Annotated in this window: 56 protein-coding genes (1 of these 56 running past the window's edge); 25 read left to right on the forward strand and 31 right to left on the reverse strand. The window is 47.1% G+C overall.

What is annotated here, in order from left to right:
• Positions 1 to 172: 172 nt before the first annotated feature.
• Both CLV42_RS17685 and CLV42_RS17690 read right to left on the reverse strand, forming a co-directional pair.
• On the reverse strand, positions 173 to 1,438 hold the full coding sequence (locus CLV42_RS17685) for a flavin monoamine oxidase family protein (RefSeq protein ID WP_106603260.1): 1,266 nt from the start codon (positions 1,436 to 1,438) through the stop codon (positions 173 to 175).
• Between the two features lie 85 nt (positions 1,439 to 1,523).
• Complete coding sequence (locus CLV42_RS17690; RefSeq protein WP_146154408.1) at positions 1,524 to 1,991, reverse strand: hypothetical protein; 468 nt, start codon at positions 1,989 to 1,991, stop codon at positions 1,524 to 1,526.
• A gap of 222 nt (positions 1,992 to 2,213) precedes the next feature.
• On the opposite strand from CLV42_RS17690, the gene CLV42_RS17695 reads away from it, so the two are divergent.
• From CLV42_RS17695 to CLV42_RS17710, 5 genes are all read left to right on the forward strand, one after another.
• Positions 2,214 to 2,768 (forward strand): DcrB-related protein, encoded by a 555-nt coding sequence (locus CLV42_RS17695; RefSeq protein ID WP_106603262.1) that lies wholly within the window; start codon positions 2,214 to 2,216, stop codon positions 2,766 to 2,768.
• A gap of 141 nt (positions 2,769 to 2,909) precedes the next feature.
• Positions 2,910 to 3,116, forward strand: a complete 207-nt coding sequence (locus CLV42_RS33705) for a hypothetical protein (RefSeq protein ID WP_146154409.1) — start codon at positions 2,910 to 2,912, stop codon at positions 3,114 to 3,116.
• Between the two features lie 11 nt (positions 3,117 to 3,127).
• Positions 3,128 to 5,911, forward strand: a complete 2,784-nt coding sequence (locus CLV42_RS17700; RefSeq protein WP_106603263.1) for a glycosyl hydrolase — start codon at positions 3,128 to 3,130, stop codon at positions 5,909 to 5,911.
• Positions 5,912 to 5,938: 27 nt separating this feature from the next.
• Positions 5,939 to 6,847, forward strand: a complete 909-nt coding sequence (locus tag CLV42_RS17705) for a helix-turn-helix domain-containing protein (RefSeq protein ID WP_106603264.1) — start codon at positions 5,939 to 5,941, stop codon at positions 6,845 to 6,847.
• A gap of 80 nt (positions 6,848 to 6,927) precedes the next feature.
• Entirely contained in the window at positions 6,928 to 7,761 is an 834-nt protein-coding gene (locus CLV42_RS17710) for an SDR family NAD(P)-dependent oxidoreductase (RefSeq protein ID WP_106603265.1), read from the forward strand.
• A gap of 333 nt (positions 7,762 to 8,094) precedes the next feature.
• Here the strand turns inward: CLV42_RS17710 and CLV42_RS17715 are convergent, their stop codons facing one another.
• Positions 8,095 to 8,676 carry a TetR/AcrR family transcriptional regulator gene (locus CLV42_RS17715; protein ID WP_106603266.1) on the reverse strand — a complete coding sequence of 194 codons (582 nt, stop codon included), beginning with the start codon at positions 8,674 to 8,676 and terminating at the stop codon, positions 8,095 to 8,097.
• A gap of 139 nt (positions 8,677 to 8,815) precedes the next feature.
• Here CLV42_RS17715 and CLV42_RS17720 point away from each other — a divergent pair, with 139 nt between their 5' ends.
• Positions 8,816 to 9,634, forward strand: coding sequence for an SDR family oxidoreductase (locus tag CLV42_RS17720; RefSeq protein WP_106603267.1), 819 nt, complete (start codon positions 8,816 to 8,818; stop codon positions 9,632 to 9,634).
• 64 nt (positions 9,635 to 9,698) lie between these two features.
• Here CLV42_RS17720 and CLV42_RS17725 read toward each other — a convergent pair whose 3' ends face one another.
• A complete protein-coding gene (locus CLV42_RS17725) occupies positions 9,699 to 10,514 on the reverse strand; it encodes a helix-turn-helix domain-containing protein (protein ID WP_106603268.1) in 816 nt (271 codons plus the stop codon).
• 378 nt (positions 10,515 to 10,892) lie between these two features.
• Between CLV42_RS17725 and CLV42_RS17730 the strand changes: the two genes are divergently transcribed.
• A complete protein-coding gene (locus tag CLV42_RS17730; protein ID WP_106603269.1) occupies positions 10,893 to 12,650 on the forward strand; it encodes an ABC transporter ATP-binding protein in 1,758 nt (585 codons plus the stop codon).
• Positions 12,631 to 14,391 carry an ABC transporter ATP-binding protein gene (locus CLV42_RS17735; RefSeq protein ID WP_106603270.1) on the forward strand — a complete coding sequence of 587 codons (1,761 nt, stop codon included), beginning with the start codon at positions 12,631 to 12,633 and terminating at the stop codon, positions 14,389 to 14,391. The genes CLV42_RS17730 and CLV42_RS17735 overlap by 20 nt, the downstream gene beginning before the upstream one ends.
• 12 nt (positions 14,392 to 14,403) lie before the next feature.
• On the opposite strand, the gene CLV42_RS17740 is transcribed toward CLV42_RS17735, so the two are convergent.
• The 5 genes from CLV42_RS17740 to CLV42_RS33945 all read right to left on the reverse strand — a co-directional run bounded on the left by CLV42_RS17740 (position 14,404) and on the right by CLV42_RS33945 (position 19,866).
• Positions 14,404 to 14,802: a DUF1634 domain-containing protein gene (locus CLV42_RS17740; protein WP_106603271.1), complete on the reverse strand. Its 399-nt coding sequence runs from the start codon at positions 14,800 to 14,802 to the stop codon at positions 14,404 to 14,406.
• 4 nt (positions 14,803 to 14,806) lie between these two features.
• Complete coding sequence (locus tag CLV42_RS17745; RefSeq protein ID WP_106603272.1) at positions 14,807 to 15,643, reverse strand: sulfite exporter TauE/SafE family protein; 837 nt, start codon at positions 15,641 to 15,643, stop codon at positions 14,807 to 14,809.
• A gap of 10 nt (positions 15,644 to 15,653) precedes the next feature.
• The gene (locus CLV42_RS17750; protein ID WP_106603273.1) at positions 15,654 to 16,310 is read right to left on the reverse strand and encodes a FadR/GntR family transcriptional regulator; all 657 of its coding nucleotides are present in this window, start codon (positions 16,308 to 16,310) and stop codon (positions 15,654 to 15,656) included.
• Between the two features lie 1,032 nt (positions 16,311 to 17,342).
• The gene (locus tag CLV42_RS17755; protein ID WP_106603539.1) at positions 17,343 to 18,269 is read right to left on the reverse strand and encodes an acyl-CoA desaturase; all 927 of its coding nucleotides are present in this window, start codon (positions 18,267 to 18,269) and stop codon (positions 17,343 to 17,345) included.
• 61 nt (positions 18,270 to 18,330) lie between these two features.
• A complete protein-coding gene (locus CLV42_RS33945; RefSeq protein WP_170117554.1) occupies positions 18,331 to 19,866 on the reverse strand; it encodes a TPM domain-containing protein in 1,536 nt (511 codons plus the stop codon).
• 216 nt (positions 19,867 to 20,082) lie between these two features.
• Between CLV42_RS33945 and CLV42_RS17765 the strand changes: the two genes are divergently transcribed.
• From CLV42_RS17765 to CLV42_RS17795, 7 genes are all read left to right on the forward strand, one after another.
• The gene (locus CLV42_RS17765) at positions 20,083 to 20,856 is read left to right on the forward strand and encodes an MlaE family ABC transporter permease (RefSeq protein WP_170117555.1); all 774 of its coding nucleotides are present in this window, start codon (positions 20,083 to 20,085) and stop codon (positions 20,854 to 20,856) included.
• Between the two features lie 18 nt (positions 20,857 to 20,874).
• Positions 20,875 to 21,651: an ABC transporter ATP-binding protein gene (locus CLV42_RS17770; RefSeq protein WP_106603275.1), complete on the forward strand. Its 777-nt coding sequence runs from the start codon at positions 20,875 to 20,877 to the stop codon at positions 21,649 to 21,651.
• A gap of 6 nt (positions 21,652 to 21,657) precedes the next feature.
• The gene (locus CLV42_RS17775; RefSeq protein ID WP_106603276.1) at positions 21,658 to 22,440 is read left to right on the forward strand and encodes an MlaD family protein; all 783 of its coding nucleotides are present in this window, start codon (positions 21,658 to 21,660) and stop codon (positions 22,438 to 22,440) included.
• 98 nt (positions 22,441 to 22,538) lie between these two features.
• Positions 22,539 to 23,555, forward strand: coding sequence for a zinc-binding alcohol dehydrogenase family protein (locus CLV42_RS17780; protein ID WP_106603277.1), 1,017 nt, complete (start codon positions 22,539 to 22,541; stop codon positions 23,553 to 23,555).
• Positions 23,556 to 23,617: 62 nt separating this feature from the next.
• Positions 23,618 to 24,163 carry a hypothetical protein gene (locus CLV42_RS17785; RefSeq protein ID WP_106603278.1) on the forward strand — a complete coding sequence of 182 codons (546 nt, stop codon included), beginning with the start codon at positions 23,618 to 23,620 and terminating at the stop codon, positions 24,161 to 24,163.
• An 88-nt stretch (positions 24,164 to 24,251) separates the two neighbouring features.
• Entirely contained in the window at positions 24,252 to 24,515 is a 264-nt protein-coding gene (locus tag CLV42_RS17790; RefSeq protein WP_089835709.1) for a hypothetical protein, read from the forward strand.
• 50 nt (positions 24,516 to 24,565) lie between these two features.
• On the forward strand, positions 24,566 to 26,116 hold the full coding sequence (locus CLV42_RS17795) for a sulfatase family protein (protein WP_106603279.1): 1,551 nt from the start codon (positions 24,566 to 24,568) through the stop codon (positions 26,114 to 26,116).
• A 20-nt stretch (positions 26,117 to 26,136) separates the two neighbouring features.
• Here the strand turns inward: CLV42_RS17795 and CLV42_RS17800 are convergent, their stop codons facing one another.
• A complete protein-coding gene (locus tag CLV42_RS17800; RefSeq protein ID WP_106603280.1) occupies positions 26,137 to 27,471 on the reverse strand; it encodes a sensor histidine kinase in 1,335 nt (444 codons plus the stop codon).
• A gap of 169 nt (positions 27,472 to 27,640) precedes the next feature.
• On the opposite strand from CLV42_RS17800, the gene CLV42_RS17805 reads away from it, so the two are divergent.
• The gene (locus tag CLV42_RS17805) at positions 27,641 to 27,898 is read left to right on the forward strand and encodes a hypothetical protein (protein ID WP_106603281.1); all 258 of its coding nucleotides are present in this window, start codon (positions 27,641 to 27,643) and stop codon (positions 27,896 to 27,898) included.
• 43 nt (positions 27,899 to 27,941) lie between these two features.
• A complete protein-coding gene (locus CLV42_RS17810; RefSeq protein WP_106603282.1) occupies positions 27,942 to 29,306 on the forward strand; it encodes an acyl-CoA dehydrogenase family protein in 1,365 nt (454 codons plus the stop codon).
• Between the two features lie 72 nt (positions 29,307 to 29,378).
• Here CLV42_RS17810 and CLV42_RS17815 read toward each other — a convergent pair whose 3' ends face one another.
• The 3 genes from CLV42_RS17815 to CLV42_RS17825 are packed head-to-tail and all read right to left on the reverse strand — an operon-like array spanning position 29,379 to position 30,914.
• Complete coding sequence (locus CLV42_RS17815; protein ID WP_106603283.1) at positions 29,379 to 29,780, reverse strand: hypothetical protein; 402 nt, start codon at positions 29,778 to 29,780, stop codon at positions 29,379 to 29,381.
• A gap of 16 nt (positions 29,781 to 29,796) precedes the next feature.
• Positions 29,797 to 30,333: a YceI family protein gene (locus tag CLV42_RS17820; RefSeq protein ID WP_106603284.1), complete on the reverse strand. Its 537-nt coding sequence runs from the start codon at positions 30,331 to 30,333 to the stop codon at positions 29,797 to 29,799.
• Positions 30,334 to 30,344: 11 nt separating this feature from the next.
• Positions 30,345 to 30,914, reverse strand: coding sequence for a YceI family protein (locus CLV42_RS17825; protein ID WP_106603285.1), 570 nt, complete (start codon positions 30,912 to 30,914; stop codon positions 30,345 to 30,347).
• 269 nt (positions 30,915 to 31,183) lie between these two features.
• Here CLV42_RS17825 and CLV42_RS17830 point away from each other — a divergent pair, with 269 nt between their 5' ends.
• Positions 31,184 to 31,582: a winged helix-turn-helix transcriptional regulator gene (locus tag CLV42_RS17830; RefSeq protein ID WP_106603286.1), complete on the forward strand. Its 399-nt coding sequence runs from the start codon at positions 31,184 to 31,186 to the stop codon at positions 31,580 to 31,582.
• Between the two features lie 61 nt (positions 31,583 to 31,643).
• Here the strand turns inward: CLV42_RS17830 and CLV42_RS17835 are convergent, their stop codons facing one another.
• The 4 genes from CLV42_RS17835 to CLV42_RS17850 form a co-directional block, all read right to left on the reverse strand.
• Entirely contained in the window at positions 31,644 to 32,453 is an 810-nt protein-coding gene (locus tag CLV42_RS17835) for a phytanoyl-CoA dioxygenase family protein (RefSeq protein WP_106603287.1), read from the reverse strand.
• A 236-nt stretch (positions 32,454 to 32,689) separates the two neighbouring features.
• Positions 32,690 to 33,469, reverse strand: coding sequence for an SDR family NAD(P)-dependent oxidoreductase (locus CLV42_RS17840; RefSeq protein WP_106603288.1), 780 nt, complete (start codon positions 33,467 to 33,469; stop codon positions 32,690 to 32,692).
• A gap of 366 nt (positions 33,470 to 33,835) precedes the next feature.
• Positions 33,836 to 34,327: a YeeE/YedE family protein gene (locus CLV42_RS17845; protein WP_106603289.1), complete on the reverse strand. Its 492-nt coding sequence runs from the start codon at positions 34,325 to 34,327 to the stop codon at positions 33,836 to 33,838.
• An 11-nt stretch (positions 34,328 to 34,338) separates the two neighbouring features.
• Positions 34,339 to 34,899, reverse strand: a complete 561-nt coding sequence (locus CLV42_RS17850; RefSeq protein ID WP_106603290.1) for a YeeE/YedE family protein — start codon at positions 34,897 to 34,899, stop codon at positions 34,339 to 34,341.
• Positions 34,900 to 35,066: 167 nt separating this feature from the next.
• Between CLV42_RS17850 and CLV42_RS17855 the strand changes: the two genes are divergently transcribed.
• The 4 genes from CLV42_RS17855 (at position 35,067) to CLV42_RS17865 (ending at position 39,227) form a co-directional block, all read left to right on the forward strand.
• Positions 35,067 to 35,519, forward strand: a complete 453-nt coding sequence (locus CLV42_RS17855) for a MarR family winged helix-turn-helix transcriptional regulator (RefSeq protein WP_106603291.1) — start codon at positions 35,067 to 35,069, stop codon at positions 35,517 to 35,519.
• A 19-nt stretch (positions 35,520 to 35,538) separates the two neighbouring features.
• Positions 35,539 to 35,913: a hypothetical protein gene (locus CLV42_RS33710; protein ID WP_146154410.1), complete on the forward strand. Its 375-nt coding sequence runs from the start codon at positions 35,539 to 35,541 to the stop codon at positions 35,911 to 35,913.
• A gap of 100 nt (positions 35,914 to 36,013) precedes the next feature.
• Positions 36,014 to 38,257 (forward strand): cation:proton antiporter, encoded by a 2,244-nt coding sequence (locus tag CLV42_RS17860; protein WP_106603292.1) that lies wholly within the window; start codon positions 36,014 to 36,016, stop codon positions 38,255 to 38,257.
• Between the two features lie 196 nt (positions 38,258 to 38,453).
• Positions 38,454 to 39,227: a M57 family metalloprotease gene (locus CLV42_RS17865; protein ID WP_106603293.1), complete on the forward strand. Its 774-nt coding sequence runs from the start codon at positions 38,454 to 38,456 to the stop codon at positions 39,225 to 39,227.
• 158 nt (positions 39,228 to 39,385) lie between these two features.
• On the opposite strand, the gene CLV42_RS17870 is transcribed toward CLV42_RS17865, so the two are convergent.
• On the reverse strand, positions 39,386 to 40,198 hold the full coding sequence (locus tag CLV42_RS17870; RefSeq protein ID WP_146154411.1) for a hypothetical protein: 813 nt from the start codon (positions 40,196 to 40,198) through the stop codon (positions 39,386 to 39,388).
• Positions 40,199 to 40,445: 247 nt separating this feature from the next.
• Here CLV42_RS17870 and CLV42_RS17875 point away from each other — a divergent pair, with 247 nt between their 5' ends.
• Both CLV42_RS17875 and CLV42_RS17880 read left to right on the forward strand, forming a co-directional pair.
• On the forward strand, positions 40,446 to 41,279 hold the full coding sequence (locus CLV42_RS17875; protein ID WP_106603295.1) for a CheR family methyltransferase: 834 nt from the start codon (positions 40,446 to 40,448) through the stop codon (positions 41,277 to 41,279).
• Positions 41,276 to 41,854 carry a chemotaxis protein CheB gene (locus CLV42_RS17880; RefSeq protein WP_106603296.1) on the forward strand — a complete coding sequence of 193 codons (579 nt, stop codon included), beginning with the start codon at positions 41,276 to 41,278 and terminating at the stop codon, positions 41,852 to 41,854. Before CLV42_RS17875 ends, CLV42_RS17880 begins: the two co-directional genes overlap by 4 nt.
• On the opposite strand, the gene CLV42_RS17885 is transcribed toward CLV42_RS17880, so the two are convergent.
• The 4 genes from CLV42_RS17885 to CLV42_RS17900 form a co-directional block, all read right to left on the reverse strand.
• Positions 41,851 to 43,422 carry a response regulator gene (locus CLV42_RS17885; RefSeq protein WP_106603297.1) on the reverse strand — a complete coding sequence of 524 codons (1,572 nt, stop codon included), beginning with the start codon at positions 43,420 to 43,422 and terminating at the stop codon, positions 41,851 to 41,853. The two genes, CLV42_RS17880 and CLV42_RS17885, sit on opposite strands and share 4 nt — an antisense overlap.
• 153 nt (positions 43,423 to 43,575) lie before the next feature.
• Positions 43,576 to 48,201 carry an efflux RND transporter permease subunit gene (locus CLV42_RS17890; protein ID WP_106603298.1) on the reverse strand — a complete coding sequence of 1,542 codons (4,626 nt, stop codon included), beginning with the start codon at positions 48,199 to 48,201 and terminating at the stop codon, positions 43,576 to 43,578.
• 111 nt (positions 48,202 to 48,312) lie between these two features.
• Positions 48,313 to 49,428: an efflux RND transporter periplasmic adaptor subunit gene (locus tag CLV42_RS17895; protein ID WP_106603540.1), complete on the reverse strand. Its 1,116-nt coding sequence runs from the start codon at positions 49,426 to 49,428 to the stop codon at positions 48,313 to 48,315.
• Between the two features lie 201 nt (positions 49,429 to 49,629).
• The gene (locus CLV42_RS17900; protein WP_146154412.1) at positions 49,630 to 50,010 is read right to left on the reverse strand and encodes a hypothetical protein; all 381 of its coding nucleotides are present in this window, start codon (positions 50,008 to 50,010) and stop codon (positions 49,630 to 49,632) included.
• A gap of 321 nt (positions 50,011 to 50,331) precedes the next feature.
• On the opposite strand from CLV42_RS17900, the gene CLV42_RS17905 reads away from it, so the two are divergent.
• Positions 50,332 to 51,042 carry a hypothetical protein gene (locus tag CLV42_RS17905; protein WP_106603300.1) on the forward strand — a complete coding sequence of 237 codons (711 nt, stop codon included), beginning with the start codon at positions 50,332 to 50,334 and terminating at the stop codon, positions 51,040 to 51,042.
• A 316-nt stretch (positions 51,043 to 51,358) separates the two neighbouring features.
• Here CLV42_RS17905 and CLV42_RS17910 read toward each other — a convergent pair whose 3' ends face one another.
• The 9 genes from CLV42_RS17910 to sufB all read right to left on the reverse strand — a co-directional run.
• Entirely contained in the window at positions 51,359 to 51,781 is a 423-nt protein-coding gene (locus tag CLV42_RS17910; protein WP_106603301.1) for an SH3 domain-containing protein, read from the reverse strand.
• 18 nt (positions 51,782 to 51,799) lie between these two features.
• Positions 51,800 to 52,312 carry a BON domain-containing protein gene (locus CLV42_RS17915; RefSeq protein ID WP_106603302.1) on the reverse strand — a complete coding sequence of 171 codons (513 nt, stop codon included), beginning with the start codon at positions 52,310 to 52,312 and terminating at the stop codon, positions 51,800 to 51,802.
• A 39-nt stretch (positions 52,313 to 52,351) separates the two neighbouring features.
• The gene (locus CLV42_RS17920) at positions 52,352 to 52,858 is read right to left on the reverse strand and encodes a hypothetical protein (protein WP_106603303.1); all 507 of its coding nucleotides are present in this window, start codon (positions 52,856 to 52,858) and stop codon (positions 52,352 to 52,354) included.
• 180 nt (positions 52,859 to 53,038) lie between these two features.
• Positions 53,039 to 53,356, reverse strand: a complete 318-nt coding sequence (locus tag CLV42_RS17925; RefSeq protein WP_106603304.1) for a DUF59 domain-containing protein — start codon at positions 53,354 to 53,356, stop codon at positions 53,039 to 53,041.
• Positions 53,353 to 53,799, reverse strand: a complete 447-nt coding sequence (locus CLV42_RS17930; protein ID WP_106603305.1) for a SufE family protein — start codon at positions 53,797 to 53,799, stop codon at positions 53,353 to 53,355. Before CLV42_RS17930 ends, CLV42_RS17925 begins: the two co-directional genes overlap by 4 nt.
• 7 nt (positions 53,800 to 53,806) lie before the next feature.
• Positions 53,807 to 55,054 (reverse strand): aminotransferase class V-fold PLP-dependent enzyme, encoded by a 1,248-nt coding sequence (locus CLV42_RS17935; RefSeq protein ID WP_106603306.1) that lies wholly within the window; start codon positions 55,052 to 55,054, stop codon positions 53,807 to 53,809.
• Positions 55,055 to 55,150: 96 nt separating this feature from the next.
• Positions 55,151 to 56,470 carry a Fe-S cluster assembly protein SufD gene (sufD, locus tag CLV42_RS17940; RefSeq protein WP_106603307.1) on the reverse strand — a complete coding sequence of 440 codons (1,320 nt, stop codon included), beginning with the start codon at positions 56,468 to 56,470 and terminating at the stop codon, positions 55,151 to 55,153.
• A gap of 13 nt (positions 56,471 to 56,483) precedes the next feature.
• Positions 56,484 to 57,248 (reverse strand): Fe-S cluster assembly ATPase SufC, encoded by a 765-nt coding sequence (sufC, locus tag CLV42_RS17945; RefSeq protein WP_106603308.1) that lies wholly within the window; start codon positions 57,246 to 57,248, stop codon positions 56,484 to 56,486.
• A 43-nt stretch (positions 57,249 to 57,291) separates the two neighbouring features.
• Positions 57,292 to 57,671, reverse strand: partial view of a Fe-S cluster assembly protein SufB gene (gene sufB, locus CLV42_RS17950; protein ID WP_106603309.1) — the 3' portion only. 1,066 nt of this gene lie beyond the right edge of the window; the window shows 380 of its 1,446 coding nt (coding positions 1,067-1,446); the start codon falls outside the window, past its right edge; it ends in the stop codon at positions 57,292 to 57,294.

Consider the following 57,671-nt stretch of genomic DNA (forward strand, 5'->3'; position numbering starts at 1 on the left):
CTAATGAATATGAATATTACTAAAAATATATAGCCCACCGTGGCGAGCTATATATTTTTAATTTTTGTTGAAATCTGACCTTTTTAGTCAGCCCCATTCCTGTGTTGTAAGTGCATTTGTGTGAACTACCATCCAGTTACAGAAGAGACATTACCTGGAGGTTCTGTGTTAATCAGGTTCCTTTTATTCTGGCGGCAACGGTTTTACCTGTGACCAGCGCAGCTTCTACGGTACCGGGGCTAGCACCGTTGTACAGGGCTTCGCCGGCGAAGTAGATGGTATTGTCAATGGGTGTATTCAGCACTAACTGTGCTGCTACTGATGCAGGTGTGCCATAGCTGTAACCTCCTGCAACATGAGGAATGGTATCCCAGTTGAAGACATGCCCGTTGGTAAATTGCTCCCACACCATTTCTTCTGTTTCGTTGCAAAGCGTGGCCAGGGATTGGAAAGCCAGTGCCAGTAGCTCTTTGTCTGTCTTTGTGGTGTAGGCAGCGGATGGAGGGCCTCCCAACCAGCCGGTGAGGACATTTGCCTGATCAGGGTACTGTGTCCACCAGGTAGGGATGGGCGTTTTTCCTAAGAGAAAGGCCATCTGCTGTGCATGTTTTTCCCAGAATGGTGTTTTGAAGTGCAGTATTACTTTGATGACGCTTCCCCAGCCGATGTCATTGGCTGCTTTGATATACGAAGGAATGGCTGGTGAGAAGGAAATCGTATTCTTTTGCAGAATGCCGAGTGGAATGGTGACGAGCAGTTTATCTGCTGACCAGGTGGTGCCATCGGCGGTTTGTACCTGTACTTTTCCTGCGGACCATTCAACAGCTGTAACAGGAGCGTTGGTAACGATGTTGCATTGCTGTTTGCGGCATTCTTCCGCCAGGAAGCTGGTCATGGCACCATAACCCTTTTCTATTCTGAAGTTTTTTTCACTTTCGTTTGTCCATTCGTTATAGAGGTATCCGACGCTTACTTTCGTAATATCTGCAAGGTCAAATCCCTGTACGAATCCCTGGATGTTCTTTCTCAGGTCAGCATGTTGTTCGGAGGGATAATGCTGATTAAGAAAGTCCTGCATGGTCATGTCGGCAGGGCTTTTTTCCATCAGCTCCAGTATTTCATCCCAGTTGGGGATCATTTCATGCTGTGTGCTCCATTCTCCATTATCGGTAACGCGGAACATCTGACCGCTTATGAGGTGGTATTTGAGCCCTGCTTCCTGTAATAGTCCTAATGTAAGCGGTAGTTCGCCATGTACAAATTCGGCGCCGGCTTCTGCTTCTTTGGTCCCTTTCCAGGAGATGGTCATTATACGTCCGCCAATAGTTTCTTCCGCTTCCAGGATGGTTGTTTTGTATTGTCCGGATAATTCCCTTGCAGCCATAAGTCCGGCGGCGCCTGCGCCTATGATGATGATTTCTTCTGATGATTTAGCCATTGCCTATATGATTCTGATACGGCAAGTTAGGCTTTTTATGTTGTTAAAAGCGGTTGTATAGATGATCCGGTTAAGATAGCAGCGATTATCTTTTCAGTACTTTTTCCACCTCGTAAAGGCGTCTTCTTAGTTCTGTGAGTTCTTCTTCCAGCAGGTCTACTTTTTCACTCAGCAGGTACTGGTGGTAATCGGGAATGATGGAGAGTTCACGCAGTTTAGGAAAGAGATCATGTTTGAAGAAGGTCAGGCCGGTTTCTTCACCATGAAATTCGTGCGCGGTTTTTGTGAGGTGATTGTACAGGCAGTAGCGAAGTCCGTCGGAGTTGAATGTCCAGGGACTGATGTACAACAGTTCCCAGTTGCCGATCCTGAGTAATTCGAGTTCTCCTTTGGCATTTACAAACTGGTAGATGGTAGATTCAACATAACCATTGGATTTGTAGGTGTCTGTTGTCATGAGAATGTAGGAGTACTCGGGTAAAGCTGATATTGATTCAAGACTGTGTAATGGGCTATGACTTCCATCTCTGAATATTGCGTAGTATCTGACCATAAAATGCTATCTGTTTGAATATTCGTATCACATAACTTGCAAAGGCAGTGACAATAAGATTAGGTTGAAAATAATATAATTAATATGAAAATCACGTATTAAATATAGAAAATGGGTAATAATCTGTAAACGGGAATAGTACGGGCGGCTTTGGTAGTTATGGCAGATATACTCATTTTAAATAAAATGCACTTATCTTTATGAATTAATAAACATGAATTTATGAAGTACTTTTCGTTATTAACCGTTGCCGGGGTATTATTGTTTTCGGCTTGTAAGAGTGGCAATAATTCTCCGAAGAGCGCAAAGGAAATATTAGAGGAGGCTGCGCCGAACATGAATGCGGGTGCGGGTAAATTCACCATTGAAGGACCTAAAGGATGGACGCGGATAGATACTACGTTAAATGGTGTTAAATCAACAATAATATTGGCGCCGGAGGCTACAGGCGGCTTCAGGGCGAATGTCAATGTGGTGTCAGAGAATATGGGCGGCAATTCTCTGCAGGCATATTTTGACAAGACGGTGAGTGCTATGGAACAATACCTGGAGAAATTTACGGTAGCAGGGAAGGGCGACAAAGAAATCAATGGCATTCCTGCTAAATGGCTGAAATATACAGCGGTACAAAGCGGCAAGCATGTTGCTGCGGTATTGTATATCGTACCAAAGAATGGTGTTGCTTATGGTATTACGGGCATTACCAAGGTTGGCGAGGAAGATAAATATTTTGCGACGTTTGAGAATACGGTATCCACATTCAAAGTGACAGAATAGTTGATTTTACATATTATTGAAACGCAGGAGGCCGGGCATTATGTCCGGCCTTTGTGTTTATAGATTGTTATGCCCGTCAGAGCGCCGGTTAAAGTGTCTTCCGGACAAGTTAGTAGTATTTAATGTGCTTTCTGGGATATATTGCCTACGTTAACCGATCTTACACATTCCCCTACTTTATCCGGAATAGATGGATTATCTTACAGCAAAGCGTTGAATGGGCGTAAGCCGGAAGCGCATGATCTGGCTGCCAGCTATCCGCAGAAAGTAAAAGAGCTATCCAGGTTAATGCTGCGATCGGAGTCGCCGGCCGAACATTCCGAATTTGACTGGTCGGCAATAGAATAATAAATGACGTTATGAAAACTGTAATCCAAAAAAACGGCGGGCTGTTGTTAACAGGCCTGTTCTTATTGTTTGTATGGCCTGTCTGTGCGCAGCAGGGGGCCTGGCCTGTTATTAAGAAAGAAACAAAACCCTGGACCCGTTGGTGGTGGATCGGCAGTGCCGTGAATGAAAAGAACCTGGCTTCTTCATTGGAGGTATTACACCAGGCTGGTTTTGGCGGTGTGGAGATTGCGCCTATTTATGGTGCGATGGGGTATGAGTCGCAATATGTCAGTTTTCTTTCTCCACGCTGGACGGATCTATTACGCTATACGGTTGCCGCTGCCGGAGAGCGGCAGATGGGGGTAGACCTGACTACCGGTACGGGCTGGCCTTTTGGTGGTCCGCAGGTGACGAAAGCCTATGCTGCTTCCAAAATTATTATGCAACACTATCATCTCTCTGCGGGGAAATCACTTTCACAACCTATACGGGTAAACGATGTAAAACAGGAGGGCGCTGCATTACAGGCGCTCACTGCTTACAATGGGAATCAGGTTGTGTTGCTGATGGATAAGGTGGATAAAGAAGGACGTTTGCGTTGGTCGCCCGCCAGCGGTGAATGGGAGCTTTATGCCCTGTTTGATGGCAGGACCTTACAACAGGTAAAGCGTGCAGCGCCGGGAGGGGAAGGGTATACACTTGACCATTTATCGGCAGAGGGGCTGCGGGTATATCTGCATCGTTTTGATACTGCGTTTAAGCATAGGGCGCCGGGCGTACGGTCTTTTTACAATGATAGTTATGAGGTATATAACGCTGACTGGACGCCTGCGTTCCTGATGGCGTTTAAGCATAAGAGGGGGTATGATCTGTCGAAGTATCTGCGGGAACTAGCCAGTAATGACAGTACGGACCTGGTGGCGAGAGTGAAGTCTGATTACCGGGAAACGATGTCGGAACTGTTGCTGGAGAATTTTACGCGTCCCTGGACACAGTGGGCGCATGGGTATAAGAGCTTGTCGAAGAACCAGGCGCACGGATCACCGGCAAATCTGCTGGACCTTTATGCGGCGGTGGATATTCCGGAATGTGAGACTTATGGCTCGACTTATTTCCCGATTCCCGGTTTACGGAGAGATAGTGCGGATATACGGAATGTAGATCCTGATCCGGTGATGCTGAAGTTTGCCTCTTCCGCAGGACATGTAGAAGGGCATCCGCTGATATCCAGTGAGACTTTTACCTGGCTGACGGAACATTTTAAGACGTCGTTGTCGCAATGTAAGCCGGAGGTAGAGCAGGCATTCCTGTCGGGTGTCAATCATGTGTTCTATCATGGTAATACTTTCTCTCCGCCAGAGGTACCATGGCCGGGATGGTTGTTTTATGCGGCTGTGAATTTTGTACCGACAAACAGTTTCTGGCCGCATTTGCCTGGGCTAAACGAATATATTACCCGTGTGCAGTCGGTGTTGCAGTCGGGCGTACCTGACAATGAGCTCCTGGTGTACTGGCCGGTATACGATACCTGGTACCGGGCAAAGGGGCATGATATGCCCCTGATGGTGCATTCTATTGACGAATGGTTACACCCTACGGCATTTTATAAGCAGGTGAAGGAGCTGCAGCGGACAGGGTATTCCCTGGACTTTATTTCTGACCGCCAGCTGGCGAGGGCTGATGTGCGTAACGGAAAGGATAGTGGTCGCGTGCAATTATCCGCCTATAAAGTGATCGTAATACCGAAGACAAGACTGATGCCGGTAGCAACAATGCAACAGCTGATCCGGCTGGCGACGGAGGGCGCTACGGTGGTAATGGAAGCCTTGCCGGAAGATGTGCCAGGACTCGGAGATCTGGGTAAGCGGAGGAAGGCCCTGAAAGCGCTGTTGGTCTCTCTGTCATTCAAACCAGCTGCAGACGGGCTGACCGTAGCGCAGCGTGGAAAAGGCAGGTTGATCCTTGCTGGTGACGTACAGGCAACATTATGGAAAGTAGGCCTTGAAGGGGAGAAGCTGGCCAGTAAAGGGCTTAAATTCATCCGCAGAAAGGAAAAGAATACCACCTGGTACTACCTGGTGAACCATACACCGCAAAAGATAGACGAGTACCTGCCGCTGAATAAAGCGGAAGGTGAGGTGATGCTGCTGGACCCACAGACCGGCAATACGGGCATAGCGCTACGCAAGGAGGAGGGAGGCAGGACTGTTGTGAAATTACAATTGTTGCCCGGGGAAGCAATGATTGTGCATACAGGAAAGGGGGTACAGGCAGGAGCGATGGCTGACTGGAAATACCTGGATAGTCCGGAAGTACCGCTAACACTATCTGGCAGCTGGCAACTGACCTTTACCAAGGGATGGCCTTTTATGCCAGTTACGCGTCAGCTGGATAAACTGATGCCCTGGACGGCGTTGGGAGATACGGCAGCTAATGCTTATTGCGGATCAGGGGTATATAGCACGACGTTCACCTTGCTGGAGAAGAAGGCCGGGGAATATGTGCTGGACATAGGGGACGTGCATGAGAGTGCGCATGTGTGGGTGAACGGGCAGGATGCAGGGATACTCTGGGCGATCCCTTTCAGGGCCAGGATCGGGCAATATTTAAAAGCAGGAAGTAATGAGATCAGGATAGAAGTGGCGAACCTGATGGCGAACAGGATCAGGTATATGGACCAGCACCAGGTACCCTGGAGGCGGTATCATGAGATCAATTTCGTGAATATCAACTATACTCCTTTTAATGCGGCAGGCTGGCCGGTGCAGGTTTCGGGGCTGACGGGGCCGGTTACCATCACCCGGTATGAGTAATTTGTTTGAATTTTGTAACTTCACTGCATGGCAACAACACAAACACTGGAGGAGTTCTATCAGCAGAAGTTTAACTGGTTACCGGAAAATCTTCAGCAGGATATAGGGCATTTCAACGTATTCAGCCTGGAAGACAGTCTGGCAGGCGTGCATGGTGCTACGCCTTTTAAGTATAGTCGCCGGGATTTTTACAAGATCAACCTGGTGCGTGGAAAGACCCTGTACCATTACGCCGATAAAAGTATTGAACTTGACGGTACTGCGCTGATGTTCTTCAATCCGCATGTACCCTATACCTTCGAACCACTGTCAGAAGAGAGAACAGGTTTTTTCTGCATATTTAAGGAGGGGTTCTTCACAGAGCGGATGAGAGGGAACATCAATGAGCTGCCGATGTTTACACCCGGCGGGAAGCCCTCGTACATGCTCAATAAAGAACAGGATGAGCATATCAGCCAGATATTTACGAAGATGCTGGACGAAATAGGGTCAGACTATAAATATAAGTATGACCTGCTGATGAACTATGTAACGGAAATTATCCATTATGCGTTGAAAATGACGCCTATAGATACTTTATATAAACATCCGGATGCCAAATCGAGGATCACGTCTATATTTACAGAACTACTGGAACGACAGTTCCCTATAGAGTCTACTTCCCAGCGGTTCACCCTGCGGTCGGCCAAGGACTTTGCCGACCACCTGGCCGTGCATGTGAACCATCTGAACCGCGCTATCAAGGAGACTACAGGTAAAACGACTACAGCGCATATTGCGGAAAGACTGGTCGGGGAAGCCAAAGCCCTGTTGAAACATACTGACTGGAATATTTCAGAGATCAGCTATTGCCTGGGCTTTGAAGAACCAGCCCATTTTAACAACTTTTTCAAGAAGCAAACCACCGTTACCCCTTCTTCTTTTAGGACTGTTTGAATTTTGCAATCATCGCTTTGATTGATATAAGTATTGGTGATACTGGCTGTAGTAGCTTTGTATTATTAAAATCACGAACGATGAGCGACAAAAAAGTATGGTTTGTAACAGGTGCATCGAAAGGACTGGGGCTTAGTCTGGTGAAGCAATTACTGGCAACGGGTCAGCTGGTGGCTGCTACTTCCAGAAAAAAAGCAGATCTGATCAATGCAGTAGGTATTGAGTCTGAACAATTTCTTCCCTTAGAGACAGATTTAACGAATGAAACAAGTGTTGCGAATGCTATAGATAAAACAATTGCGACGTTTGACAGGATTGACGTGGTGGTGAATAACGCTGGTTATGGCATTGGCGGCAGTATTGAAGAACTGAGTGACGATGAAGCGAGGGATAGTTTTGACGTGAATGTTTTCGGAACTTTGAATGTGATCCGTAAGGCGATGCCGTATATGAGGGCACAGCGGTCAGGGCATATCATTAACATCTCTTCTATTGCGGGTATTGCGCCGGCTACGGGATGGGCGGTGTATGGTGCTGCTAAACATGCCGTGATAGGATTGTCGGAGGTGCTGGCGGAAGATGTGAAAGAGTTTGGTATCAAGGTAACGGTTGTGGCGCCGGGGGCGTTCAGGACTAGTTTCCTGACTGAGGAATCGCTGGTGATTGCTAAAGAGCCTATTCCGGAATATTCGGCGATCCGGAGCTCTCATGAGAGGTATAAGAATATGGATGGTACGCAGATCGGGAGTCCGGAGAAGGCGGCGAATGCGCTGATCGCAATTGTGAATGAGCAGAAGCCGCCGGTGTATCTTTTGTTGGGGTCGGATGCGTATGCGAGGGGATTGGCGAAGTTGGAGTTGCTGAAGAATGCGTTTAAGGAGCGGGAGGAGTTGACGATGTCTACAGATTTCTGATGTTAATTTATTAAATAAAACGAGGTTGTGTCGGTTTTGATATGACCTCGTTTTTTTATGCGCGTATTTTTTTATGCGTGGTTATTTACGCGTAGCTTCTTTTTCCCGCTAAGTAGCTTCGGTTTCAGTATGGGATGGCGGTCGGCGCCTCTCTGGAATGCTATTTGGCGTTGTCAAGCGAGTTGGGTTTGGATATCTATTGGGCAGCATCGGTCGTGTCACCGGAGAGCCGAAGGCCCGCCATTCCCATCTGAAACCGGTGCTACTTCCGCTGTCGCTATTGGAGGTTATGCGGTCCGCTTATTGTGATGCTGCTTTATATGGGTGCTCCGATTATTTTATAACGGATAAGGTTATCCTGATGATGTCGTCGAATACTTTTTTGTCGGCGCCAGATTTGGAGTGCACGGTTAGGCCCCAGAGGTTATTCATGATAAATCTTGCGAGGGAACGGGGTGGATTGTCTTTCGAGATCTGGCCCATTTCCTGTCCTCTTTTGATGGCTGCGGTGAAGGCGTTTTCTAATGCTTCCCTGTTTTCTTTTACGATGGTAGCTACTTCTTCGTCATGGGGGGCGAGTTCTACTTTGGAATTGACCATAAAACAACCTCTCTTGTCTTCTCCTACGAAACATTGTGCTTTTGTGCGTTGAAACAATGTTTTTAGCGCTTCGGGTATATTTTCTGATGATGCCAGGAACGCAATGATCTCGGCAGTAACTGTATTCCTGTAGCGTTTCAACGCGCTGATAAAGAGACTTCTTTTATCGCCATACGTGTCATACAGACTGGAACGGCTCAGTTTCAGTTCATCCAGTATTTCCTGCGGAGATGTGCCATTGTACCCTTTATGCCAGAATAATAACATGGCATTGTGCAGCATTTCTTCTTCGTCAAATCTTTTTGTCCTTGCCATAGGTGATACTATTAGAATGCAAATATACAAAACGGAATTTTAATTCCGGAATAGAAAATATTTATTAGGAACTTTTATTCCGTTATGTATATATTTGCGGAACAAAAGTTCCGTTATAATAACAATTCAACGATCAGATATGAAGAAGACAATATTTATTACAGGTACCAGTGATGGTTTAGGTAAATTGAGTGCAAAGTATTTTGCAGAACAGGGTTGGAATGTAGCCGCTACCATGCGTACGCCGGAGAATGAGACAGCGTTGACGCAGTATGAGAACATCCGCGTTTTCAAGTTGGATGTGACCGATGTAGAACAGGTACAGGCCGCTGTGAGTGATGCGATAGCTGCTTTTGGGAAAGTAGATGTGGTGGTGAACAATGCGGGTGTGGGAAGTTATGGGGCGCTTGAGGCTGCCTATGAATCGGTGATAGACTGGCAGTACAATACGAATGTGCGTGGTCCTATTAACGTGATACGTGGTTTTCTGCCGCACTTCAGGGAAAATAAGGGAGGCATGTTCATTAATATCAGCTCTTTTATGGGCGTTACAACGGCCGTGCCTGTAGGGGCGTTATACAACATGTCTAAGTTTGCGCTGGAAGGGTTGACAGAAGGGCTTTATTATGAGTTGAAGCCATTGAATATTGAGTTACGTCTGGTAGAGCAGGGGGGATCATCGGGTAATAATTTCAAAGACCGTATTGTCTGGAATAAACATCCTGAGATCCGTGATTATGATGATATCACGAATAAGGTTAAATCAATGATGGCAAATGTAGATCCTTCATTGCTGGATGATCCGCAGACGATTGTGGATGTGATCTATGACCTGGCTACGGGTAAGAGTCAGCAGTTCAGGACATTGGTGGGAGCGCAGGGTAAGCAGTTGATGGAGATGCGTAATTCCATGCCTATTGAGCATTATCTGGAGACGATTGCGGGACTTTATAAGTAGGTATTATATTCTTAAATGAGGGCCTGTAAAGTACTATCCATACCGGTCCCCAAAAAGTGAACAGTCAGATATTGACAAAAACGTTATTGATCCAGGTGTTGCTGTTGAAATAGGCTTTAGGGGATTGCTGCGTATACTGCCGGAATGTACGGATCAGGTGAGATTGATCGTAATAGCCGGTTTCATAGCCGCCAGCTGTGTAGTTTTCTTCGGGATGTGCGTTTTGCCAGGCAACGAAGTGGTTAAAGCGGATAATGTTACTGACAACTTTGGGTGTTAGTCCTACCTGCTTTTTAAACAGGGAGTCAAGATATTTTGCTGATACGCCGGTGCGGTGCAGCAGCTGGTCTACAGAAATATTTCCCCTGTGCTGCATTATTTCGCGTACGGCGGCATGTACATAATCATAACTGCCGGAAGGCTGTTGCAGGCCGGCGATCATGTTGGTAAGCAGTCTTTCGAAGTGACGGAAAGTCGTGTGCGGATGGTCCGTGATACAATCCATAAAATTATCCAGCGGAAGAATATCACTCAAAGGTGTGATACCTGTAAGCGGATCCGGAACCGGCATTTTCAGAAAGGCGGATAGCGTATGCGGATAGAAACGAATACCGTATAAACGCGCTCCCGGCATAAGCTCCAGGGTGTAAGTGGTGAGTGTTTGTCCGGCGATAAAAGCAGCAGGCTCTTCGATCCAATCTGTGTCACTGAATTTTCGTTTGCCTGTATGCGGATGCAAATGGAAAATAATCTCATGATGCCCGTCTGGCAGGATGTCTTCCAGGTAAGGCTGTGGTAAATTTGCAGGGACTTCCAGGTACCAGCAGTTCTTGACCAGATGGGTCAAGTGTTGCGCAATATAGGTTTCGATCTGTATCATAAAATCACACAAAAGTTACCACTAAAATTGACAAACTATGAATGCTTATCCGGAGAAAATGCGTAATTTCATAACTCACTAAAGAAAAGGAGGTATTCATGCAATCTACAGAATATTCATGGAAACCTTCGGTTGGTATCGCCTAACCGGGTTGCTCCATAAAAAATATCTGGGACGCGGACGCGTCGAGGTCCTTCCGGTTAATGCCGGGAGGACTTTTTTTTTCTCATATACAATATTTGTTGATCCTGTTCGTCCTCTTATCAATGCGTTTACCCATGTGTCCTTATACCTGCGTATTATAAAGCGCTTAATTTTCATGTAAATTGGTCTTGTGCAGTAAATAGGTCTGCCAGCTGCCATATATTTGTTATTGATATGAAGAAGACAAACACACCTGTTGCCACGACAGGGAAAGGAAAATCAGGATTGATGTCTTTGTTGCGCCCCTACAGAGGACAACTATTCTTACTGATCCTGATGGCTTTATGTAGCAATGGACTGAGCCTGGTCCTGCCCGCGCTGACTGCCAAAGGTATCGATGCCTATTCCAAAGGAACACTTGTAGTGAGGGACCTGGTAACCGAGTTCATCGCCGCCGCCGCTGCTATTTTTGTTTTTACCTACCTGCAAAGTGTCATTCAGACATATATGTCGGAAAGGGTAGGACGTAGTTTGCGTACTTCTCTTGCTGACAGGATCTCGCGGCAGGATTATTCGTATATACAGCGCGTAAATCCCTCAAAACTGCTGACGAACCTTACGGGCGATGTTGACAGCATTAAAGTTTTTATCTCTCAGGCGATTATTTCCATTGCTTCTTCTGCCTTTATGATCATCGGCTGCTGTGTGCTGCTGCTGAGCAGGGACTGGAAACTGGGGCTGGTGATTCTTTCTATTATTCCTTTTATCGGGATCGCTTTCTGGACCGTACTGAAAAAAGTGCGGGCGATGTTCCGCATCAGCAGAGAGGTGGTAGATAAGTTGAATAAGACGATCAACGAGAGTATTACGGGTGCTGCCCTGATCAGGGTAGTGAATGCACAGCAACTGGAATACGACCGTTTTATTGCGCCGAACGGGGAGTCGAAGACATTAGGTATCGCAATCGTCCGCATGTTTGCCGGTCTGGTACCTGTTATCAGTTTCCTGGCGGGGATGTCGATACTGGCAACACTGTTGCTGGGAGGACATTTTGTGATAAAAGGGGAGATGTCGCTGGGGGATATTGCCGCTTTCAATAGTTATATCGCCCTCCTGATTTTCCCGATCATCGTGATTGGGTTTATGAGTAACCTGATCGCACAGGCATCTACTGCTTTCCAGCGTATCAGCGAAGTGCTGTATGCACCGGAAGTACAGGATAAAGGAACGGTAAAAAAACAACTGGACGGGGATGTGACCGTGGAGAATATCTCCCTGTCAATGGATGGAAAACCCGTGCTGAAAGAGGTGTCCTTCTCTGTGAAAGCGGGTACCCGGACAGCGATTATCGGTCCGACTGCAGCGGGTAAAACGCAGCTGCTGAATGTGATCGTGGGATTGCTGAAACCTGAGAGCGGGCGTGTGTGCTACGATAATACGGAGTTGGATGAATATGATAAAGCGGCCCTGTTACAACAGGTAGGGCTGGTATTCCAGGATAGCATTGTGTTCAATATGAGTGTGCGGGAGAATATTGCCTTCAATGAGGCGGTAAGCGAGACCACTATGCAGCAGGCAATTGCCACCGCAGAGCTGAAGGAATTTATAGCAGGTTTGCCGGAGGGATTGGAGACAGTGGTATCTGAGAGAGGCGCCAGCTTATCCGGCGGACAAAAGCAACGTATCATGTTGGCAAGGGCGCTGGCAATAAATCCACGCATCTTGTTGCTGGATGATTTTACTGCGAGAGTGGATACCAACACCGAGCAGCGGATACTTGAAAACGTCCAGGAGAATTATCCGCACCTGACCTTGATTTCCGTTACACAAAAAATAGCATCTGTAGAACATTTTGACCAGATCATTCTCCTGATGGATGGAGAGGTAATCGCCGCAGGCAGCCATCCGGAGCTGATGCAGACATGTCCTGAATACGTACAGATCTTTAATTCCCAACGTAGTACCAGCAATTATGAATTACAACCTGAATAATACAGACAAAACGGAACAGAAAAGTACTTCAGGTAAACGTCTCCTGAAACTACTGGCATATATAAAAGCAGAACACAAGGATTTGCTCAGGGCGTTCTGTATCATGATCGTCAGTCAGTCGCTGACGCTGACAGCGCCTTTTGTAATTGGTTATACGATCGACCACTATGTACAGTCGAAGCAGTTCTCCGGCATCCTGTTATGTTCGGGCATCCTGCTGGGCATGTACCTGGTCAATTTCGGATTTTCCTACTGGCAGAGTTTAATGATGGGAGGAGTGGGCCAGCGTATGTTGTATAACCTCCGGAATGCCGTGTTTGTGAAGCTGCAGGAGCTGCCTATTGCCTTTTTTAATCAGAATAAAACAGGCGATCTTATCTCCCGTATCAATAACGATACGGATAAGATGAACCAGTTCTTCTCACAATCGCTCGTGCAGTTTGCCAGCGGTATCATGTCGATGACAGGAGCGGGTATTTTCCTCCTGTGCATCAACGTCAAGCTGGGCGTGGCCACCTTATTGCCGGGTTTCATGTTACTGGTTTTCACCCGGCTGATCTCTCCGCTGGTGAAGAGTAAGAATGCCGCCAATATGAAAAGTACAGGCGGACTGAGTGCAGAGATACAGGAAAGCCTGAGCAATTTTAAGGTGATCATTGCCTTCAATCGCCGTGACTATTTCCGCAAACGTTTTGACCAGGCCAATCAGCAGAGCTATCGTACGGCGGTATCGGCAGGTTTGTTCAACAATATTTTTACGCCGGTGTTTTCTTTCTGTTCGCAGATGGCCATGCTGGCGGTATTGGTGTATGGTATTTACCTGATCTCTGTAGGGCAATTTACGGTGGGATTGCTGATCAGTTATTTGTCTTACTCTAACCATTTTTATAACCCTATCCGTCAGCTGGCAGCGCTGTGGACCAACTTCCAGATGGCCATGGCGGGATGGGACAGGATCTCGCAGATCCTGGAGCTGGAATCTGATCTGAAGGTGATACCGGCAGGACCAGCGAAAGAGAATGCGCCGCTGATCAGTTTCAACAATGTAAATTTCCGTTATCCGGGAAGCAAGGACATTCTGCGGAATGTAAGCTTCAATATGGAACGCGGAAAGACTTATGCATTGGTAGGACCTACCGGCGGCGGAAAAACGACGACTGCATCCCTGATAGCGCGACTGTATGATCCTACGGCTGGAGAGGTGATGTTGAACGGACGGGATATCCGTTCATATACGCCGGAAGAACGCGCAACGCAGATCGGTTTTATCTTACAGGAGCCTTTCCTTTTCTCTGGTACGATCCAGGAGAATATCATCTACGGAAACGCACGATACGCTGAATATACCACTGCACAATTGGAAGAAGTTATTGCAAAAGCAGGACTGGATACTTTGCTGGAGCGGTTCGAGGAAGGCCTGGCGACAAAAGTGGTATCTGGTAATGACGGTATCAGCCTGGGTCAAAAACAGCTGATCGCCTTTATGCGTGCGGTACTCCGTGATCCGGACCTGCTGGTACTGGACGAGGCTACTGCCAATATCGATACGGTGACTGAACAGCAGCTGGAAGCAGTATTGCAAAAGCTACCGGCGCATACCACCCGTGTGATCATCGCACACAGGTTGAACACCATTGAGAATGCGGATGAGATCTTCTTCGTGAATAATGGCGAGATTGCCCGTGCAGGTTCTTTCAGTCATGCGATGAATATGTTGCTGCATCACGAGCGTAGCTCGTGATGCCATCAGCTATCAGCCTCCCAGTCCGCTGAAGATGCTGAATGTAATGACACTCAGCACGATGAGTGTGATCACCACATATAGTCTATCTTTCTCCATGGCGAAAGCCAGTACAGAAAAGGCGATACGGGTAATAGGAGTAGCCAGTAGCACCACTACGCCCAGTTGAATAATAGCTCTGCCATCTAATCGTAGTACCCCCTGGAAAATGCCCGGCAGGTGTCGTACGTATTCCGGGGCGCCGGTGAATTCCGTATATGAGGGCATGGCTGTACCATGATTGATCAGGTAGATAATACCTCCTATGAAGGCGATGATGCTGGAAGTGATCACGCCCCAGCGTAATTGCTGACCTATGAACATTTCAACGTCCCTTTCCTGCCAGAATGATTTCGAAAATAGCCTTTTCATTTGCTTATAATTTACCCGTAAAACCATTATAGATCATTTCCAGCGCCAGTGCGCTGATCACCACACAAAAGAGGAGCCTGAGCTTGCGTGTATTCAGCTTCATCAGCAATTTTGATCCGCCGAATGCTCCTGCCAATACGCCCAGTACTACCGGCATGGCAATACCCGGATCAATATATCCGCGTTGCAGATAGATCACCGCGCTGGCGGCAGCTGTTACACCGATCATAAAGTTGCTGGTAGTAGTGGATACCTTGAAAGGGATACGCATGACGCCATCCATCGCCAGGACCTTCAGTGCGCCGGAACCAATACCCAACAGACCGGATACCACGCCTGCCACTGTCATCAGGGCATAACCACCTGCTACACCGCTTACTTTATAAGGCACTTCCTGACCATCCACAGGGTAAGAACTGTTGAGTCGCATAATGCGGGCTAGTTTGCTATTACTATCGTTGTTGCCATGCTCATTTTTCTTTCTCATGGTCATGGCAGCTGAGAATAACAGCACAAAACCAAAGAGTATCGCTACCAGGTGCGTAGGAGTATATACTGCCAGTATTGCGCCGATAATTGCGCCGGAAGTAGTGGCGATCTCCAGGAACATTCCTATACGGACATTGGTGATCCCCTCCTTTATATACGCTGCCGCTGCTCCGGAGGAATTAGCGATCGAAGCTACCAGCGAGGCACCTACAGCATAACGTATGTCGACATGAAAGACGAGGGTGAGCAGGGGAATGATGACAACGCCTCCTCCGAGACCGGTGAGGGATCCCAGCATACCGGCTGTAAAGGCGCCGACCAGGAGAATTAATGTGAATACCAGAATAGACATGACAATTTATTTAGAAATTATTTTCAAGGATGGCTTTTACTGTTTCAATGGCCTTGCCAGATTGTTGTGCAGCGATGGCGGCGGCGAGTTGAACGTGCAGGTCGTGCGTTCGCTGGAATTGTGATACATGTGGTTTTTCCCGCTGTTGGAAGCCGTCCATGATCACGTTGGTGAATGTCTGGTAGAGGTCTGCCAGTACGCTATTGTGAGAGGCTGTCGCTACGGCTTTGTGAAAGCGTATATCGGCGTCTGCACAGGCGTTATAATCGTCCGCAGTAATTGCCTGCCATCTTTCTTCCAGCAGGGAGTTCATGGCGTCAAGATCGGCTTGTTGCCGGTGCTGTACGGCGAGTTGTACTATTTCCACTTCCAGGAGTTGGCGTACGTGGTTCACTTCCTGCATGGCGGCTCGTCTGAGTCGCTGGTCAAGTGGTTCTGTCGTCGTTTTAGGATCGCAGACGAAGGTACCTGCGCCTTGTTGTACTTTCAGGATACCTGCGTTGGAGAGGGTCTTGATTGCCTCCCGGATAGTGGATCTCCCGACGCCGAACTGCTCCATAAGGACGGGTTCTGCTGGGATGAGGTCACCTGGTTTATACTTTCCCAAGGAGATGTCTTTTTGCAGGCTGTATATGACCTGGTCGGCCAGTTTGATTGCTTTTGCCATTGTTTAAACGTCTGATGTTTTACAAAGGTATGATGTTTGGATAAAACATCAGATGTTTGGATCAAAGATTTGTTTGTTCTTTTTCCCGCTAAGTAGCTTTGGTTTCGGTATGGGGGGCCTCTCGGGAATACTATAATTTGTACGCTAAGTAGCTTTGGTTTCGGTATGGGGGCCTCTCGGGAATACTATTGAGTGTGGTTGCTGGTGAATTTGTACGCTAAGTAGCTTCGGTTTCAGTATGGGATGGCGGTCGGCGCCTCTCTGGAATGCTATTTGGCATTGTCAAGCGAATTGGGGTGGGATATCTATTGGGCAGCACCGGTCGTGTCACCCGAGAGCCGAAGGCCCGCCATTCCCATCTGAAACCGTATGCTACTTTCGCTTTCCCTGCGAATGTAGTGGTCCGGCTTTTCAGGTTGATAATGAGCATAGGCTTCGATGTATTATAGGCCGGTAATTATGAGGCCCTATTTATAGGCGTAGGTGTTCAGTATAGCGGCTTCAGGTGGGAATCGCTGGCATAAGTTGTTTGAAGCGCGCTCATACGATTGATAGGGGTTTAATGTGTATTCCAAAGCCCATACGATTCCAAATGCTCAATAGAAAGTAGCTTCAAAGAACTCAGCCAGCGATCCCAGCCTGAAAGCCGCGGTATGGCCTACCGTATCCCGACTATAAAGGAACCTAACCTATCAGTATGCATATAAGATTCGTTTCGGATGTACCGGCACCTATATCCTATAGGCTCTCTACGCCTACATTACACCCACTTTTCTATAGCGACGGCTATAGAAAGTGCCTGTAATGCTATAGTAGAGAGCCTATAGGATATAGAAACCACTATAATGCAAGCATATCGATACCCGAACCAGCCAGGTATTCTGAGACAATAAAGTGCAGCGAGAATTGTGAAAGGAAAACGGGAAAGGCGAGACTGGGGAGAGGTTGGGAGTGGAGAGGATAATACTATAAAACAGATGAGGCTCAGTGTCTTACACGCTGAGCCTCAGTATTTAAATAAGGTGAATGATTTTATCTGTTGGCATCTACCAGTCTTCTGTTAGCTGCTTTTACTTCTGCCTGCGCCTGTTCAGTGAGCAGGTTGCTGGACTTTACTTTTTCAGGAACACCCCTGATATCCCATACGATGCCAAAGAAGCCAAGGGTACGGAGGATATAGTAGGTAATATCGATCTCCCACCAGAAGAAACCCTGACGGGTCGCACTTTGATAGTAGTGGTGATTGTTATGCCATCCTTCACCAAGGGTCACGAGGGCCAGGATCAGGCTATTTTTGGAGAAATCGCCTGTGTTATACCTTGGCTTACCCCATTTGTGCATCAGGGAGTTGATGGTGAAGGTACCGTGATACAGGAAGATGGTGCTCAGGAAGAAACCGATGAGCAGGGTAGAGAGACCGGCACTCCAGTCGAACCAGCCTGCACCGTTCACTTTATTACCTACGAAGTATACGGCTACAGCCAGTACCAGTCCGGGTACGAAGTGATATTTATTCAGCCAGAACAGTTCTGGTTGTTTGAAGTCTTTTACCAGGTCGTAACGGGTTGGTTTATATTCAGGTCCCATGATCCAGCCCATGTGAGCGTACCAGAAACCATATATATTAGCTGAGTGCGGATCTTCAGGAGTATCGCTGTGTTTGTGATGGATACGGTGATTAGCACCCCACCATAACACACCTTTCTGTAAACTGCTCTGCGCACCTCCGGCCAGGATGAACTGGAATACACGGGAGGTCTTGAAAGTTCGATGGGAAAAATAGCGGTGATACCCGCCTGTTACGAAGAACATACGAGCTACATACAATGCGGCACATAAGATCCAGTCAAATGCTGTCACGTGCGTGAAAATAGCCAGAATCGGCAGCAGGTGCATCCCCAAAAAGTCAAATTGACGCCACCAGTTAGGTCCTTTCCTCAGTTGTTTTTCAGAATTCATAAATGCAAAAATATCCCTATTCCGGACAATAAACAATGATCATGATCAGGGATCGGATTTTTTACCAGCTACTGCCGGCACCGCCGCCGCCTGAACTACCCCCTCCCCAGCCACCAGACGAGGATGAAGATCCGGATGAGCCTGAAGAGGAACCAGAAGATCCTCCGGAAGATAACTTAGCAATAACATATGTTTCATCCCGGGTATAATTACAGTTTTTACAGAGATAATGCTGGATACCTTCCCCTTCACGGCTGGTCGTGGCCCGTCGTAGCACTTTTCTGCTACCCGCCACCAGGGTGAGGGCACTGCAGGAAGGACAATTTGTTGCTTCTGTACGGAGGTTCCGGTAGCCCAAAACCATTTTTTCATCACAATGCTTGCAGTACCATACGTCATAAATGACAGACCCTACCTTGTCTTCTGCGGCCTGTACAGGTTCCAGCATTTCTTTCCTTTTTCCCTTTTTAAGTAATTGCATTGGCTGATGACATGATGCGCAATTGTAAGGGTCATAGCGTAGCTTATCCATCCGTGCCATGTGCCATCGTTTATAGGCCAGCAGTGGAAGAGGAAAAATGATGGAAGACAACCAGCTATTGGCGTGCGCCAGGTTGAGTGTTTCGTATTGTACATTGCGGTCGAAGCCTTGCAGTAAAACACCTGCTTTTTTATTGATGACGAAAGCGCGATAACTCAGATAGGCCAGCAGGTTGCAATACATAATGAGCGGTAATACCCACCAGTGATAAACTCCCGGAATGCCCATCAATATCAGCAGCAACACAAATGGTAATGTATAGACCCAGAGCTTGTGCCATACAGTCGCCTTGAATAATTGAGGGAGATCCTTATTCTTTTTGACGATACCGGGTTTTACCACAAAGATGGTGGCAAATAACGCGTAGAATATATAGAGCATTATCGTTCCGATGCCTGGTCCGTCATAAGTATCCTGCTCAAGGGTTGCCACATCGAATGGAGCATTCTGGTCTTCCGGTGTACTGCCTGCATCTCCTATTTTCATTACAGCAGCGTGGCTGGTATCGGCAGCTGTGGTACTATCTTCCACAGAAGCTATATCGGTGTCTGCCTGCGGTTGCAGTACATTGACAAGGGCGGTCATGCCCTTCAGCATGCCTTCGTCGATATTGTTTTGTTTAAATGATGGCAGCATTTCGGATTGCTGTATCCGGAAACAGATCACATCCGGCAGATCGCCTTCCAGTCCATAGCCGGTTTCAAATTCTATCCTGTGCTGGTCATTCACGAGTAATACGACAAGACCATTTTCCTTTTCTTTCTGTCCCGGTCTCCATAGTCTGAAAAGATCGTGCGCTACGTCTTTCGGCACTTTATCGCCAATGGTATTCAGCAGTACAATAGCTACCTGTGCGCGGCCCGACTGCTCGAGCTGCCGCATCTGTTCATTGAGGGCGGCTTCGGTTTCGGTGGTGATAAGGTGATCGGGATTACTGACGTAACCACTGTGCTGCATGGGGTCGGGAATCTTTTCTATTGAAAAGCCTGCGTCTTTCTTTTTGCCACAGGCAAGGGTAAACAATAGCAACAGCCAATATAGGTGATATCTTTTCATATGAACTATAGAATTGTACATATTCTTTTCAAAAGTAATAAACAGTAGCTGGAAATGCTATCGTCCTATACAGGTTGTGTAAAATATTACCCATTCAGAACAGAAGTTATTGCTGTTTCTGCCTGAAAATCATCGTTTCCCGCCATGGCATGAAAATTCTACTCTTTATATGAGAGATGATCATTTCCACTATCATTTAACCCAATGCTTACTGTTATGGCTAGTGCGCTTACATCTGCTTTTAATAAATACCTGGAAATGGTTGGAGAACAGGTAGTTTTCACCGGCCAGTTTGCCCGTAATATTTTCCGTGACGGATTTGAATGGGGAGAATTCCTTCGCCAATGTTTCATTGTAGGCTACCGCTCTATCAGCCTGGTGGCCATTACGGGTTTTATTATTGGTTTCGTACTGACACTACAGACACAGCCTACACTAAAAGATTTTGGCGCCGAAAGTTACGTGCCAGGTATGGTGTCTATTTCCATCGTCCGCGAGATCGGGCCTGTCATCATTGCCCTGATCTGTACCGGTAAAGTAGCTTCCAGTATCGGCGCTGAACTGGGAAGTATGAAAGTGACAGAACAGATAGCGGCTATGGAGGTATCCAGCGCCAACCCGGTGCAATACCTGGTGGTGACGCGCGTCCTGGCCTGTACTGTGATGGTACCTTTACTAACAATTATGGCCGATGCACTGGCCTTGTTGGGCGGCTGGGTCGGTGTGAATATACAGGATCATGTCAGTATCGTACTCTTCTTCCGGAAGTCTTTCAATGCACTGCATTTCAGCGACCTGATTCCTTCTGTTATAAAGACTTTTTTCTTTGGATATGCGATTGGTTTTGTGGGATGCTATAAAGGTTATCACGCTTCCCGGGGAACGGAAAGTGTGGGCCGCGCTGCCAATTCTGCCGTGGTAAGTGCCTCGTTGTGGATCATATTGATAGATGCTATTGCAGTGCAGATCACGAACCTGGTCTATTATTGAATATTTAAGCAGATAAACATGAATGATACACTTGTACAGGAAAAAGCAAGACCGCCGGTCGCAGGTGATGATGTTGTTATACGTATTGAACATCTGAAGAAAGCGTTCGGCGACAATGAAGTGCTAAAGGATATCAGCCTTGAACTGCATAGGGGAGAAAATATTGTGGTGCTGGGACGTTCTGGTCAGGGTAAATCCGTTACCATTCAATGTGTAGCAGGGCTACTGGAGCCGGACGAGGGCAATTTAGAGGTACTGGGCAAAGAAGTAAAAGAACTCTCTGAGGATGAGCTGAAGGAGCTGCGGAGCAAACTGGGTTTTCTCTTTCAGAGTGGCGCCTTGTATGACTCGATGACCGTGCGGGAAAATCTGATGTTTCCACTTACCCGTGTGCTGAAAATGAAAGATGAAGCGGAGATGGAAAAGTGGGTGACGGACGTACTGGAAAGCGTTGGCCTGGAAGAAGCGATAGATAAATATCCCGCCGATCTATCGGGCGGTATGCGTAAGAGAGTAGGACTGGCACGTACGCTGATACTCAGGCCGGAGATCATATTGTATGATGAACCCACAACGGGACTTGATCCTATCACTTCCCGGGAGATAAGTGAACTGATTGTGAAGCTACAGGAGAAATATAAAACATCTTCCATTATCATCACACATGATATGGCCTGCGCCCGTATAGTGGCAGACCGTATTGCCGTGATGAATGAGGGCGCATTTATTGCGACGGGTACATACGATGAACTGAGTAAATCGCCGGATGAACTCATTAATAACTTTTTTAAATAGTAAAGTATGCAGCAGAAAAGACAACAAAAGATCAAGGTAGGCATCTTTGCTACAGTTACACTGGGATTATTATTAGTGGGTATTTTCCTGATCGGGAGAAATAGAAGTCTGTTTCAAAGGACTTTTGTGCTTTACGGGACCTTTAAGAATGTTGGAGGTTTGCAGGCAGGGAATAATGTCCGTTTTGTTGGGATAGATGTAGGAACCGTGGAAAGTATTGATATATTATCTGATACAACAGCCCGTGTTGCGCTGCGTATTAAGGAGAAAGTGAAGCCTTTTATAAAAAGGGGAGCAATAGCAGGTATCAGCACGGATGGTCTGATGGGAGATAAACTGATCACTATCAGTTCTGGCACGGAAAATGGCACCCCCGTAAAGGATAAAGATACTATTCGGACGGTGGATCCGATGAATTATGACAGGGTGCTGGACAGGCTTTCCGGTGTGGCTGAAAATGCGGAAGTGATCACTGAACAGCTGGCGGGCATCGCCACGCAGATCAACCAGGGAAAGGGAAGTATCGGTCGGCTATTGTATAGTGATAGTCTGGCGACCAGCCTGGAGGGCACTGTGACAGAAGCCAGGACAACAGTGAAGTCTATCAGGAAAGGCTCGGAGGGGTTTAGCGAAAATATGGAGGCCTTAAAACATAATTTCCTGTTGAGAGGTTATTACAAGAAAAAAGAAAAGGCTGCTAAAAAGGAAGCGGAGGAGCAAAAGAAAGCAGCAGAGCGGGGGAAAAAGGCCGGTAAGGATTCATCCAGCCTTAAGGTACAGAAAGAATAAGTTACACAGATCGGTTTTTGCATATGATAGCCGCCCGGTTTTTATACCGGGCGGTTAACTTTTTATTACTATTTTAGTCGGTACAACACGAACACTTTATGAAAATACTCACCTGTACCACGCCCGGTAAGTTTGAATATGGAGAAACGGATATGCCTGTACTCACTGCTGATCATGCTATCATCAGGATCAAAAGAATAGGTATTTGTGGTACTGATCTGCATGCATTTGAAGGAACGCAGCCTTATTTTTCTTATCCCCGCATCCTGGGCCATGAGCTGGCGGGGGAACTGGTCTCTTTTGATAATGCGCCCGGCTTTACTGCCGGTGAGCCGGTAACTTTTATTCCCTATTTTAATTGTGGGACCTGTGTGGCCTGCCGTAATGGGAAGCCCAATTGCTGCACAAATATCAAAGTGTGTGGTGTGCATATAGACGGCGGTATGGTGGAATATCTCTCCGTGCCATCTGCCTCGCTGGTACATGGAGGGGGTTTGAGCATGGATGCACTGGCCCTGGTGGAGCCATTGGCTATTGGGGCACATGGGGTACGTCGTGCTGGTGTGACACCCGGTGAATTTGTACTGGTGATAGGGGCTGGTCCTATTGGGCTGGGTATTATGGAATTTGCACGGATTGCCGGTGCGCAGGTGATTGCGATGGATATTAACCAGTCCCGTCTTGATTTTTGCAAAGAGAAACTGAAAGTAGCGCATACTATCAATGCGAAAACGAAGGACGTTATGGCCACTTTAATGCAGATTACGGGAAATGACATGCCGACGGTAGTGATCGACGCTACAGGGAGCCAGCAGGCTATCAATAATGGCTTTGCCTATATGGCGCATGGCGCCCGTTATGTACTGGTGGGACTTCAGAAAGGGGAGATAGCTGTCAGTCATCCGGAATTCCACAAAAGGGAAGCTACCCTGATGAGCAGCCGGAATGCCACCAGGCAAGATTTTGAGCATGTGATCCGCTGTATGAAAAGCGGCGAGGTAGATCCTACTACTTACATTACCCACCGGGTTAATTTCGGGGAAGTAAAAGACGAATTTGAAAGCTGGCTGAATCCGGCCAACGGCGTTATAAAAGCCATCGTAAATATGGAATGATCTTTTTATAAGATGCGGTTTTTCAATAACTTGTATTATATTGTCAGGTAAATTTCACATTAATGGAAGAATTAACTGCCGGTAAAGGATCGAGGGTACAACACGCACGTTATGGCCCGGGAGTGATCATCGGTGTAAAGTATGCCCAGTATGTTGTCACGTTTATGGATCAGGGCATTATCGAGGTGGATAAAACAGATCCTCTTTTTGAAATATTGCATGTGGAAAATCAGAGTATTGAACTGGAAACAGTATCAGCTGTTGAAACATCGCTACTGAAAATATTGCGGCTCTGGGGAGGTATGACAGAGGTTGTTCCTATCGGTGAAAGATGGGAGGGCGGCGTTATGACATTGCAACCTAAAGATCCCTCATTGAAGCCCAAGGAGATACCCATTGAAGCGTTTTTTCATAAAATAGTGATGGTCCGTGACCGCCTACGTGTGTTGGAACAACAGATCAATAGTCACAAGCAACTAAGTGATGAAGACAAAATAAATCTGCAGCAATATATTACCAGAGTATATGGATCACTTACTACCTTTAATGTATTGTTTAAGCAAAAAGAGCACTGGTTTACAGGAGAAAAAGGGGCAAAAGAAGATTAGGCCGCAATGAAATATTTTTGCAACCACATGGCCTTAATTTTGTTATATTTAGATTACATACAACTGTTCTTCCTAAACAAAATGCCGTATGAAAGATTTTACATTGGATTTTGATTTGAAAGGAGACAACTATGTAGTTGTTGTACAACCTCATGAATCAAGGGGGATAGAGCACTACAAAGCTGTACTCGACGAGGACCACTCTATCGATTATCTGTTACAGGGCAATGGTGATCTGCAACCTAATGCAGACTATGCAGCGGATCCTCAGTTAGTGAATGCAATTGCCACACGTATACTCCAGGTCGTACATGTGGAAGATCGTGGAAATGGCGCCACATCATATCCCTGAGTATGTTTAAGACGTTTGGATACTAATGTTGATTGAGTATCTTTAAGTCTATGTGGAAAAATGTCAGTATCAGATCTGTATTTGTCGCACTAATTGTACTTCTTGCGCCCGCTGTACTGAGCGGACAGTCGAAACGACCAAATATCATCTTCATTCTCTCGGATGATCACACTTCCCAGGCTATTAGTGCCTATGGTAACAGGTATGTGCAAACGCCGAATATAGACCGGATTGCCCGCGAAGGGGTTTTGTTCAATCATGCCATGGTCACAAACTCCATTTGTGGCCCCAGCAGAGCTACCCTGCTGACAGGTAAATACAGTCATAAGAATGGCTACCCGTTGAACGAAAAGCAGTTTGACAACACCCAGCGGACCTTCCCCGGTATTTTGCAGCAAAACGGTTACCAGACGGCCTGGATAGGCAAAATGCATCTCGGTACATTGCCCAGAGGTTTTGACTATTTCAACATCCTGCCGGGACAAGGCAAATACTATAATCCGGACTTCATTGCTACACCGAACGATACGGTGCGGATGAACGGATATGTCACCAATCTTATTACGGACCTGTCAGTATCCTGGCTTAATAGCCGGGATACTACCCGTCCTTTTATGCTGATCGTAGGTGAAAAAGCCACCCACCGGGAATGGCTGCCCGATATTCCCGATCTGGGCGTTTATGACAGCATCCATTTCCCCTTGCCAGCAACCTTCGACGATAACTACCCGGGCAGGCTGGCTGCCGCGCACCAGGATATGACCGTTGCCAAAACAATGCGTCTGAAAGAAGACCTGAAAGTCCACCTCAATTATGGCAAAAACGCGTATGGTGAATACAGCCGTTTTACGCCTGAACAGTATGCGCCCTTCTATCAATATTATGAAAACAAGGTAAGCCGTGAATTTGATTCCCTGCACCTCAGCGGTGAAGCACTGAGCGCCTGGAAATACCAGCGTTATGTCAAAGACTACCTGGCTACCGCCCGCTCACTTGACAGGAATATAGGTCGCCTGTTACGATACCTGGACAGCACCGGCCTTGCAGAAAATACTGTCCTGATCTATGGCTCTGACCAGGGATTTTACATGGGTGAACATGGCTGGTTTGACAAACGTTTCATTTACGAACAGTCCCTCCACACACCTTTCGTGATGCGTTATCCGGGCGTTATAACTCCGGGCTCCGTTACCAATGGTTTTATGCTGAACATTGACTGGGCGCCTACCTTACTGGATATTGCCGGTGTAAAGACGCCTGCGGATATGCAGGGAACATCATTTATGCCCCTGGTGAACGGTAAGGGTGATACGTCGACCTGGCGAAAGGAAATGTATTACCACTATTACGAATACCCCGAACCTCATCATGTGTCGCCACATTTCGGGATCCGCACACAACGTTATAAACTGGTGCGTTTTTATGGCCCTGCAGACTATTGGGAGTTATATGATCTGCAGAAAGATCCGCAGGAACTAAAAAATATCTACGGAGAGAAATCCCAGGCGCGAAACATAGCCGACCTGAAAAAGCGCTTAAAGGCCCTTATTGTACAATATGATGATAAGGAAGCATTACAGTTGTTTGGGGAGGGGAAATAAACGTTGTAACGGTGATGCCCCTATAGGAGCGTAAAGGGGAGGTCTATATTAAAAATAGTTCCCTGGTTTTCCCGGGAGCTGACATAGATATTGCCGCCATGTTCCTGCACCAGTTGTCTGCAGATATGCAGGCCCAGGCCATTGGAGGGTTCATTATTTAATCCGGGGCGGCTGGAAGCAGTAAACTGGTCGAAGAGGGTGGGCATCAAATCCTCCGGAATGCCGATTCCCGTATCCGTTATGGATATACGCACACCACCCCTGAGCTGTTGCATACCCAGCGTAATATTGCCTTCTGCCGGCGTAAACTTCGCGGCATTATGCAGCAGGTTGTCCACCACACGTTGCATCTTTCCCGTATGGATACGGGCTTTGAGCTCCTGCGACGGCAATTCCAGCCCGATATCCCTGTTATAGTTTGATTTCTGTAACCAGTTGTCCCGCACATGTTTCAGCCATTCATTGAGCGATACATAGTCTGTTTGCAGGAGATCTGTTTCCCGTTGTTTTGCCGCCATCAGTAATTCCTCGATGATCTGGTCGGCCGTTTTACAGGCATCCGTAATCCAGTAGAGATATTTTTCTTCCTGTTCTTTCGTATAGGGGTATTCCTGCATCAGGTGTGTAACAGATCGTATCCCAGAAATGGGGTTCCGTAGATCATGCGCCACAATGGCCAGTATTTTATTTTTCAACTGGTTGGCTTTTTCAATTTCCCTGTTTTTGTCCTCAATAGTTTTGATCTTGATAAAGTAGTTCGCATGATATGAATATATGAGGCGTGAAATAAACAGAAAGCAGGTGATAATCAGCCAGAAAACCACATAATTAAGTGAACGTGTATCGGCAGATACCTGGAACATCTGGAAGAACAACATAAAGGTAACGATGGCAGAACCGGCTATCAGCAGCAGATTCCGGATCGAGAAAACCAGCAGTACGCCTATGGTTATCATACCTAACAGCAACATTGTCATGGTGTTTTTCGGGTTGTGCTGCGCCACAAAAGTGAGGGCCATACAAGTACCGATAAATGAGAGTGAGTAGAGAATGCTGATAAAATGGTATTGATTTTGCTGTTTTGGGGCGGACTTTTTCCAGATAAAAAAAAGAAGGATAGTGAAAAGGGTGGAAGAGCTGATTGTATAGTTATTAATGATCCGGTATTCGTTAAACTGCCCGGATGAAACCATTGCCTGGTAAGGGACAAAATAGGATATGACACGCATCGTTGTTGCCGCAATGGTAACTGTGAGCGCGATAAATGCGGCGACTTTCAGGTTCTGCTGCATCGTATGGTGATCGAATTCCTCCCGGTATTTTTTTTCAATGGGAGAGAATAGGTATAGTTTCATTAGCGTTTACATAATGGAAGGTGTTCGCCCAAAGATACCTGTTTAGAACTGAAATTTTATAGTAGAGCCTGAGGTCCTGTTCCCCCAAGTCCCTGTGAATCGGTTGTTAACGATATATATATATATTTATTGAAAGAGCCTTTTAGGAATTTAAACCTAAGCCACCGTCATGCAAGAATACACAACTTTGGAAAATCCGACGGAAGTAGTCCGTCACCTTACTAACACCCTGGGAAGGAAAAAGATCAGAGAAATAAGATTTGGTTACAGGCTTGATAATGAAGAACCTGCCATTAAATTCAAGATCTGGTTACGCTTCCCTTATAATTTGTTCGCCCGCAAGGAAGTAACGGAAAAGGTGGAACATGAAATGTCCCATATCCGATTGTCTACCGATTCCTCCAAATTAATATTCCAGGTGGAGTAAACATTTAACAGTTTTGGGTAATTTAATGCACTAAATCTATCCCATGGCAGTTAAATTATCCACCATAAGACAGGCTTTCCACATGCTGAAGAGCATTGATTTTGAACAATTAGGACGTTTATCAGAGAAGATAGATCTGCCTAAGGTTATGGCCACTGTTGGTAAGATGAATGATCAGCAGTTGTCTGGTTTAATGAGGATGTTACAAAGTAGTGGTGGGGGGCAAAAAAAGGAGTTACCACCAGTAAACGGGGATTTTTATGACCTCAGCAGCCTGTTATCCCCGGAGGATAAGGCACTTCAGTTGCGGGTAAGGGAATTTATGGAACAGGAGATCCAGCCAGTAGTTAATGAATACTGGATGAAGGCGGAGTTCCCGTTCGAACTGCTTCCAAAACTGGCAGCCCTGAATATCTGCGGCTCTACCTACGAAGGATATGGGGGCCCCAATAAGTCTTTCCTGATGGAAGGCATTGTTACCATGGAAATAGCCCGGGTAGACTGCTCTATGGCCACTTTTTTTGGTGTACAGAGCGGATTGGCTATGGGCTCCATTTACCTGCTGGGATCAGAAGCCCAGAAAAAGGAATGGCTGCCCGACATGCAGCAATTGAAAAAGATCGGAGCTTTCGGTCTTACGGAGCCGGAAGTAGGTTCCGGGGCTGCCGGCGGACTTACCACCACGGTAAAGCGGGTGGGAGATACCTGGGTATTGAACGGGGAGAAGAAATGGATCGGCAACGCCACCTTTGCGGATGTGGTAGTGATCTGGGCGAGGGATGTAGACGATAACCAGGTAAAAGGCTTCCTGCTGCGGAAAGGTACCCCCGGTTTCACGGTGGAGAAGATGCACGGTAAAATGGCGCTCCGTATAGTGCAGAATGGACTGATCACATTGAAAGACTGTGTAGTGGAAGAGAAAGACCGCCTGGAGCACGCTAATTCCTTTAAAGATACCGCCAAGGTATTACGTATGACCCGTGCAGGCGTGGCCTGGCTGGCGGTAGGATGCGCCCGGGGGGCATATGAAAACGCACTGGCATATACGCTGAAAAGGAAACAGTTTGGTAAACCGATCGCGTCTTTCCAGTTGATACAGAACCACCTGGTAGAAATGTTGTCCAACCTGACGGCTATGCAGACCATGGTGTACCGTTTGTCAGAATTGCAGGACCAGGGATTGCTGGCCGATGAACATGCGTCTATTGCGAAGGTATTCTGTTCCCTCAGAACACGCGATGTGGTAAGGGGCGCCAGGGAAGTAATGGGCGGTAATGGCATATTGCTGGAGTACAACGTAGCCCGTTTTGTAGCAGATGCGGAAGCGATCTATTCTTACGAGGGTACGAAAGAGATCAATACATTGATTGTGGGGCGGGCTATAACAGGATTCAGCTCATTTATATAAGAACAGGTATTCACAGGTATAAAAAAAACGCTCCGTCAGGGGCGTTTTCTTTATAACGTATCTGTGAACAGTTTAGATTGATTTACCGAAGAATGGTCTTAATGCAAACCATCCGAGTGCCGGGAAGAAGTGCATTGGCACTGTCAGTCCGGGGAATAACTCAGGCGACTCCTGATCCAGCGGTAATTTGGCACCGATTGGTCCCAGTATACTTGCAATGGACAGGATGACAAACAGGATGTTAAACACCATATCTGTTTTGCCTTTCAGGACGAGGCTGAGGAGGAAGTAACCGATGGCGGCTACCAGCGTTCCCAGGATACAACCTGTCATGATATTCTTTACGGTGGCGATATTGATAAATCCTTCACCCACAGTTTCAATGTACACTTTCTGGTAAACAACACCAGCTATGCCTGACAGAACACCTACCAATACTGCAAGCAGTACAAGCAGCGATATTTTTTTACCCATAAATGCTATTTGATAATTAGGCTTTAACAACAGGAACAGCTACTGTAACATCGATCACATCGGGAACGTCGCCGCCTGGTGTGCCAATATGGAAATCATTGCGGTTCACTTTGAATGTACCATTGAAAGTAGCTGCGTTGCCAGCTTTCTTAAAGGTGAAAGGAATAGTGAATTCCTTCTTAACGCCGTGGATCTCAAGATCACCGGTTACCTGGTAACCAGCACCTGCCTTCACGATCTTTTTGGAGGTGTATTTGATCTCAGGGTATTTGGCAGCGTCAAACCATTCGTCGCTTTTAGCATGTTTGTTCTGCAGGGCGTTACCGGTATTGATAGAGGCAACATCTACAGTAACGTTGAAATTGGAAGCTGCCAGATTCTGTTCGTCGAACGCAATGGTACCTTTGAAGGTTTTGAAAATACCACCTGCTGCACTGCTGGAGAAGCTGATATTGTATTTACCACTGATGTTCCATGCCTGCGCTACGACTGCGTAGGCAAACACTGCTGCTGTGAGCAGCAGTGTTGATGAAAATATAATTAATCTTTTCATTGCCTTTTTTATTATTTAGAGAATTCACCGCTAGCTCTCAGGTTGATAGTCTCACCCAGCATAGCTGCAGGCATTGCGCTTGCAAAACCGAAATCAGCACGTTTGATAGCACCGGTGATAGTGAAACCAGCAACTGGTTTTTTGCTCATTGGGTTCTCAACAGTACCGTTGTAAACAGCAGTTAAAGTAACTGGTTTAGTTACGCCGTGCAGGGTCAGATCGCCAGTCAGTTTGTATTGTTTACCGCTTACTTTCTTGAAGGAAGTGCTCTTAAAAGTGATGGTAGGGAATTTCTCAGCATCGAAGAAGTCTGCGCTTTTCAGGTGCTTGTCACGCATTTCGTTTTCAGTAGCGATGGTGTTTACATCGATAGTTACATCGAAAGAAGCATCGGAGAAATCATCTTTAGTAGTGGTGATCTTCACATCGTAACCTTTAAAGTTACCTTCCTGCTCGGAGATGGTCATGTGAGATACGCTGTAACCAACTCTTGAGTGAGCTTTGTCTACAGTCCAGGTAGTCTGTGCAAATGTAGTTGCTGAAAGGGCCAATAAAGAGGCGATGATTGTGATTTTTTTCATGTTTGCTCTTGTTTAGAATTCAAAAGTATATCTTTTTTTAGACAATAGATGTTTCAACATATATCGTGAAGGAAAATCTTAAACTAGGTTAATAATTCACTCTATTTACGTTTTATCATATTCTTAAATATTTGTGATAATTTTACTCCTAGTAGAGAGTTACTTTCTTTTAGAAAGCCAAAGGTATGGGGAGTGTTTGTGTAAAACAAGAACCTTTCGCCATTGCAACTTACTAACCTTTTAGTAACGATCGTAGAAATCAATATGTTATGAGTAGGAAAAGTGGCCAAAACATCTGGATAGGCAGCACTTGTCCCATCCGGCAGGTGTTGGACAGGTTTGGCGATAAATGGTCTATTTTGATCGTAGAGCTGTTGTCCCATGAGGGAAAGCTCCGTTTCAGCGAGATTGCGCATACAATAGGGGACATTTCCCAGAAGATGCTGACAGTTACATTGCGGTCGCTCGAATCGGACGGACTGGTTATAAGGCAGTTCTTTCCTGAGATACCGCCAAGGGTAGAATATGAGCTTTCTGAGCTGGGAAAGAGCCTGGTGCCACATATCCAGCAACTGTCTGCCTGGGGACAGACCCATATGGATACCATTCTGGAAAACAGGAAGCGGTTTGAGGAGAAACAGCAAAAGCAGGGTAAGACTGCTTATTGATGTAACGAAAAAATGACGGACCAAGAGATCCGCCATTTTTAGCATAATATATATCAGGAGGTTATTTAAGAATAACACCTGCCAGACGTTGATAGAGTAAAGTAGGACTGTTCTCATGTTTCGGCTCATATTTGCCGGCGATGATCGGCACATAGATCACTCTTCTGCGGCTTTCTTCGCCAATAATAGAGGACTTCGCCACACGATGCCATAATCTTCCGTCATGTACCGTCAGATCTCCCGCTTTGGGAGCAATAGCCAGTTCATTTTTGTCGGGTTTATGACTTACGAAATATCTCTTGCGGAATAACATACTGAGAATACCCTGTTTATGCGTGCCCGGTATAATCCGGAGACCGCCATTTTCGGGTGCCAGGTTGCTGAGATGTATGCCTACATTCAACATCGGATTCAGTTTACCACTTAGGAAAACATCCCGTAGGCCGTCTGTATGCCATCCCATTTTAGTGAAGGTACTTTCGGGGCCGTTCACGTAATGATTCAGCACCATTCCATCTTTTTCATTCTCCCCGATGCGGGCGCCGGGCCCTATAAGCTGCAGCAAAGCCTGTATTCTGGCATCCCTCAGGAGCTCAGAAAGCACTTTTGTTTGCTGGTTTAAAAATGCGAAACGTTGTACGATGGGGCGTCCGTCAAGGTCTTTCCCGTATTTAACAGGAACCCCATTTACTTTTTCTACTTTATTGGCAAGCCATTTTTCCTGTACTTCTTCGGAAGCGGTAACAATCTCCTGTACTTCATCCGGAGAAAGAAAACCGGAAAAGTGTATGTATCCATGCTCTTCAAAAAATGCCTTTTGTTCATCTGTAAGCGTATTGCCAAGTGTAAACGTGCGATAAGCTGCTGACATAGTGTACTAAGTTTAAAATAATTGTAGGTTGTTAATTACTGAATATAAGTAAACTACAGTAAATAATTCTCTGAACAGAGAATAAAGGGATCAGCAACAACAGTAAGGACATTCCTTGCTGATGGGGAAGCAGGAGGGGGAGAAGTGAAGCGTAAATAATTTAGTGATCATTATTAGTCTACTTGTTTTGTAGATTAAAGATAATTAAATTATTCACACAAAAAAAATAATACTGTTTATCTCTCGGTCTTGTACAGGTTAGCTGCAATCTTTTCTACTAATGACTTGGGAACCAGGCGGGTAAGGAAAGCAGAAACGACATTCAATGCACCGGGGATAATTTCTGCTTTCTTGCTGAACATACCCTTAATGGCAACGGCTGCCACTGCATCGGGCATCATACCGTATTTATCGGCTGTTGCCTGAATGGCCTGCATACTTGCACGGTTGATAAAATTAGTCTTTACAGGCCCGGGGCAAAGACAACTTACCGAGACATTGGAAGACTTCAATTCCTGTCGTAATGCGCGGGAAAACAGCAATAGAAACGATTTGCTGGCCGCGTATAAGGACAGGGTGGGAACTGCCTGATATGCAGCGGTACTCGACACATTCAATATATAAGACTGCCGCTGTTGTTGCAGCATAGGCAGCATATAATGACACAGGGCAACAGGTGTTTCTGCATTCACCCGCACCATCTGTTGCTGTTCTTCCAGGCTGCGGGAGGCGAAATTACCCCATACGGCATAACCGGCGTTGTTGATCAGTACAGATACTGCATAATTACCTGTCTTACACCATTCATATACTTTGGCTGTCGCTTCAGGGAGAGATAGATCCAGCGCCAGATAGGCAACTTTTACCTGCCATCTGGCTGATAACTCAGCGGCAACCGTTGCCAGTTCCTCTTCAGACCTGGCTACCAATAACAGATTATATTTCCTGGAAGCGAGTGCGTGTGCCATGGAGCGTCCAATTCCTTTACTGGCCCCCGTTATAAGTGCATATGTCATCCTGAATTACGATATAGGCCGGTAAATATAAACATATAAAATGGAAGGGGCGATATGTAGGGTATATAATAGAGGAAGGGCGGTAAGAATACCGCCCTTAATTTTTTAACCATATCCTATGAAAAACCTGTACCAAAGATAATAGAGACAATTGACCCTACTGTCTCATTTTGGTAAAGGGTATATTTTTTCTGGTTAACGTATGAAATCGCGTACCGTTAACCAAAAATTAACATCCATGTAATCGTTTGATCCTTCCTGTTGCCTGCCAGTATTGCAATGCGTCGTCTTTACACCTATTGAAACAAGTAGTTTCAAGGAGGAAGTCACAATTGCAGAAAATAATCAGAAAAGAAGAATGCGGTCCTAATGCGGTAGTTTATCTCTGAGCAGTCCATACACCCACGTACCCAGTATTGAACTGGCCAGTGTTGCCAGTGTTACAGTAAATCCTGCCCCTATCTGCGCAAATAATGGTCCCGGACAAGCGCCTGTCAGTGCCCAGCCAAAACCGAACAGCAATCCGCCGAAGATCTGTCCTTTATTGAAAGACCTGGGATGAAAAGTGATAGGCTCTCCATAAAAAGTTTTTGCACCTGTTTTCTTGATGATCGCCACTGGAATAATTCCTATAAGCACCGCAGACCCTATCACTCCATACATATGGAAGGACTGTAAGCGGAACATCTCCTGTATCCTGAACCAGGATATCACTTCAGACCTGATCAGGATAATACCGAAAATGATGCCTGCGGCCAGGTATTGCAGCTGACGCCACCATGGTGCTTTTTTTGCAGTAGTATCAGCGGATATATCGGGGCTTTCTACCTCAAAATCTGTATTGGAAGGTAATGACATACAAAACTTGTTTAAAGATGAAGGATAAAAGGCAATACCAGGTTGGCCATGATAAAACCTCCTGCCATAAAACAGCAGGTAGCCACCAGGGAAGGCCACTGTAAGGTGGAAAGACCCATAATGGCGTGTCCTGAGGTACAACCGCCTGCATAACGGGTGCCAAAGCCTACCAGGAAGCCGCCAGCAATCATCAGCAGAAAGCCTTTCAGCGTAAACAGGGCAGGCCAGTTAAACAATTCAGCGGGAAGGGGTGCGTGCGCATAGGTAACGCCATATCCTGCCATTTCAGCCGCTAATTGAGGGTGTATGGACGATGGTCCTGTATTGGGTAGTAAAGTACCGGCTATCAGGCCACCAATCACAATGCCGCCGGCAAAAAAGAGGTTCCAGGATTCTCTCTTCCAGTCATATGAAAAGAAAGGAATTTTACCCGGCAGGCAGGCTGCGCAGATATGCCGGAGGTTGGAAGAGATCCCAAAGGAACGGTTGCCCAGCAACAATAGTAGCGGGACCATCAGGCCAATCAGCGGACCGGCAACATACCAGGGCCAGGGGCTGGTCAAAATATTCATAAACATATTGTTTGCAGGTTTATTGAAAAACAGGTAAGGGGTGAGACAACACAGATAAGATGCTTTACAAATATAACAATAGCATATATTTTAAATATCCACAGGCTGTTAAAAGAATACATTAACGCAAATATGTTGCAACACTCATTTTTATTTATCTTTGGCATATGAGAATCGAACAAGCTATTAATCAGCGCAAGTTCAAGGACGACTATCACAAGATCGTAGTTAACCTGTTATTTACAGGTAACTGGCTGCGTGACGCCCTTGGAGCGAACCTGAAAGAACATGGATTGTTGCCGCAACATTACAACGCGTTGCGGATCATAAAAGGGCGCCATCCGGAGCCTGTATCAGCCGGCGACATCAAAGATGTTATGCTGGATAAGGCGAGTGATGTGACCCGTTTGCTGGACAAACTGGAGAAGCTGGAATATGTGCAACGCCGGCTCTGTCCGCATAACAGACGGAAAATGGATATCAGTATCACACCTCAGGGACTGAAACTCCTGTCGGACGTGGATATACTGATGGACACCTTTTATGAAGATCTGGCAGAAAGGATTACAGAGGAAGAAGCCGCCACACTGAGCGATCTGCTCGACAAAATACGGGGATAAAGAAATATCTTTGCCCCCTATGCGGAGTCTTTCTTATCTGTGCCTGCTGATCATGTTGTTTTGCTGCGGACGAAGTGTCAATGCAGCCAAAACAGGATGCAACAAAGCCAGCACAGCCTCTTCCGCCACCCGGCCGTTTCTGCAGTTATTGTCATGTGACAGGGAGCTGAGGCGCTACGGAATGCCTCCCTCCCCCGAAACCATCATCTCTACTCCACAGCGATCCATCGTCGCTTCCGTTAAAACAGATTCACGCGACGGCGCAACTGCTGCCAGGGCACATTTCCTGGCAGGAGTCAATTTGTTTTCCTGTAAAGTGCAGGCGGTACGCCTATTACCCGATCTCCAGGCGATCATCCGCTCGCTGATTTTCCCCCAGCACATTTTTTGGTGAGTTACAACGCATACACTTGTTTGTTACCGGGCGCTACGATTTAACATCCGTAGGCGCTTCTCTGTTATTATCATTAACTCATTCAAAACTGGAATACCGGATGATACATTTACCACCTTTGATTGCCGACCTGGCTTTGATATTAATTGCGGCAGCTATTACAACATTGATCTTCAAGAAATTGAAGCAGCCATTGGTGCTGGGATATATTGTGGCCGGCCTCCTGGTGGGACAACATGTGTCCTTGTTCCCCACAGTTTCTGATGAAGCCAATATCAGGGTATGGTCTGAAATAGGCGTCATATTCCTTTTGTTTAGCCTCGGACTGGAATTCAGTTTTAAGAAACTGATCAAAGTAGGAGGTTCATCTTCTATTACCGCTATCGTAGAAGTAGTATTTATGCTGGCGCTGGGTTATCTCATCGGGCAACTCATGGGATGGTCTTCCATGGATAGCATCTTCCTCGGCGGTATCTTATCTATTTCTTCCACCACGATCATTATCCGCGCCTTTGAAGAACTGGGTGTCAAAGGACAACAGTTTGCAGGACTGGTGTTCGGTATCCTTGTAGTGGAAGACCTGGTAGCGATTGTACTGTTGGTACTCCTCTCCACGCTGGCTGTCAGCCAACAGTTTGCCGGTGGCGAGATGCTGGGCTCTGTCATCAAACTTGTCTTCTTTCTCATCGCCTGGTTTGTAACAGGCATCTTTTTTATTCCCACACTACTACGGAAAACAAAGAAGCTGATGAATGAAGAGACCTTGCTGGTGACCGCAATAGGTCTTTGTCTGCTGATGGTCGTACTGGCTACACAGGCGGGATTCTCTCCGGCACTGGGCGCTTTTATTATGGGATCGATACTGGCAGAAACGACGCAGGCAGAGAAGATAGAACATCTGATAAAACCTGTAAAGGAGCTCTTTGGCGCTGTGTTCTTCATCTCTGTAGGGATGTTGATCGATCCTGCCATGCTGGTAAAATACGCCGGTCCTGTGGCAATTATTACATTGGTCACACTGGCAGGTAAAACGATCAGCACCTGTACCGGCGCACTGCTTTCCGGACAGCCACTCAAAACTTCTGTACAAGCGGGGATGAGCCTTGCACAGATAGGGGAGTTCTCTTTTATTATCGCACAGCTGGGGCTTTCACTGAAAGTGACGAGTGATTTCCTCTATCCCGTTGCGGTGGCAGTATCAGCAGTTACTACGTTTACCACACCATACATGATCCGCCTGTCTGCACCGTTTTACGAGAAGATAGCAGCGGTATTGCCTCATCGCTGGAAGACGGCTTTAAACCGGTACAGCGCTGCAGCGCAGACGATATCTGTAGTAAGCGATTGGAAGCAATTACTGAGGTCTTACTTTGTCAATATGACCATCTATGCAGTGGTCATACTCGCTATCACACTCTTGTCTTACTACTATCTGCTGCCACTGGTGACGATCCAGATCAATGGTTATAACTGGGGCCGTGTAGCCAGTGCAGTGATCACACTGGCGCTACTAATGCCCTTCCTCTGGGCACTGGCTTTCAGGAATATCAGCAGTAAGGCATCTGCCAATATATGGGAACAAAAAAAGTACCGTGGTCCCTTGTTGTTAGTGCGTTTGTCCAGAGTAGTGCTGGCCGTGTTCCTGATCGGCTTTTTTATGGACAGGTTCTTTTCTCCCTCTATTGCATTGATGGTCACGTTGGCCATTGTTGTACTGATCTTTGTATTACGGCATAGGGTGCAGACCTTCTATACCACCATAGAAGAAAGGTTCTTCTCCAATTTCAATGCACGTGATGCCAAGGTAGGAGGGATCAATAAGTCTGTTCTTGCTCCCTGGGATGCGCATCTGGCTGTTGCTGAAGTGCGGCCCTTGTCGCCCGTGGCAGGCAAAACTTTGTTGGAATTAGCGCTACGCGAAAACTTCGGGATTAATATTGCGTTAATCAACAGAAGCGGACAGAAGATCTATGCACCTGATAAAAATGAACGCCTGTTTCCTGGTGATGTTATCACGGGAATCGGGACCGATGAACAACTGGAAAAGTTCAACCGTTTCCTTGAGCCAGTGACTGCAGATGCTGAACCACAGCCGTTGGACACAGATCCAATTGCTTTGAAACAGTTCCTTATCGGTAAGCATTCACATCTCTCAAACAAGACCATCCGCGAGTTGGGCATACGGGAACGCACCCGCGGAATCGTGCTGGGCGTGGAAAGGAAGGGAAGAAGGATCCTGAATCCAGCGTCAAATATGTACCTGGAAGAAGGAGATATTGTATGGATAGCCGGTAGCGGTAAAAAATTAAATGCATTTATTAAAGAGCAGCAGGGTGCTAATTAAGCACTGCTAACGCCGCCATATATTTGCAGCAGGACAAGTCTGAAAGGCTTGTCCTGTCTTGTTTTCAGGACAGATCTTCAGCGGCTGACTACGTTTAGCAGTGATAGTAATAATTGTTTTTGCATTGTATTTTTATTGTAAATTCAACCTACACTGTAGCGCTCTTTTTTTTACCCTCAAAATAAAACCCGTTTGTATGAAAACCAAGTCAATCTATGTGCATCAAATTCATTTCCTTTTCCTCGCGCTGTCAATGTTTCTGTTTGCCTGCAGTAAAGACAATGTAACTGCAGATGTCAAATCTGAAGACAACACTGAAAAACTGGTAAGCTACCTGGAAACACAGGGATTCAAAAAGGACAAGATCGTTCTGAAGGGAGATAACTTCATCCTCGATGGCGATGTGATCATTTCAAAAGAAGAAGTAGAAAAACGTGTTGCCAACGATGCAAATCCTGACCGCATTCCTTCAGGTGAGCATTGGAGAGGCGCTTACCTGGTAAGCAACACTTACAACACAAATGTAAGGCTGTACATTGATCCTGCAGTACCTGCTGCCTGGAGAACAGCTATTCAGGGTGCTGTAAACAACTGGAATGCGGTAAACGGTACGAGACTGGGTATGTCCATCATTACCTCTGCATCAGGTGTATACACCAGGGTATTTATGGGCTTTGAATCTGCCAACTGGATCGCCCGCGCTTATCTGCCTACTTCCAATGGCAGACCAGGTGTAAGCGTTGAGATCAACAGTAACTTCAACAGTCTTCCTGCCAGCCAGAAACTGTTTGCCATCACCCATGAACTGGGTCACACCATCGGTTTTTATCACACCGACCAGACCCAGGGTATATTCATCACCGGTACACCAAGTGTAGATGCCAACTCTGTGATGAATTCATTCGTACTGAACTGGGCCGGTTTTACTTCCGGTGATGTTCGCGCTACGCAGATCCTCTATCCACAATAACGGAAAGGAGAACAGTAAACGTTGAAAAAAGAATACGTGACTCCCGCGGACAGCTATATGATCATATTGATGGCAAGCAATATCAATCTATCACATAACTGGCTCCGCAGGAGTCACGTATTTCCAGCACAATATGTCCAATATAATGACCGGTTTTGTTAATCCCACTCCAGATCTGTCACCACCATTTCATCATTCACCGCATACCGGGCCGTGATCCTTGACGGATATCTTGCAGCATTGTATGTGTATGAATAATGTTTCACGATACTGTTGTCGCCAGCAGCGCCCGTGATGGTTTCAGTTACTATATTATTTGCAGAGATGTTCTCTGCAGTAATGTCCGTCAGGTAACACAGAGAGGGGATGCTTTGCTGTGCGTTAGGATGATCGTCGTACGTATAAGTCGTTGTAGAACTTAACGTGAACGGTAGTTTCCGGTTCACACGCCCCATATTCTCTATCCTCACAATGTTGCCCTTATTGTCCCATCTGAATAACTGGCAACTGTTATTTTCGAAAGCTACTCCATCCTGTGTATCGTTAAAGAAATAACGTGCAACGATCAGACCATTATTGTTATAAGCAAGCGAGTCATATCCATGTACCGCTCCATCCAGGTAATAGATGATCCTCCTGATCTTTCCCTTTGGGGAATACTCAAAGGAAGAGAATAACGCAGGCGCCTGTGAAGACTCCTCATCTGTTACGAATATGCTGATAAGCCTGCCATCTTTATAAACAGGAATGCGGGTAGTGCTATAGCTGCTCTCCGCAGTCTGGTAAATAGTAAGCAGTTCCGCAATGGTTTTGTCCGCATGATAGGTAATCACTGTTTTGTTGGTAGCAGAACTGATACCCCGCAAACGCATCTTGCCTTTGTCGTTATAAACCGGTTGAAAGGCGCTGGCAACGATCGTTACCAGTAGCAGAGCCGTGCAAAGACGGCTTTTAGTGCTAAAGATTGGCATAAACTGGCATTGGCTAGGTACGGAATAAACGCTTTAAATATTTACGAATCTTATTATGACAAGGTCTATGCTAAAGGTAATAACAATAGAGAAAATGTAGCGTACTATTTACGTTGGATTTTAATTGCTGAGCTGCTATTGGCATTACGTTTGACGTTATCCCGAAATATGAAGGGAGTTTGACATGTGATATTGAAATGCCGGAAAACTTTGCGAACTTACAACTGCAAAACAGTATGAATACTTAATGATGGATCACCTGCGCCATTTGAAGGATGAGGACGTCTTACTACTGCTAAATGACTTACTGGAGCAATATGGATATGATTTTACCGATTATTCATTCGCATCTGTGAAGCGCAGGTTACAACGTGTATATATTGCAGACCGTTTCCCCAGTTTTGCTGAGTTCAGGTATAAGGTCAAAACAGATCCTGGCTACCTGGTTCATCTGATGGAACAGATCACGGTAAATGTGACGGAGATGTTCCGGGACCCTGGTTTCTTCCAGGAGCTTCGCAAACAGGTCCTCCCGGTGCTGGCCACCTACCCGCTGATCCGCATCTGGCACGCCGGCTGTTCGAGTGGTGAGGAAGCCTATTCTGTGGCTATCCTGCTGCATGAACTCAACCTGCTGCATAAATCCATCATTTACGCCACGGACATTAACGAAAGTGTGCTGGAAACTGCCCGTAAAGGGATCTTTCCCTTACAGTATATGCAGCAGTATTCGCAGAATTACCAGTTGTCGGGCGGACAGCAGGAATTTTCCAGGTATTATGCCGCTAATTATGAGCACGCCAAGTTCTCAGATATATTGAGAGAGAAGATCATCTTCGCTGCGCATAACCTGGTGACTGACCGTTCGTTCAATGAGTTCCAGCTGATCATTTGCCGGAATGTACTGATTTACTTCAATAAGGACCTGCAGGATAAAGTCCTGCACCTGTTCAGCGACAGCCTGGAACAACTGGGCTTCCTAGCCCTGGGCGCAAAAGAAACATTACGCTTTACGACTGTAGCACCTTTATTTAAACCCGTCGCTCATAAAGAAAAGATCTGGCGAAAAATAACATCATGAGATCTCTCCCCACACTGCTGGTCATCGGTGGCTCTGCAGGCAGCCTGGATATACTGATGCAGCTATTACCTGAACTGCAACCAGATTGGCCGCTGGCAATGATTATCGTACTGCACCGCAAGGCCGACAGTGAAACGCTGCTGTCGGATCTTTTAGCTACCAAAACATGCCTTTTTGTGAAGGAGGCAGAAGACAAAGATATGCTGTTGCCAGGCCGTATATACGTGGCACCGGCAGATTATCACCTGTTAATAGAGCCGGATGGTTCTCTTACATTGGACGCCTCAGAGAAGGTACATTACAGCCGTCCCAGTATTGATGTGACATTCATGTCGGCCGCTGAAGTATGTGGCAGCCGTTTATATTGTCTGTTGCTGTCAGGAGCTAATATGGATGGAGCAGAGGGCTTACAGATGGTGCATGCGTTAGACGGTTTTACCGCTGTGCAGGACCCTGAGACCGCAGAAGCGCCTTTTATGCCGAAGTACGCTATTAAAACGGTTACGGTGAATAAAGTATTAAACCTCCGGGAGATGATCGATTTTGTAAAAGACCTGAAAAACCTCCCGGCCTAGTTCGGCTGTTCTACAGGTAATACCATGATAAAGGTAGCGCCCTCATTCTCCTTGCTGGTGGCCCTGATAATCCCCTGGTGCCGTTCTATCACCTTCTTGGCAATGGCTAGTCCTATACCGGTTCCGTCGTATACCTCCGTGCCATGCAGTCGTTGAAACAGTGTAAAGATCTTTGGCAGGTACACCTCATTAAATCCGATCCCGTTGTCATTGATAGTGATCCTGCAATAAGGTCCGTCGTCAGCTGTCGGGCTATGGAATTCCTTTTCCTGTACCCGTTCTGCATGAATATGAATACAGGGCGCCACACCGGGCCGTGTGAATTTTAATGCATTACTGATGATGTTCTGCAATGCCTGCCTGATCTGACCGGGAATAGCTTCCACGATAGGAAAGGCGCTTGTGGTTATCTCTGCACAGGCATCCCTGACGGAGAGCTCCAGGTCGGCCAGTATCTCCCGGATGATAGCATTGATGTCCACTTCCTCAAAAGGAACATCTGCGGATAGTCTTGAATACTGTAGCAGGTCATTGATCAGACGGGTCATACGTTCTGACGAGCTGACAATGCGCTGCATATATTGCAGTGCTTCCGTATTGGAGCCCAGATGACGATCCCGCAGAATGGTACCAAACAACTGGATCTTACGCAGCGGCTCCTTGAGGTCGTGCGATGCTACAGAGGCGAACTGCTGTAACTCGTGATTACTGGCTTCCAGTGCCTCGTTCATTTCCTGTAGTTCGCGTGTACGTTCCACCACTCGTTGTTCCAGTATCTCGTTGGCCTGTTTCTGATGGGCAATATCTGTAAAGGTACCTACCCATTTGACGATGCGTCCGCCTTCTTCCAGGGGAATAGCCCTCAGCAGGTGACAACGGTAATAATTATGCTGCCGGTCATGGAGATAGACCTCCTTTTCCAGGGGCTGGCCTGCCTTCATAGCATTCTCCCATACAGGCATCTGCTGATGTTCGTGATCGAAGGTGAGCGGAAACTGCGCCAGGGAAGGAGAGTATTGGAACCAGTGACGGTTGGCATATTCAATGAAGCCATCTGCACCGGCAGTAAATGCTACCTGGGGCAGCGATTCCAGTATGGAGTGTTGTTCCTGCACTTTGGCATTTAATGCGGCCTGCGCATTTTTACGTACTTCCACTTCTTTCTGCAGGGAGGCATGCATCTCCTGCAGCTGCCTGTTTTGTTCATAAAGCCTGATAAAGGTTTTTACCTTCATCAGCAGGATGTCCGGATCAACAGGTTTGGTAATGTAGTCCAGTCCTCCGGACGCATATCCTTTCGCAATGAATTTTTTATCTGTGTTGACAGCCGACAAGAACAGGATGGGTACGTCTTTCGCTTTGCTGTAGCCGGAGATTGTCTCTGCCACCTCGAAACCGTCCATACTGGGCATCTGTACATCCAGTATGATCAGCGCATAGTTGTTCCGTAGGATCTTCTTTAGGGCTTCTTCGCCGGAAGATGCGGTATCAACCTCTAAATCGTGCAGCTCTAAAATCTTCCTGAGTGATAGGATGTTCTCTGGTTTATCATCTACGATTAATATCATTCTTTCTAATACAATTGACATCTTCGTAACCTCAAAAATCGTTCCGCCCGGACTTTTGGCAAAAAAAATACGGACACAGGGACGTATGAATACCCCTCGGGATATTCGTATATCCCTGCATCCGTACAACAGTCGACTGTATAATGGACAATGTTATTGTTGCCCACCGCCCAGCGCGCGGTATAGTGTAATCGTTCCCAGGAAAAGATCCTTTTTATTGCCTGCCAGCGCCAGTTCAGCTTCCAATACGCTTTTCTGGGCGGTGATCACTTCCAGGTAATTGGCATAGCCGGTAGCATAGAGATCATTAGCAGTAGACACACCATCCTTTAGCATCTGTACCTCCGCCGATTTTAAGGCATAGGCCTCCTGACTGTTCTGCAGTTGTCCCAGGGCAGTGATCACTTCCTGGTATCCGTTGATGATCATCTGACGGTATTGATAGAAAGCCGACATGCCCGCCGCTGTTGTAATGTTGTACTGCGACTCTAGCTGTTTTTTATTGAGCAGGGGAGCAGTGATTCCTCCCAATACGCCATAAGCCACGGAGGCAGGCGTATTAAACAGCAGGCCGGCATTAAACGAGTTGAATCCCACATATGGCGTAATGTTCAGGGAAGGCAGGAATGCCGCCCGTGCTGCCTTTACGTCTGCTTTGGCCGCTTCCAGTTCCAGGGCTGCCTGTTGAATATCTGGCCTGCGGGATAACATGGTAGCCGGTACGCCGGTTTGCGCAAACGGAGGCAAGGCAGCATCGAGCAGTGAGCTATCTCTTCTGATAGATTGAGGAAAACGCCCCAGTAAGGCATTCAGCTGATTCTCGAGTTCCAGCGATTGCTGTTTAAGCCCCAATGCCAGGCTGCGTGTATTCAGCAACTGGGCGGAGAACTGTTGAACGGCCAGCAATGTGGCCCTGCCGGCTTCCTGTTGTATCTGAACAGTAGCCAGCGCAGTTTCCTGCAGCCCGATATTGCGTTGGATGACCTCCTGCTCATAGTCCAGTACCATCAGCTGGTAGTACATGCCTGCCACTTGTGATACCAGTTGTGTGGTAACCAGCCGGCGTCCCTGTTCACTCGACAGGAAACGCATATAGGCGGCCTGTTTGCGGCTGCGCAGTTTTCCCCAGAGATCAATTTCCCACGAGCTGCGCAGCCCTGCAAAGTAATCAGGTGTAGGTCCAGGTATGCGTTGTTTATCGCTGATATTCGGTGATAGATTGGTATCATAATTACCCACGCCGTTCAGGGTATAGTCGCCCCAACGATCTATCCCTGCGCTGAGCGCAACGTTCACCTCCGGCAGCCATGCACGGCTGGCGGCCATTAATTGTGCACGGGCAGTCTCCATCCGCTGGGTGGCCATCAGCATATCTGTGTTATGTAGCAGGGCGGAGTCAAGCAACTGCAGCAACAGGGTATCCGTAAAGAACTGTTTGTAAGACAATGCCCCGATGCCACTGCTATCTATACCGTTGCTAACGATAGTATTGCTGTCTGAAGGACGCTCATCAGCTGTTCGTGATGTATCTCCAAATGTAGCGGGTGCTTCAGGCCCTGCTGGTAAGGTGAGTTTTGCCGGCGTATAACATCCCTGCAGCCCCACTGTCAGCAATCCAACCACAAGTACCGTCAGCGCACCTACCGCATGTTTGGCGCTCTTCGGCTTTGCCTTCTTTTTACCTATGGATGCAAACAGCACATACAGTCCAGGGATGATCAGCACTCCGAAAATAGTACCTATCAGCATCCCCCCGGCAGCTGCTGTCCCGATGGAGCGGTTACCCATAGCGCCCGCACCACTGGCTACGCAAAGGGGTATCAATCCTGCGATGAAGGCAAAAGACGTCATCAGGATAGGTCGCAAACGGGATACCGCCCCTTCTTTGGCGGCTTCCAGTATCGACAGCCCCTGTTTATTCCGTTGTATCGCAAACTCTACGATCAGGATGGCGTTCTTGCCCAGCAATCCTATCAACATCACCAGCGCCACCTGCGCATAAATATTGTTTTCCAGTCCGGCCAGTTTCAGGGTCAGGAATGCCCCGAATATCCCCGCAGGCAGGGAAAGGATCACCGGTAGCGGCAACAGGAAACTTTCATACTGAGCGGCCAGCAGCAGGTACACAAACAGTAGACAGAGCCCGAAAATATAAATGGCCTGATTACCTGACAGTATCTGCTCCCGCGTCATCCCGCTCCACTCAAAACTATACCCCCTGGGCAAAGACTTCTTCGCCACTTCACTGATGGCATCAATCGCGTCGCCACTACTGAAGCCTGGCGCCGCATCCCCATTGATCATGGCGGCGGTATACATGTTATACCGGGTCAGCTGTTCCGGTCCGTATACACGTTCCATCCTGATGAAATTGGAAAAGGGCACCATTTCTCCCGCATCATTCTTCACATATAAATGCATGACATCCTCCGGTTTAGTACGATAGCGGGGTGAAGCCTGGACCATCACTTTATACATCTGTCCAAAACGGATGAAATTAGACGCATAGAAGCTGCCGAGTAGTGTTTGAAGGGTCGACATTGCATTGTCGATACTAACGCCTTTTTGGGCAGCCATAGCCTGATCTACGTGTATCATATACTGAGGGAACTCAGGATCGAAACTGGTGAAAGCACTTCCTATTTCCGGACGTTGTTTCAGCGCATTGATGAACTGGTTGGTCACATGTGCCGTCTGCTGCAGGTCGCCAGCGCCTGTCTTGTCCAGTACGCGCAATTCAAACCCGCTGGAGTTACCAAAGCCCGGTACGGTAGGAGGAGGGAAGAATTCGATACTGGCATCCGCAATGATCTTACAGTCCCTCTCCAGCGCAGCAATGATCTCCTTCACAGAACGTTTCCTTTCCTCCCAGGGTTTCAGGTTGATCATTCCCATGCCATAAGAGGCGCCTGCCACATCATTCACCAGGCTAAAGCCCGCCAGTGTGGAAACCGACTCTGCTTCCTCCAGTTGTGCTGCTATCTTCTGTACTTCATCCAACACTGCCTCTGTACGTGCGACTGTAGCCCCTGCGGGCGTAGTCACGTTTACATAGATCATCCCCTGATCTTCCGAAGGAATGAAACCTCCTGGCAATACCGCACTCGCTCCCCAGGTGGCCACAAAGAATATGATCAGCAGCAGGATCGTGATCATCCGCCTGCCTGCTATATACCCGATCAGCCGCTGATAGCCGCGTTCTGTCTTATTGTATCTGTAATTGAACTTGTCAAAGAAGCGCTGCAGCATATTCCGTGGCTTACCGGCATCATGCGTATGGCGCAGCATAATGGCGCAAAGCGCAGGCGTAAGCGTCACCGCATTGATACCCGATATCACAATTGCAATGGCTAGCGTCAGCGAGAACTGCCGGTAAAATACCCCCACCGGACCAGAAAGGAATGCCACCGGAATGAACACCGCCGACATCACCAGCGTAATAGCTACGATCGCACCACTGATCTCCTTCATTGCCGCCAGCGTAGCCTGTAAAGGCGGCAGGTGTGTTTCCTGCATTTTTACGTGGACGGCCTCCACGACGACAATCGCATTGTCCACCACTATACCAATGGCGAGTACCAGGGCAAACAATGTCAGCAGGTTAATAGAGAAACCCAGCATCTGCATAAAACACAATGTACCTATCAGGGCCACAGGCACGGCCAGTGCCGGGATGAGTGTAGACCTGAAATCCTGCAGGAAAAGGAACACAACAACAAACACCAGTAAAAAAGCTTCCACCAGTGTTCTCAATACTTCATGAATAGAAGCATCCAGGAAGCGGGATACATCATAGTTAAAGTTGTAGCTCATCCCCGGCGGAAAAGAGGTGGCTTTTAACTCTGCCATCCTTTTTTTCACGTTCGTGATCACCTCCTGGGCATTGGAGCCGGGTCGCTGCTTCAACATAATGGATGCCGACGGTTTCCCATCTGTCTTCGATACCATGCCGTAACTCAGCGATCCGAAAGTCACATCTGCCACATCTTTCAGTTTCAGCACAGAGCCATCCGGATTGGCTCTCAGGATAATATTTTCATATTGTGATGGTTCAAAGAATTTACCCGTGTACCGCAACACATATTGCAATACCTGCGGATCGTTATCCGCGCTTTCTCCTGTCTTACCAGGAGCCGTCTCAATATTCTGTTTGCGGATATCGTTGATCACTTCATCGGCCGACAACTGATAGGCCAGCATACGGTCGGGCTTCAGCCATACGCGCATCGCGTATTCCTTGGCACCCATGATCTCTGCAAAGCCCACCCCGTCAATCCTTTTCAGCTCCTGCAATACGTTAATGTCGGCGAAATTATAGATGAACTGTTCATTCAGTGTGCTGTCTTCACTCATAATGTTGAGGTATAACAACATACTGTTCACCTCTTTTTCAGTGGTCACACCTGCCTTGATCACCTCTTCAGGTAATTCGTCGATGATAGTGGCCACACGGTTCTGTACATTCACGGCCGCCTGATCGGGATCAGTACCTACCTGGAAGAATACCTGTATCAGGGTCATACCGTTATTACTGGATACAGACGACATATACGTCATACCAGGCACACCGTTAATAGCGCGTTCCAGCGGAGTAGCCACTGCTTTGGCACAGACTTCTGCATTGGCGCCGGTATATTTGGCCGTCACCGTTACGGAAGGAGGAACGATGTCGGGAAATTGTGTAACAGGTAATGTAAATAAAGCCAGCAACCCAAGCAGCACAATGATCAATGAAATGACCAGCGACAGCACCGGTCGCTTTATAAAGGTATCAAACATAAAAATGTAATAAATGATGAAAAAACTGGTCAGCAAGCCTGCAAAAACACAGACCTGCACTCCCCGGGCACTATAAACCGGCGGGCCTTCGCGACCCGCCCCCTCATAATCCTACAGCCCTTTAATGCTGTCGAGCGTTACAGGAGCCGGAATAATCCTCATACCATCGCGCAGGTTGCGTACACCTTCGTATACAACCCTATCGCCGGCCTTCAGACCTGACTCTACTACATAGCAGTTGGCCAGGCGCGCGCCGGGCTTAAAGTTTCTCATCTTTACCTGGTTGGAGGCATCCAGGATAAATACATAATTCTTGTCCTGCATCTCGAATACCGCTTTCTGCGGAAGCAGCATAGCGTCCTGCAGGTCATTGCTCAGCTGTACTTTTCCGCTGGCCCCATGTTTCAGTAAGCCCTTCGGATTGGGGAACCTGGCCCTGAAAGCAATAGAGCCGGTTGTTTCTTCAAATTCACTTTCAATGGTTTCTACTTTTCCCGCATAGGGATAGTCAGTTCCATCCGCCAGTACCAGGTGTACCTCCGGATGTTCTTTAGTGGCGTTGACTTTTTTATGCTGTAGATATTCGGTTTCAGACACATTAAAATAGGCATACACCTCCTTGATGTCTGATACAGAAGTCAGTAGGGCGCCTTCTCCGATGAGGCTTCCGGCCTTTGAGGGGATCCTGTCGATGTAACCATCAAAAGGAGCACGGATAACCGTATAAGACAGTCTGGTCTGCGCATTACTCTCGGCAGACCTTGCCTCTTCGATCCTGGCTTCTGCGGCAGCCAGTCTGGCTTTTGCCACTTCCAGCTCACTTTTGGCGATCACTTTTTTCTCCACCAGCAGCTCTACGCGGGTCAGTTCCAGTTGTGAGCCTTTGGCCTCCGCAATAGCGCTACTGAGGGTTGCTTTCGCTTTTGCCAGCTCGGAACGGTACTCTTCATCATTGAGTGTAAAAAGCAGTTGTCCCTGCTGCACGTGTTGTCCTTCATCCACATAGATCTTATTGAGAAATCCATTCACCCGGGCACGGATCTCCACGTTGCGTACGGCTTCTATATCCGCCACATAATTCCGGTGCAGTACCGTATCACAAAGGGAGAGTTGCACAACAGGAAATGTCTGTAATTCATTCTGATCGCTGATTTTTTCTCCCCGGGTGATACATCCGCCCAGGGCAATGCTCATTGCCAGTATATAAATCTTTGAAAACGTTCGCATGATAGGTGTGAATAGTTTAACAGGGCCGTACATATACGGTCCTTTTTTGTTAGATACATGCAACAGCGGCTAACGGACAATAAACTACCGTCAGCGCTTGCTGCCACATGTTGTATGTAAAAAAACGGGTGTGACTATGGAGCTAAGTAGCTTAAACAGCTCAGGCTTAAACTGCTTAAATAACCGCTACTGTTAAACTATTCAGAAGGGGGTATACCTCGACAGGAAACTATAATAGGCCGGCAGAAAGGCATGTTGCTGGGTATACACGCCGGTCTTGTTTTCTCTGACAGGTATATAAAATTCGTGGTTATATTGGAATTGCTGTAAGCGGGTAGTATAACTGGAAGACTGATAGGTACTATTGATATAATACCGTTTCTTCCGCGGCACTTTTTTGGTAGCCAGAACGGGTTGCAGATCATTCTCCTCTTCTACCTGGTTATTACCGTTGTCAATATACGGAAGTTGGATCTTTTCATGATCGAAGAGGCGCTCAACGCAAACGGTCTTACCCGCCTTCAATGGTGATCTGGCCTGTAAAATAGCTGGATGCCCTGTCATCAGGCCGGATATCAGCATGATGTACAGTAAAAACCTGCGGAATATATGCTTCTCTGTTTTTACCATAATAAGGCGCGCACGTAAGTTGAAGGTCCAAAGATAAAAAACGATGCTTGCTAAAGCAAACCCCGATAGGACGAACGGTAAAAATTTATCATCTGTTTAACATCTCGGGCGCACATATACCCTGTACCCCGTACTCCACATCCCCATCATACACCTTCATCCTTTTGTTCGGCATGTTCCTTGTTTCGTTTTAGCAGGTAAATGTTATGAGATATTTAAAATTCATCCAGCGCAGATTTAAATTCATCCTAAGAAAATTTAAAAAGAGAAAGCATGAGACCCATCATTTATTTCCTGCTGATTTTTGGCATCGCGTGCAATTCGCCCCTAAAAAGTAAGAAGGAGATGGCAGACTCTTCCCGCAGTATACAGGAAGGAGCTTCCCAGAGTGCCAGCGACAATCCCAGTCAGAATGCAGCTGGTGGTACCGCCAATGCCGGCAGTGCTCCTGCGCCTGGAGAGGAGCAGTCGAATGTTGTGAAGGGAGGAACGGAACCGGTCTCTAACACGATCCGGTTTAAGAATTACAAATATGCTATCGTCTCCAAAGGCGATGGGTCACTCCGTACAATAACGATCGCAGCTACAAATCTTAAAGGCGATTCATCAAAAGCAGATAGTACTGTGATCAGGGATGTGAAAGGAATGCTACAGAAAGCCACAGTAGAAGATCTCAATAATGATAGAAACCCTGAAGTCTACCTGTTCACCGCCGCCGCCGGCACCGATGCAACTGGCAGTGTCTATGGCATCACTTATATCAACAACAAGCCCGTCCGCATCTTCTCCGGCGATTTCGACAATCCCGACAAAGAAGGATACCGCGGCAGGGACTCCTTTTATATTCAACAACACGAGATCGTGCGTCAATATCCCCTTTATAAAGAAGGCGACATCGACAGCAAGCCCTCTGGCGGCAAGCATACTATCAAATATACTTTGCAGAAGCAGGCAAACGGCTTCATCCTGCGGGAAGCCAAATAATTCTTAAAAGAAGCGCTACAATCAATTCACATAAATCGGCAGGACTCCCTTATTAAGCCTACACTCCTGAACAGCGGAAGGTTTCAGAGCCCTATACGATTGACAGGGGTTTAATAGCATTCCCAAGCCCCTATGCTTGATAAAGCTCAATAGCAAGTCTCGAAAAGGGGTACAGCCCGTAGTCCCTTACTGAAACCGAATCGCGACTCTCCCACAAACACCAATCATTCGCTTAAATCACTCGCTCAAATCAAGCAAAACAAAAAAAAGACGAACAGCTTACGCCATTCGTCTCCCAAAAGAAAATAAGTAATTATCATTCAACCGGCCGGAGATACTGCGCATGCGCATACCCCTCCTCGCCGTCTTTAGTACGGATCAGCCACCATTCATCACTATGCTTACTCACCAGTGTAACAGTCTCCGCATGCGCGGCCTTGCCAACAATCGGCTGATCTATCCCCGGTCCCTTCCGCACATTGAGATTCGACGATTGAGTCACAACTTCGAGTTTCGCCCCTTCAACAGCCGTCGCCACTTTGATATCCATGACAACATCGCCGCTGAGGAAATTAGGATCAATCTTTCCGTAGATATTCCACAGATTGTCCTTTACAGCACCACTAGGCGCCTCGCCACTAATGTGTAACACGCCTTCCTGTTCATTCACCTGGAGATTACTGGTCCCCGCAGATTTAGCGGTGTCTATCAGTTCCTTGTATTTGTCCTGTAATGACATAAACAGTGATTTAGAAGGTTATTTTACATTAAGACCTGAAGCATCTACTTTCTTCGGATGTAAAGCATCCAATGCCTGTTTCAGCGTCTTCCATTTAGGGGCTGAGAGTTGGCCCGTCACCGTGATAACGCCTGCATCGACTTTGACGTCAGCACCGGGGAAATCTTTAGAGATGTTCGCAACACCGGTACGGAGCGCATCATCAGCAGGATTAGTGGTGGCGGTGGTGGCAGTGTCAGCTGCTGGCGCCTGGGGCGGAGCAGCAGGCGTCACCATAATGTTGTTAACGACGCTTTTTACACCTTCAGTGGATTTGACCGTCGCTTCAGCGGAAGCTTTGGTAGCGTCATCAGCTACATTACCAGCCAGGGTAACCACACCGTTTTTAACGTCAGCCGTCACTTCCGGCATGGTGCTGAGTTGTTCCGAAACTTTTGCCTGGATCTGCGTGTCGCTGGGTTTCGCCTTACAGGCTACCATGGCCGCAAATGCCATGCAGAGGATAGTAATGCTCAATTGTTTTTTGCTCATAATTATGGATTGGAATGGTGAGAAAATTCCATCTGATAATTACCTGAACATCTTTGTAATATCGTTCAGATCGACGTCGCCGTCTCCATCTTTGTCCAGTCCCAGTTTACCGCCAATGTTATTGATGGAGCTCTGGATATTGCCGCTGCCAAAACCACTGTTACCGCCCAGGGAAGATAAAATGTCCTGGATGTTGAAACCACCACTGGCACCGGATGCACCGCCACCACCTTTGATAGCGTTCAGCACTGTCGGGATTAAGGTTGCAGCAATGCTTGTAGCAGTAGCACTATTGATGCCAAACTTTTCCATGATGTTGCCGGCAAAGTTCTGCTGGATGTTCTGCGTAACCGGATGATCAGCAGATTCGAGTGCTTCATTTACCTGTTGTGTTTCACCATTCGCATTCAGCTGACTGAAAGTGGAGAGGATTGAATTTTGTGCTTCAGCGATCACAGCGTCATTGTGCTCGTTAGGTACTTCGGGATTGTTGATGACAGATTGCAGACCGCTCTGCTGAATGAGTTGCGTTAATTGTTCGAACATAACTGAGTTTTATAAGGTAATAAAGGTAAAGGTAGTGAAACCTTATAACAACCCGACCAGTAGGAATGTTTAGCAGAAGCGGGGAAAATAGGGGACAGGTGATTATCAACGGCCGTTATCAGCATAAAAAAGCCGGTATTGTTACGACAACACCGGCTTTTGTAGAATTTCTTACACTAATTACATGAAGCCCAATTCCAGTTTAGCTTCCTCGCTCATCATATCTTTATTCCAGGGTGGATCGAAGGTCAGGGTTACATCCACATCAGATACATCCTCAATAGCCCTCACTTTCTCATCTACTTCACGTATGATGTCGCCTGCTACCGGACACCCCGGTGCTGTCAGCGTCATCGTAATGGCAACGCGGTTATTATCGCCTATCCTGATTTCGTATACAAGGCCCAGCTCAAAGATATTCACCGGTATTTCCGGATCATATACTGTGCGCAGCACCTCTTCAATCCTGTCGCGTAGTGTCAATGTATTTTCACTCATAGCTCTTTGCCGTTTTTTTGTGATTGAGATTTTGCCTCATAGGCAACTGCGTATAATTTGACCTGCTTGAGCATACTCAGTAACCCGTTGGAACGGGTAGGAGAGAGGTGACTGCTCAATCCGATCGCGTCGATAAAGTATATTTCAGATTCCGCGATCTCTTTAGGCGTGTGTCCTGAGAATACGGTGATCATCAGGCTTACCAGTCCTTTGGTGATCACAGCGTCACTGTCGGCGGTGAAGATCAGTTTCCCGTCCTGCATGTCAGTGTGCAGCCATACCTGCGACTGACAACCTTTGATCAGGTGATCGGGCGTTTTATATTTTTCGTCTATCAGCGGAAGTTCCTTACCCAGTTGAATAATGTGCTCGTATTTATCCATCCAGTTCTCCATGAAAGAGAAGTCTGATATCAGTTCGTCCTGTTTTTCTTTGATAGTCATAATCCTGTTATCTTAACATAGCGGCTGCTTTTTTAATGCCCGCTACTAGTCTGTCTATATCTTCAAAAGTAGTATACACTGCAAAGGAGGCACGTACGGTACCAGGGATGCAGAAGAAGCCCATTACAGGTTCGGCACAGTGATGGCCGGTACGGATAGCAATACCCTGTTTGTCCAGCAGTTCGCCGAGATCATAGGGATGAATCTCATCTACCAGGAAGGAGATGGCGCCAGAGCGATGCGTTGGCTTACCGATGAAGCGCAGTCCTTCGATCTGCTGTAACTGTTGTACTGCATACTCTACCAGTTGTTCTTCCCATGCCTGGATATTTTCAACACCTATCTGTTGTACGTATTTAATCGCAGCCTCCAGCGCAATAGCGCCGCTGATATCGGGCGTACCCGCTTCAAACTTGTACGGTAGTACGTTGTAGATAGTTTTGGCGAAGGTCACGGTCTTGATCATATCGCCACCACCCTGGTAGGGAGGCAGTCTGTCCAGCCATTCTTCCTTACCATAGAGTACACCGGTGCCGGTAGGACCATATATTTTATGACCGGAGAATACGAGGAAGTCTACGTCCAGTTCCTGTACATCCACAGCCATATGCTGTACCGCCTGCGCCGCATCGAGCAGTACAGGGATGTTACGGGCATGTGCCTGTGCTATAATATCGCGAACGGGATTCACAGTACCCAGGGAATTGGATACGTATGTTACCGCAATGATCTTCACTTTATCGGTCAGCAGTTCAGAGAAGGCTGACATGATCAGTTCTCCGTTTTCATCCATCGGGATGACTTTCAGCTCAGCGCCCCTGTCTTCGCACATCATCTGCCAGGGAACGATGTTGGAGTGGTGTTCCATAGCGGATACCAGTACCACATCGCCGGGCTTGATCTCACCACGGCCGAAGGAATAAGCCACCAGGTTGATACTGTCGGTAGTACCTTTGGTGAAGATAATTTCTTCGGATTTACGGGCATTGAGGAAGGTCGCTACGGTCTTACGGGAGTTTTCGTAAGCAGCAGTCGCTTCCTGGCTGAGGTGATGTACTCCACGGTGTACGTTGCTGTTGAGATGGATATAGTAGTGCATCAACGTATCCAGCACGATCTGCGGCTTCTGGGTAGTCGCTGCATTGTCGAGATATACGAGTGGTAATCCATATACTTTTTCCTGTAACAGCGGGAAGTCCTTTCTGATCTTTTCTATATCTATTGCCGGAACAGTGATGTCTGGTACGTTTTGCATAATACTCTAATAGTTTATCGTTCTTCTCTGAAGCATCAGAGGTCATCCGGGATGAACCTGGATGACCTCGTGCAAAGATCGGAATTTCTGATCGAATTAATTATTGATAGCGCCGGCTACATACTGGCGAATCTTTTCTGCGAGGAAATCCTGTAAAGCCGGGATATGTACCTGGTCGGTAATATCAAATGCAAATGCATTTACCAGCAGTGATTTAGCGGCTTCTGCACCAATACCACGGGAGCGCAGGTAGAACAGTGCTTCTTCGCTGAAGCGTCCTACGGTAAAGCCGTGGCTACATTTCACATCATCAGCAAATATTTCCAGCTGAGGTTGTGAGTTGATGTTCGCCTTTTCGCTCATCAGCAGGTTGTTGTTCTGCTGGAAAGCATTTGTTTTCTGCGCATCCACGTTTACATGGATCCTGCCAGTGAATACGCCATTGGCGTCATCCAGCAGTACTCCTTTGTACAGCTCATTACTGTTACAGTTAGGCACGAGGTGGTCCACAAAGGTGTGGTTGTCTACGTGCTGGGTACCTGTAGCCAGGTAGAGGCCGTGCAGATTGGTTTCCGTATTGCTGCCTGTCAGCGCTACGCTGAGGTTGTTACGGGTCAGTTCTGCAGATGGCAGGGTAAAGTTAAAATGATGATAGCGGCTGTCAGCTTTCTGGGTAGCAGAAGTATTGTGGATGTGACGGCTGTTCTTCACAGTGTTCTGGATGTTATAATGCCAGAGTTCCGCGTTTTCTTCCAGTACGACTTCTGTTACAGCGTTAACGAAAGTGATGGCATTATCGTTGATGCCAACAGCGCTTTCTATTACTTCCAGTGTGGCGCTTTTATGCAGTATTACCAGGTGGCGAGGCTGAATGAAAGCGTTTGTGGAAGCGGTATACACGTGAATGATGTGCAATGGTTTATCCAGGGTTGCGTTTGTACCTGCTTCGATGAAGAGGCCATCGGCAAACAAGGCAGCGTTCAGTGCTGCGAAAGGCTGTGACTGCAGGTGAGGGTGTTTATCAAACCATGCCTGCAGCTGTGGATTGCCGGCAGCGTCGCTCAGTTTAGAGACGGTGATCTTACCTTCAGAAGGCAGAACGGAGAGGTCGGCCTGCAGGCGTCCGTTCACGAGTACAGCGCGATAGCTGTCCAGTTGAGGGATGCTGGCAGCTTTCAGCTGATCTGCCGTTACAGTACCTTGTTCTTCCTGTGCCAGGGTGAAGGCGTCTTTGAGATAACGCTGGATGTTAGTATAGCGCCACTCTTCAGTTTTGATCGTAGGCAGACCCAGTTCCTTGAAGCGGCTGAAAGCCAGCTTACGGGCAGGAAGGATCGCATTGTCTGCACCTACTTTCTGCTCGGGACCAGGTACCCCGTTGGATATAAATTCGTAAAATGATTTATCGCTCGTCATGGTTCTTTTTGCGTTATACAGATTCTTTCTGGTGTACCTCTTCTTTCAGCCAGTCGTAGCCTTTTTCTTCCAGCTCCAGTGCCAGTTCTTTGGTACCGGTCTTAACGATCTGACCATTGTACAGTACGTGCACGAAATCAGGCACGATGTATTCCAGCAAACGCTGGTAGTGGGTAATAACCATAAAAGCCTTATCTGCACTGCGCAGCTTATTCACGCCGGCAGCTACGATGCGGAGGGCGTCAATATCGAGACCCGAATCAGTTTCATCCAGGATGGCTAATTTCGGATCGAGCATAGCCAGCTGGAACACTTCATTCCTCTTTTTCTCACCGCCGGAGAAACCTTCGTTCAGAGAACGGTTCATCAGGTTAGCGTTAAAATCTACCAGCTGCTGTTTTTCTTTGGTCAGCTTCAGGAATTCTTTGGATTCCAGCGCAGGCAGACTATGGTAAGCCCTGATCTCGTTTAATGCAGTCTTGAGGAAATGCAGGTTCGATACACCCGGAATTTCAACGGGATACTGGAACGCCATGAAGAGGCCTTCGCGGGCACGGTCTTCGGGAGACATATCCAGCAGATTTTTCCCTTCGAAGATCACTTCACCTTGTGTTACAGTATAATTTTCACGACCCGCCAGCACAGAAGACAGTGAGCTTTTTCCTGAGCCGTTAGGGCCCATGATAGCATGCATTTCTCCTTTCCTGATTTCCAGGTTAATTCCCTTCAGGATTTGTTTACCGTCTACTTCTGCGTGCAGATTTTTAATCGTCAGCATGATTGTATGTTTCTCTGTTGTTTTTGCTTTGTAAATTGTTTTATTATCCTACGCTTCCTTCCAGTGTGATAGAAAGCAGTTTACGCGCTTCCACCGCAAACTCCATCGGGAGCTGATTCAGCACTTCCTGTGCATAACCATTTACGATCAGTGCTACTGCTTTTTCTGTATCAATACCACGCTGGTTCAGATAGAAGATCTGGTCTTCACCGATCTTGGAAGTAGTTGCTTCGTGTTCTACCGTAGCAGTACTGTTCCTCGATTCAATGTAAGGGAAGGTATGCGCACCACAGCGGTCACCTATCAGGAGGGAGTCACACTGGGTGAAGTTACGTGCGTTAGCGGCACGAGGTCCTACCTGTACCAGACCGCGATAGGTGTTATCGCTATGACCTGCAGAGATACCTTTTGAAATGATACGGC

It is taken from the genome of Chitinophaga ginsengisoli (assembly GCF_003014595.1).
GTDB lineage: Bacteria > Bacteroidota > Bacteroidia > Chitinophagales > Chitinophagaceae > Chitinophaga > Chitinophaga ginsengisoli.

Coding starts and splice junctions, on each gene's coding strand:
- CLV42_RS17785 (WP_106603278.1), top strand. CDS start 23,618: ATGGAAGAATTAACTGCCGGTAAAGGATCGAGGGTACAACACGCACGT.
- CLV42_RS17815 (WP_106603283.1), bottom strand. CDS start 29,780: ATGGGTAAAAAAATATCGCTGCTTGTACTGCTTGCAGTATTGGTAGGT.
- CLV42_RS17780 (WP_106603277.1), top strand. CDS start 22,539: ATGAAAATACTCACCTGTACCACGCCCGGTAAGTTTGAATATGGAGAA.
- CLV42_RS17690 (WP_146154408.1), bottom strand. CDS start 1,991: ATGGTCAGATACTACGCAATATTCAGAGATGGAAGTCATAGCCCATTA.
- CLV42_RS17915 (WP_106603302.1), bottom strand. CDS start 52,312: ATGAGCAAAAAACAATTGAGCATTACTATCCTCTGCATGGCATTTGCG.
- CLV42_RS17925 (WP_106603304.1), bottom strand. CDS start 53,356: ATGAGTGAAAATACATTGACACTACGCGACAGGATTGAAGAGGTGCTG.
- CLV42_RS17825 (WP_106603285.1), bottom strand. CDS start 30,914: ATGAAAAAAATCACAATCATCGCCTCTTTATTGGCCCTTTCAGCAACT.
- CLV42_RS17810 (WP_106603282.1), top strand. CDS start 27,942: ATGGCAGTTAAATTATCCACCATAAGACAGGCTTTCCACATGCTGAAG.
- CLV42_RS33945 (WP_170117554.1), bottom strand. CDS start 19,866: ATGAAAAGATATCACCTATATTGGCTGTTGCTATTGTTTACCCTTGCC.
- CLV42_RS17685 (WP_106603260.1), bottom strand. CDS start 1,438: ATGGCTAAATCATCAGAAGAAATCATCATCATAGGCGCAGGCGCCGCC.
- CLV42_RS17710 (WP_106603265.1), top strand. CDS start 6,928: ATGAGCGACAAAAAAGTATGGTTTGTAACAGGTGCATCGAAAGGACTG.
- CLV42_RS17770 (WP_106603275.1), top strand. CDS start 20,875: ATGAATGATACACTTGTACAGGAAAAAGCAAGACCGCCGGTCGCAGGT.
- sufC (WP_106603308.1), bottom strand. CDS start 57,248: ATGCTGACGATTAAAAATCTGCACGCAGAAGTAGACGGTAAACAAATC.
- CLV42_RS17740 (WP_106603271.1), bottom strand. CDS start 14,802: ATGAAAAGGCTATTTTCGAAATCATTCTGGCAGGAAAGGGACGTTGAA.
- CLV42_RS17900 (WP_146154412.1), bottom strand. CDS start 50,010: ATGCTGATATCCGGCCTGATGACAGGGCATCCAGCTATTTTACAGGCC.
- CLV42_RS17790 (WP_089835709.1), top strand. CDS start 24,252: ATGAAAGATTTTACATTGGATTTTGATTTGAAAGGAGACAACTATGTA.
- CLV42_RS17845 (WP_106603289.1), bottom strand. CDS start 34,327: ATGTCATTACCTTCCAATACAGATTTTGAGGTAGAAAGCCCCGATATA.
- CLV42_RS17755 (WP_106603539.1), bottom strand. CDS start 18,269: ATGAATTCTGAAAAACAACTGAGGAAAGGACCTAACTGGTGGCGTCAA.
- CLV42_RS17865 (WP_106603293.1), top strand. CDS start 38,454: ATGAAAACCAAGTCAATCTATGTGCATCAAATTCATTTCCTTTTCCTC.
- CLV42_RS17800 (WP_106603280.1), bottom strand. CDS start 27,471: ATGAAACTATACCTATTCTCTCCCATTGAAAAAAAATACCGGGAGGAA.
- CLV42_RS17840 (WP_106603288.1), bottom strand. CDS start 33,469: ATGACATATGCACTTATAACGGGGGCCAGTAAAGGAATTGGACGCTCC.
- CLV42_RS17795 (WP_106603279.1), top strand. CDS start 24,566: ATGTGGAAAAATGTCAGTATCAGATCTGTATTTGTCGCACTAATTGTA.
- CLV42_RS17765 (WP_170117555.1), top strand. CDS start 20,083: ATGGCTAGTGCGCTTACATCTGCTTTTAATAAATACCTGGAAATGGTT.
- CLV42_RS17920 (WP_106603303.1), bottom strand. CDS start 52,858: ATGTTCGAACAATTAACGCAACTCATTCAGCAGAGCGGTCTGCAATCT.
- CLV42_RS17880 (WP_106603296.1), top strand. CDS start 41,276: ATGAGATCTCTCCCCACACTGCTGGTCATCGGTGGCTCTGCAGGCAGC.
- CLV42_RS17910 (WP_106603301.1), bottom strand. CDS start 51,781: ATGTCATTACAGGACAAATACAAGGAACTGATAGACACCGCTAAATCT.
- CLV42_RS17935 (WP_106603306.1), bottom strand. CDS start 55,054: ATGCAAAACGTACCAGACATCACTGTTCCGGCAATAGATATAGAAAAG.
- CLV42_RS17885 (WP_106603297.1), bottom strand. CDS start 43,422: ATGATATTAATCGTAGATGATAAACCAGAGAACATCCTATCACTCAGG.
- CLV42_RS17895 (WP_106603540.1), bottom strand. CDS start 49,428: ATGCGAACGTTTTCAAAGATTTATATACTGGCAATGAGCATTGCCCTG.
- CLV42_RS17775 (WP_106603276.1), top strand. CDS start 21,658: ATGCAGCAGAAAAGACAACAAAAGATCAAGGTAGGCATCTTTGCTACA.
- CLV42_RS17890 (WP_106603298.1), bottom strand. CDS start 48,201: ATGTTTGATACCTTTATAAAGCGACCGGTGCTGTCGCTGGTCATTTCA.
- CLV42_RS17930 (WP_106603305.1), bottom strand. CDS start 53,799: ATGACTATCAAAGAAAAACAGGACGAACTGATATCAGACTTCTCTTTC.
- CLV42_RS17700 (WP_106603263.1), top strand. CDS start 3,128: ATGAAAACTGTAATCCAAAAAAACGGCGGGCTGTTGTTAACAGGCCTG.
- CLV42_RS17830 (WP_106603286.1), top strand. CDS start 31,184: ATGAGTAGGAAAAGTGGCCAAAACATCTGGATAGGCAGCACTTGTCCC.
- CLV42_RS17805 (WP_106603281.1), top strand. CDS start 27,641: ATGCAAGAATACACAACTTTGGAAAATCCGACGGAAGTAGTCCGTCAC.
- CLV42_RS17720 (WP_106603267.1), top strand. CDS start 8,816: ATGAAGAAGACAATATTTATTACAGGTACCAGTGATGGTTTAGGTAAA.
- CLV42_RS17820 (WP_106603284.1), bottom strand. CDS start 30,333: ATGAAAAGATTAATTATATTTTCATCAACACTGCTGCTCACAGCAGCA.
- CLV42_RS17875 (WP_106603295.1), top strand. CDS start 40,446: ATGATGGATCACCTGCGCCATTTGAAGGATGAGGACGTCTTACTACTG.
- CLV42_RS17725 (WP_106603268.1), bottom strand. CDS start 10,514: ATGATACAGATCGAAACCTATATTGCGCAACACTTGACCCATCTGGTC.
- CLV42_RS17855 (WP_106603291.1), top strand. CDS start 35,067: ATGAGAATCGAACAAGCTATTAATCAGCGCAAGTTCAAGGACGACTAT.
- CLV42_RS33710 (WP_146154410.1), top strand. CDS start 35,539: ATGCGGAGTCTTTCTTATCTGTGCCTGCTGATCATGTTGTTTTGCTGC.
- CLV42_RS17745 (WP_106603272.1), bottom strand. CDS start 15,643: ATGTCTATTCTGGTATTCACATTAATTCTCCTGGTCGGCGCCTTTACA.
- CLV42_RS17905 (WP_106603300.1), top strand. CDS start 50,332: ATGAGACCCATCATTTATTTCCTGCTGATTTTTGGCATCGCGTGCAAT.
- CLV42_RS17860 (WP_106603292.1), top strand. CDS start 36,014: ATGATACATTTACCACCTTTGATTGCCGACCTGGCTTTGATATTAATT.
- sufD (WP_106603307.1), bottom strand. CDS start 56,470: ATGACGAGCGATAAATCATTTTACGAATTTATATCCAACGGGGTACCT.
- CLV42_RS17850 (WP_106603290.1), bottom strand. CDS start 34,899: ATGAATATTTTGACCAGCCCCTGGCCCTGGTATGTTGCCGGTCCGCTG.
- CLV42_RS17835 (WP_106603287.1), bottom strand. CDS start 32,453: ATGTCAGCAGCTTATCGCACGTTTACACTTGGCAATACGCTTACAGAT.
- CLV42_RS17750 (WP_106603273.1), bottom strand. CDS start 16,310: ATGGCAAAAGCAATCAAACTGGCCGACCAGGTCATATACAGCCTGCAA.
- CLV42_RS17735 (WP_106603270.1), top strand. CDS start 12,631: ATGAATTACAACCTGAATAATACAGACAAAACGGAACAGAAAAGTACT.
- CLV42_RS17695 (WP_106603262.1), top strand. CDS start 2,214: ATGAAGTACTTTTCGTTATTAACCGTTGCCGGGGTATTATTGTTTTCG.
- CLV42_RS17870 (WP_146154411.1), bottom strand. CDS start 40,198: ATGCCAATCTTTAGCACTAAAAGCCGTCTTTGCACGGCTCTGCTACTG.
- CLV42_RS17730 (WP_106603269.1), top strand. CDS start 10,893: ATGAAGAAGACAAACACACCTGTTGCCACGACAGGGAAAGGAAAATCA.
- CLV42_RS17705 (WP_106603264.1), top strand. CDS start 5,939: ATGGCAACAACACAAACACTGGAGGAGTTCTATCAGCAGAAGTTTAAC.
- CLV42_RS17715 (WP_106603266.1), bottom strand. CDS start 8,676: ATGGCAAGGACAAAAAGATTTGACGAAGAAGAAATGCTGCACAATGCC.